The following is a 55333-nucleotide window of genomic DNA, read 5'->3' as shown; positions in this document are numbered from 1 at the left end:
TGTTCCAGCGCGCCCAGCCGGACGAGCGGGAACTGCGCGTGATGCACGGCATCTTCGCCGATGCGCAGCGCATGGCGTCGATCGCCAACGGCAAGCTCAAGAAGGACTGACGCTTGTAGGAGCGCACCCTGTGCGCGACTGGCGTACCGTCCGAGGCCGCCGTACGGGCGGGTCGTGCACAGGGTACGCTCCCACAGGTGGATGGGTGTGGTGCCTAGAACCCGTCTTCCTCGACATCGATCTGCGGCTTGCGGGTGACCAGCAGCTTGTCGATGCGGGCGCCGTCCAGGTCCACCACCTCGAAGCGGAAGCCGCGCCACTCGAACACCTCGCCGGTCAGCGGGATATGGCCCAGGGCGGCCATCACCATGCCGGCGGCGGTGCGGTATTCATGCTCCTCCTCGCCCGGCAGGGCGTCGACCTGCAACAGCTCGCGCAGGTCGTCGATGGAGAGCGAGCCGTCGATCAGCCAGCTGCCATCGGCGCGGGGCACGATCAGCTGGTTCTCCTCCTTGCCGCCGCCGCCCAACTGGGTGGCGCCGACGATCGCGGCGAGCAGGTCGTTGAGCGTGACCAGCCCGACGATGTCGCCGTATTCGTCCACCACCAGGGCCAGCTGGGTTTCAGCGTCGCGGAATTCTTCCAGCAGGTCCAGTGCGCGGGCGGTGGCGGGCACGTAGAGCGGCTTGGACAGCTGGCCGAACACGTTGGGCTTGCCCTCGGCGTAGCCGCGCAGCAGCCGCTTCACCTCGACCACGCCGAGCACATCCCTCTCGTCGCCGCCCCGGTAGACCGGGTAGCGCGAATAGGGCGTGCCGCGCAGGATCTCGGCGTTTTCCTGGTAACTGGCCGCCGCATCCAGCCACACGATGCGCGTGCGCGGGGTCATCACGCTGTCCACCGTGCGGTCGCCCAGGCGCAGCACGCGGTTGACCATGTTGTGCTCGTCGCGGTCGAGCACGCCGTGCTCGGCGCTCTCGGCCACCAGCAGGCGGATTTCCTCTTCCGTGGCCACGTCGCTGCCGCGGCCCTTGATGTTGAGCAGGCGCAGCAGGGCGCTGCTGCAGAAGTTGAGCAGCCACACGAACGGCGCCGTGACGCGCGACAGCACCATCATCGGCATCGACACGTAGCCCGAGATGACTTCGGGCGCGGCCAGGGCCAGCCGCTTGGGTACCAGCTCGCCGATCACGATCTGGATGAAGGAGATCAGCACGAAGCCCAGTACCAGGCCGATCACCCGCGCATAGGGCTCCATCCACGCGGCCCGTCCGCCGTGGATGGCGTTGGCGATGTGGTCGCCGAGCGCATCGCCGGCCAGGGCGCCGGTGACCAGGATCACCAGGGTCATGCCCACCTGCACGGTGGACAGGAATCGCTCGGGGGCCTCGGCGTTGCGCAGCGCGGTGCGGGCGCGCCGGCTGGTCCGCGCCATCTGCTTCAGGCGGGTCTTGCGCGAGGCGACCAGGGCCATCTCCGACAGGGCGAAGAAGCCGTTGAACAGCGAGAGGACGATGACGAGCGCGATATCGGTCAGCATGGCGGCCGTTCGCGGGGGAGATCGCGTGGGGACATGAGACGCAGTGTAAGGCCTGCAGGGTGTCTGGCGGGCACGCGGGGTACCCGGAGGGGACGGCCAGCGGCCCTTCGACCGGTGTGATGCGGTGCGGCAGGGGCGTCCTGTAACATATCGGTCATTTCAGCCCCGCATCCCCAGGCAATAACCGCATGTTTTCATTGCAAACGATTTTCGGCAAAGGCGACAAGTTCTATGGCCTGCTCGAACAGAGCGCCGAGGCGGCGCGCGAGAGCGCCAAGGCCCTGCATGAGCTGGTCACCCGCAAGGATCACGCGCCGGTGATGGCCGCCTTTGCCGCGGCACGCGCCCGCGAGAAGGCGCTGGCCGGGCAGATCAGTGAGGAGCTGGTGAACACCTTCGTCACCGCGCTCGACCGCGAGGACATCGAGGCGCTGAATTCGGCGCTTTACAAGATCCCCAAAACCATCGAGAAATTCGCCGAGCGCTACGAGATCGTGGCCGACCGCGTGGCCAATGTGGACTTTGCCGCGCGTGCGCTGGTGCTGGAGCGCGCCACGGCGGTGGTGTCGGAAATGATCGGCGAGCTGCGCCGCGGCCTGCGCATCGACCCGGTGAAGAAGCTGCAGGACCGCCTGCAGACGCTGGAATCGGAAGGCGACCGCATGCTGCTCTCGCCGTACCGCACGCTGTACGTGGAAGGCAATGACGCCATGCGCGCCATGCTGGCCAAGGACCTGTTCGAGCTGCTGGAGAAGGCGATCGACAAGTGCCGCGATGTGGGCAACATCGTCTACTCGATCGTGCTGAAGAACTCCTGAGGCCGATCCGATGACCTCTTTCCGTTCGGGTCGTCCGGGCCCTTCCCGGGCCACGGCCATCGTGCGCGAGGTGCGCGCATGAGCATCGGCCTCGCCATCGCCGTCGTGCTCATCGCGCTGGCCTTCACCTACATCAATGGCTTCCACGACACCGCCAATTCGATTGCCACGGTGGTGGCGACCAAGGTGCTCACGCCCGGCCAGGCGGTGCTGCTGGCCGCGATCACCAACCTGATCGGCGCGCTGTGGGGCACCGCGGTGGCCAAGACCATCGCAGCGGGCCTGATCGATACGCACATCATCGCCGCCGGTCCGCAGCTACTCATCTGCGCCCTGCTGGCCGCGACGGCGTGGAACCTGCTCACCTGGTGGCTGGGCCTGCCGTCCAGTTCCAGCCACGCGCTGGTGGGCGCGCTGGTGGGCGCCGCCATTGCCGCCTCCGCCAACAATTTCTCCGCGGTGATCTGGTGGCAGCCGGGCGCGCACTGGTGGCAGGGCAACGGCGTGATGCCCAAGGTGGTGATACCGATGGTGATCTCGCCATTGATGGGTTTCATCATCGGCTTCCTGTTGATGGGCGCGTTGTACGGCCTGCTCAGCTGGTTCTCCAGCCGCACGGGTTTCCTGCGCCGCTTTGGCCGCACGCCCTTCGTCAACAGCTTCTTCGGCAAGGCGCAGATCGCCTCGGCCAGCGCCATGGGCCTGGCCCACGGCATGAACGACGCGCAGAAGAGCATGGGCATCATCGCGCTGGCGCTGGCCGGCGCCACCACGGCCGGTCAGTTCGAGCACCTGCCGTGGTGGCTGGGCTTCCTGCGCATCCATGGTTCCAGCGACGGTGGTTTCGACGTGCCCTCGTGGGTGGCGGTGCTGTGCGCGCTGACCATGGCAGCGGGTACGGCCGGTGGTGGCTGGCGCATCATCAAGACGCTGGGCCACAAGATGGTCAAGCTGCACCCGATCAACGGCTTTGCGGCCGAGGGCAGCTCGGCGGCGGTGATCCTCACCGCCTCGGCATTCGGCATCCCGGTGTCGACCACGCACAACGTGTCCGCCTCGATCATGGGCGTGGGCGCGGCCAAGCGCTGGAACGCGATCCGCTGGTCGGTGGTGGAGCGCATGGTGTGGGCATGGATACTGACCCTGCCGATCACCGCCCTGCTGGCCTACGGCATGGTGCACCTGGCGCGCCTGTTCTAAGGCGTGCCGCCAGTGGGGGCACGCGCCTGAATCGAGTTCAGGGCAGGCTCTGTGCGCGAAAGACCCACGCAGCGGAACGTCAAGGGGCGACGGATGAGTAGCGTGGGTGCGACTGCCCCACCTCCGTCGTGGCATGCAAGCTGGCCCCGGCTAGCCGGACTTGGCGCCCCCTCGTCCCTGCTCCGATCGGGTCGCACACAGGGTGCGCTCCTACATGGCGTCCAAGTGGCTTACAGCGCGTCGCCGCCGGCGGCGACGATGCGCTCCAGCTGGTCGCCCAGCGAGCCCAGTTCATCGATCAGGCGCTTGAGCTCGGCGGCATCCAGCAACTCGTACGGGCGGTTCTCGCACAGGTGCAGGTAGGGCGAGCCGTCCAGGTCGGCCACGGCGAGAAAGCCTTTACGCTGTTCCCAGTTGAAGCGCAGGCAGCGGCGTGGGTCGGCGCCGGCCAGCGGGCCTACCGGAGTGGAGATGCGCAGGTAGCGGCGCCCGGCTTCGTCCTCCAACTCCGCCAGGTAGATGCCCTGGTGGCGGTCGTGCGGCAGCGTGAGATCGAAGCTGATCAGGTAAGGGTCGTTGTGGCGCAGCTCGTGCAGGCTGCCGATATGGGAACGCACGGCTTCGAAATGGCGCATGGGTGCGGTCTCCTTGGCAGGCGGATGTAGCCTCGCTACTGTGCCACGATCCGGTGTAAAGAGCCTGTTGAAGATCATGGACCGCGACGAAGCACGAGCCCGCATTTTTGCTGCCATCGCAGCGATTCCCCGCGGTCGCGTGGCCAGCTATGGCGCCATCGCACAGCGCGCCGGACTGCCGGGGCGCGCGCGCCTGGTGGGGCGCGCACTGGGCGAGGTGCCGGAGGGCATGGAGTTGCCCTGGTATCGCGTGTTGCGCTCCAGTGGCCAGATCGCTTTCCCGCCCGGTAGCCGGGGTTTCCGCGAGCAGAGCCGGCGCCTGAAGGCCGAGGGCGTGGAAGTGCGCAACGGTCGCGTGCCGTTGGCCAGCTTCGGCCTCGATGCTGATCTGGATCGCGCGCTGTGGGGGCTTCCGGGCTAGCTCCCCGCAATGGCGCACCCTGTGCGCGACCACGGGCGCATCGCTGTTTCGTATGCTATTCGCGCACAGGGTGCGCTCCTACACGAGGTGCCGGAGTTGCAGGGCTCTGTGCGGGGCAGGCCCATTTGCTAGCATTTCCGGATGCCTTCCTCCCCCCTCGATATTCTCCACAGCGTTTTCGGCTACACCCAGTTCCGCGGCCAGCAGCAGGCCATCGTGGAGCAGTTGATCGAAGGCGGCGACGCACTGGTGCTCATGCCCACGGGCGGCGGCAAGTCGCTGTGCTACCAGATCCCGGCGCTGGTGCGGCAGGGCACCGGTATCGTGGTGTCGCCGCTGATCGCGCTGATGCAGGACCAGGTGGACGCGCTGCGCGAGGCGGGCGTGTCGGCCGCCTATCTCAATTCGAGCCTGGGTGCCGAGGAGCAGCGCGAGGTCGAGCGGCGCCTGCTTGCCGGTGAGCTGAACCTGCTCTACGTGGCGCCCGAACGCCTGCTTACGCCGCGTTTCCTCGGGCTGCTCGAACGTACCGAAGTGGCCCTGTTTGCCATCGACGAGGCGCATTGCGTTTCGCAGTGGGGCCACGATTTCCGTCCGGAATACCGCGAGCTGATGGTGTTGCACCAGCGCTTTCCGCAGGTGCCGCGCATTGCGCTCACCGCCACGGCGGACGAGCGCACGCGCGAGGAGATCGTCGAGCGGCTGGCGCTGGAGCAGGCGCGCCAGTTCGTCTCCAGCTTCGACCGGCCGAACATCCGCTACCAGGTGGGCCTGCGCCACAACGCGCGTCGCCAGTTGCTGGATTTCCTGGAGCGCCGGCGCGGCGAGACCGGCATCGTCTACGCGCTCAGCCGCCGCAAGGTGGATGAGACGGCGGCCTGGTTGTCCGAGGCCGGCATCGAGGCCTTGCCGTATCACGCCGGCCTGGATGCAGCGACGCGCAACGCCCACCAGCGGCGCTTCCTGCGCGAGGACGGCCTGGTGATGGTGGCCACGGTGGCCTTCGGCATGGGCATCGACAAGCCTGACGTGCGCTTCGTGGCGCACCTGGACCTGCCGCGCAGCATGGAAGGCTATTACCAGGAGACCGGTCGTGCCGGGCGCGACAGCCTGCCTGCCGATGCCTGGATGATCTACGGCCTGTCCGACGTGGTGACGATGAGCCAGATGATCGCGCAGTCGGAGTCGGCCGATGAGCGCAAGCGCATCGAGCGGCAGAAACTCGAATCGCTGCTGGGCTACGCCGAGGCCACGCAGTGCAGGCGCGAGCTGCTGCTGGCGGCATTCGGCGAAGCGTTCCACGGCCCTTGCGGACGCTGCGACAACTGCATCGAGCCGCCCAGGACATGGGACGCCACGGTGCCCGCGCAGAAGGCATTGTCGGCGGTGTACCGCAGCGGCCAGCGTTATGGTTCGGGACATGTGATCGACATCCTGCGTGGCGAGGACAGCTCGCGCATGAGCGAGCTGGGACACGATCGCCTCTCCACCTTCGGCATCGGCGCGGACATGGACGAGAAGCAATGGCGTTCGGTGTTCCGCCAGTTGCTGGCGATGGGCCTGCTCGAGGCGGATGCCGAAGGTTTCGGCACGCTGCGCCTGACCAAGGCCAGCCGCGAGGTCCTGGTAGGCAATCGCCCGGTGCAGCTGCGCGAGGATGCGCGGCCGGTGCGGGCTTCACGCAAGCGGCGCGACAGCCAGCTGGTCACCGGTGGCAGCCTGGGCGTGGAAGCCTACGAGCAGCCGCTATGGGACGAGCTGCGCAAGCTGCGCACGCAGCTGGCCAAGCAGCATGGCGTGCCGCCGTACGTGATCTTCCATGACGCCACCCTGCTGGCGATGCTGCGCGCCTTGCCCTCGACCGAGGACGAGCTGGCGGCCATCAGCGGCGTGGGCGAGGCGAAGCTCAAGCGCTACGGCCGGGATTTCCTGGCGGTGATCAACGCGCACGAGTAAGGCACGGGCCTTACTCGCGCTCTCCAGAGGGGCCACGTTCGCGACCAGCTTGGTTCGAATCACGCTTCGGTTGAAGCGGCGGCGCGAGCACCCGACCCTCTCCCCGAGGGGGAGAGGGAGAAGAGTGCTCAGCCGGCGAGGCGCCAGCGTGTGCCTTCCGCGGATACGCGCGAGTGGGCCAGGGCCAGTTCCGGGATGAAGCGCCAGCGGTCCAGGTCGCCCGGCAGGCGTGCCTGGGGACAGGCGATGCGGGTGGCGATCAGGGCGGCCTGCGGCGTCTCGTGACGACCGATTTCCTGTTCCTCGCACAGCGCGCGCCATTGGCGGCCGTGGCGGACGATGCGGAACAGGCCTGCTTTCGACGGGAAGACGTATTGCGCCAGCATGGAGGGGCTACAGCGTGTTGTCTGGGGATGGTGCATAGCCTGCCCGCGGCAGATGACTCCCCTGTGATCCCATCGCGACGATTCCATGGCTGCCGGCTGGCCCGGCGATGACGGCCATGCTGCGGTTCTGTTGCGGGCGTCATCTGAATCAGCGGGGTGTGAAAAACCCGTTCGCATGGCGAAAAAAAACGGCCCGCAGAGCTGCGGGCCGTTTCCTGCACCTCAGGTGGGCCGTGCTTACTTGCGCTGGGTCGCGGTGGCGTCGCGGGTGGCGCGGAACTCCGAGTCCTTGCTCCAGTTCGGCCAGGTGTCCGAATTGGCCAGGTCGTAGCCGAGCGTGTAGAGGATTTGCAGGTCGCGTGCCATGCCGGTGAACGGCCAGCTGGCCTGCCACTCGTCGGAGGGCTGGTGGTAGTGCTTGGCCACGTATTCGTCCTCGGCGGCCTTGCCGGCGGCCAGGCCACCGTCCACCCAGTCGTTGCCGGAGCCGAACGAGATGGCCGGCACGCCACGCTTGGCGAAGGAGAAGTGGTCGGAGCGGAAGAAGTGGCCGGCTTCCGGCTTCGGATCCGGCGAATAGACCAGGTTCCACTTCTTGGCCGTGTCGGTCAGCTCATCGAGCAGGTCGAGCTTGGCGCTGCCGGAGATGGTGAAGTTGCGGGCCGGGCCGTGCGGGTCGAGCGCATCCATGTTGATCACCGCGACCGTGGTGGCCAACGGGTAGAGCGGCTTGGAGGCGTAGTACTCCGAACCCAGCAGGCCCTTCTCCTCGGCGGTGACGTTGAGGAACACCACCGAACGTTCCGGCTTGGGACCGCTGGTGAAGGCGCGGGCCAGCTCGATCAGCGAGGCGGTGCCGGTGGCGTTGTCCACCGCGCCGTTGTAGATGCGATCGCCGGTGGCATCCGGTGCGCCAACGCCCAGGTGGTCCCAGTGCGCGCTGTAGATCACCGTCTCGTTCGGGCGCTTGGTGCCCTCGATGCGGCCCACGATGTTGTGGGAGATGATCACCTTGGAGTTGATCTTGTAGTTCGCCGAGAAGGTCTCGCCCTTCAGCACCACAGGCTTGAACTCGCGCGTCTGCGCCTGCTTCTTCAGGGCCTCGAAATCCAGGCCCGCGGCCTTGAACAGGTCCACCGCCACGTCGCGCTGGATCCAGGCTTCCACCGGCGTGTGCACACTGGACGGATGGTCGCGCACCACGTCGAACTGGGTGTTGGTGTTGGAATTGGCCACGGTGGCCCAGCCGTAGGAGGCCGGCGCGGTCTCGTGGATGATCAGCATGCCGGCGGCGCCCTGGCGTGCCGCCTCCTCGTACTTGTAGGTCCAGCGACCGTAGTAGGTCATGGCCTTGCCGCCGAAGTCGCCTACGCCGGTCTCGAAGTCCGGGTCGTTGATCAGCACCACGGCGATCTTGCCGTGCAGGTCCACACCCTTGAAGTCGTCCCAGTTGCGCTCCGGCGCCTTGACGCCATAGCCGACGAACACCAGCGGGGCGTCCTTGATCGACACCGCCTTGGAGCCGTCCAGTGCCGAGCGCACGGCAATCTGCTTGCCCTGCGTCAGGCTTTCGGTTTTGCCCTCGACGGTGAAGCTGAGATCCGGCGTGCCGGCAATGTCCGACTGCAGCAGCGGCACGGCCTGGGTCCATTCGCGCTTGCCGTTCTTGAGGTCGCCGCCAGGCTGCAGGCCTACAGCCTTGAACTGGGCAATCATGTAGTCGATGGTCTTGCTTTCGCCTTCCGTGGCAGGTCCGCGGCCTTCAAAGGCGTCGGAGGACAGCGTCTTGACTTCGTCCGACAAGCGGTGCGGATCGATGGTCGGGGTGGTCGTGTCGGCGGCAAACAGCGCCGTCGATACCGACAGGGCGAGCAGGGATAAGGCCAAACGCTTCATGGACGGCACCTAGCGGGGAAACGAGCCTCGATAGTAGAGAGCGCGGGCGCCGTCGGTCCATAGCTCCCAGGTAGCGGGGTGTCGGCAGGGGCGCAAACCCCTGAAAAACAGCCTTTCCGAAGGGGCCGGCATGACTTTTTTCACCCCGAAGCGGCCCAAAGTGCAAAAAAACCGCATTTTTTCCGTATTGCAGCTTGGCGAGGCGGGCTGGCATGCCATACATTCCGCATGCCGAGAGGCATTCCAAATACCGTCACTATCGATGACCACGGGGAAATGTATGGCGAAGGCGCAGAAAGCAGCAGCAAAGAAGAAGGCCGCTCCGAAGGCAGCTCCGAAGACCGCCGCCAAGGCAGTCGTGAACAAGCCGATCAAGGAAGCACTGAGCAAGTCGGGCCTGGTCGCCCATATCGCTGAAGCCAGCGGCGTGGTGGCCAAGGACGTGCGCGCGGTGCTCGCCTCGCTCGAAGCCGCTGTGACCAACTCGGTGCACAAGAAGGGCGCTGGCCACTTCACGCTGCCGGGTCTGCTGAAGATCACCGCCGTCAGCGTGCCGGCCAAGCCGAAGCGCAAGGGCATCAACCCCTTCACCAAGGAAGAGCAGTGGTTCGCTGCCAAGCCGGCCACGGTGAAGATCAAGGTTCGCCCGCTGAAGAAGCTCAAGGACGCCGCTGTCTAAGCGTTGCGTTCCGCTAGTGCTTCACACGCCAGGTGCGGCGTTCGCGCCGCACCTGGCGGATTCCGGGGAGTTCCTCCCCTGACGGCGCCACCCGCATCCGCCGTCCATGCGCTCTCCGCCCTCAATGCCTGTCGGCACCGATCGCCCTTCCGGTGTCGGGGGCCAGCTGCAGGGCCACGCCCTTGCCGGCGGGATTGTCCGCCCTCGCGGTCCACACGCCATCCTTGAAGTCCACGTCGTGCACGCGGGTATAGCCCTCGGTGGACAGTTGGGCGCGCACGTCCACGTTCTGGCCATTGGCGCTGGGTGCTTTGGCCGTCCAAACGCCACCATGGAAAGCCAGGTCGTGGACCTTGCGGTAGCCCTGTTGCTCCAGTGATGCCTGTACCTGGTGCTGGGTCAGCGCGTCCTGCGCGGAAGCCGCCCAGGCGAAACCCAAAGCTGCGGCCAGCGCCAGTGAGGTGATCGTCTTCATGGAGATGCCTCTTGCCGAAGGGGTGTGCAACTGTGTTGGCGCTTACACAGTTACCGGTGAACAGCGGGCCTCGTGGATGGCCTCGCTCCAGCTTGCGAGGCCTGTTTTCAGGCGGCGCGGTGCGAGGCCTGTCGTGACATGAACGTCACGATCAGGCCGGTACCGTCAAAACCGGCTTGCTTGAACCGATTCACATCGTGCCGGTGGGCAGCGCGGCTGACGGGCGGCACGGTCGCACGTCATGGTCGTACCGCCTCGTTGTTGATATCACTGTCGGCATGTCCATGGTCAACAGGGGCATACGGTGCTCAGGACTTCCAGGTTAAAGGCAGGCGATCCGGGGCAGGCGAATGGCCTGCGCAGCCGGTGGGCAAAACATGGGGTGCCACTGCATGGTGGTCGCGTGATGGCCGTGAGCCTGGTCACGCTGCTGGCCGCCTGCGCCTCGATGGCGCCGCCGCACCAGACACCGCCACAGCCTGTGCCCAATAGCTGGCCCGCCGACACCCAGCCCGGCGCCGGTGCGCGCGCGGCGGACATCGCCTGGCGCGACTACTTCACCGACCCCAAACTGCAGCAGGTGATTGCCACGGCGCTGGACAACAACCGTGACCTGCGCGTGGCCATGCTGCGCGTGCAGGAGGCGAGGGCGGCGTATCGCATCCAGCGCTCCGAGCAGTATCCGACCATCGGCCTGGGCGCGCAGGGCACGCGCGCCCAGGTCCCTGGCGACCTCAACATCTCCGGGCAGCCGGTGATCAGCAGCGACTACGAGTTCTACGTCGGCATGACCAGCTGGGAGCTGGACCTGTGGGGGCGCGTGCGCAGCCTCAAGGAATCGGCCCTGCAGCAATACTTCGCCACCGAAGCTGCCCAGCGTGCCGTACGCCTGGCGCTGATCGCCCAGGTGGCCAACAGCTATCTCGCCTTGCGCGAGCTGGACGAGCGGCTGGCGCTGGCGCGCGAAACGATTGCGACGCGGCAGGAGTCGTATCGCATCTTCAGTCGCCGTCACGACGTGGGCTCGGCCTCCAAGCTGGAGTTGACCGACGTGCAGACCCTGCTGACCCAGGCGCAGGCGCTGGGCGCGCAGCTGGAGCAGGAACGCGCCACGCAGGCACATGCGCTGGCGCAGCTGGTCGGGGCGCCGGTGGACCTGGCACCGGACAATACGCGTTTCGACGATGCCAGCGTGTTCGCCCCTCTGCAGGCCGGCCTGCCTTCGGAACTGCTGGCGGATCGGCCCGACATCCAGGCCTCCGAATACCGCCTGCGGGCGGCCAATGCGAACATCGGTGCGGCGCGTGCGGACTTCTTCCCACGCATTGCGCTCACTGCCAGTTTCGGCACCGCCAGTGCGCAGCTCGACGGCCTGTTTGCCTCTGGCAGTCGCGCCTGGACCTTCGTGCCTAGCGTGACCTTGCCGGTATTCGATACCGGCCGGCGGCAGGCCAACCTGGAGTTGTCGGAAGTGCGTCGCGACATCGCCGTCGCCGACTACGACAACACCGTGCAGAACGCCTTCCGCGAGGTCGCCGACGCGTTGTCGGCCAAGCAGTGGCTCGGCGAGCAGGTACGCATCCAGCGCGAGGCGGTGGATGCGCAGACCGAACGCGCGCGGCTGGCCAAGCTGCGCTACGACAACGGCGCCACGCCCTATCTGGAAGTGCTCGATGCGCAGCGTGCGCTGCTGTCCGCCGAGCAGGAGCTGGTGCGCGCGCGCCGCGCGCTGCTGTCGAGCCAGGTGAGCCTGTATGCCGCGCTGGGTGGCGGCGTGTCTGCTCCGGATGCCGCGCCGAACGCGGCCACCCCCGGTCCGTGAGGCAAGCCGAACGCCATGGCCATGAGTCCAGCCCTGAAGAAGAACTTGATGATCGCGGCCGCCGTGGTGGTGGCCGTGCTGCTGGGCGTGTTCGCCTGGCAGAAGCTGCGCCCGAGCGGTCCCGGTGAAGGCTTCGCCAGCGGCAATGGCCGCATCGAGGCCACCGAGATCGACATCGCGACCAAGCTGGCCGGGCGCGTGCAGGACATCCTGGTGCAGGAAGGCGACTTCGTGAAGGCCGGCCAGACGCTGGCGCGCATGCAGATCGACGTGCTGCAGGCGCAGCGCGCCGAGGCGGTGGCGGGCGAGCAGCAGGCCGAGCACCAGGTGGCCGCGGGTGAGGCGCAGGTGGCGCTGCGCCAGAGCGACGTGGCGGCGGCCGAGGCGCAGGTGGCCCAGCGCGAGAGCGAGCTGTCCAATGCACAGCGTCGCCTGTCGCGCTCGCAGACGCTGGCGAAGGAGGGTGCCTCGTCGGAGCAGGAACTGGATGACGATCGTGCCCGCGTGCGCGGCATGCAGGCCACGGTGGCGGCGGCCAAGGCGCAGCTGGCCTCGGCGAACGCGGCCGTGGAGGCGAGCAAGGCGCAGCTGGTGGGCGCGCGTTCCTCAGTGAAGGCGGCGCAGGCCACGGTAGCGCGCATCGATGCCGACATCGCCGACAGCGACCTGAAGGCACCGCGCGATGGGCGTGTCCAGTTTCGCGTGGCGCAGCCCGGCGAGGTGCTGGGCTCGGGCGGCAAGGTGCTCAACCTGCTCGACCTGTCCGACGTCTACATGACGTTCTTCCTGCCCGAGACGGCGGCCGGTCGGGTGGCGCTGGGCAGCGACGTGCGCATCATCCTGGACGCGGCGCCGCAGTGGGTGATCCCCGCCAAGGTCTCGTTCGTGGCCAGCTCCGCGCAGTTCACGCCCAAGACGGTGGAAACGGCCAGCGAGCGCCAGAAGCTGATGTTCCGCGTGAAGGCGCAGATTCCCACCGAGCTGCTGCAGAAACACCTCAAGCAGGTGAAGACCGGCGTGCCGGGCGTGGCCTGGGTCAAGCTCGATCCGGGCAAGGACTGGCCGGCGCAGCTCGAAGTCAGGCTGCCGGAGTAAGCGATGGCAGCGACGCCTGCGCCGCCGCCCATGTCACCCGACGTGGTGGTGACCCTGCAAGGGGTGCGCCTGCACTACGGCAAGACCGTGGCGCTGAAGGGCGTGGACCTGGCCATCCCGGCCGGGCGCATGGTGGGCCTGATCGGGCCCGATGGCGTGGGCAAGTCCAGCCTGCTGTCGCTGATCGCCGGTGCGCGCGCCGTGCAGGAGGGACGCGTGGAGGTGCTGGGTGGCGACATGGCGAGCAAGCGCCATCGCGACCTGGTGTGCCCGCGCATTGCCTACATGCCGCAGGGCCTGGGCAAGAACCTGTATCCGACGCTATCGGTGGAAGAGAACCTGCAGTTCTTCGCGCGCCTGTTCGGTCATGACGCGGCCGAGCGAAGGCGACGCATCGACGACCTTACCCGCAGCACTGGGATGTACGACTTCCTCGGGCGTCCGGCCGGCAAGCTGTCCGGCGGCATGAAGCAGAAGCTCGGCCTGTGCTGCGCACTGATCCACGATCCGGACCTGCTGATCCTCGACGAGCCCACCACTGGCGTCGACCCGCTGGCGCGTGCGCAGTTCTGGGACCTGATCGCGCGCATCCGGCGCACCCAGCCCGGCATGAGCGTACTGGTGGCCACCGCCTATATGGACGAAGCGCAGCGCTTCGACTGGCTGGTGGCGATGGACGACGGCCGGACCCTGGCCACCGGTACCCCGCAGGAACTGCTCGAACGCACCGGCAGCCCGTCGCTGGAATCGGCCTTCATCGCACTGCTGCCTGAGGAAAAGAAGAAGGGCTATGCGCCGGTAGTGATCCCGCCGCTGGAGGTGGACGACAACGACATCGCGATCGAGGCCAAGGATCTCACCATGCGCTTCGGTGATTTTGTGGCGGTCGATCACGTCAACTTCCGCATCCGCCGCGGCGAGATCTTCGGGTTCCTAGGCTCCAACGGTTGCGGCAAGACCACCACCATGAAAATGCTGACCGGTCTGTTGCCGGCCAGTGACGGCCAGGCCTGGTTGTTCGGCAAGCCGGTGGATCCCAACGACATGGATACACGCCGCCGCGTGGGCTACATGTCGCAGGCCTTCTCGCTGTATGGCGAGCTCACCGTTCGGCAGAACCTGGTGTTGCATGCGCGGCTGTTCCACGTGCCCGAAGCCGAGGTGCCGGCACGGGTGGAGGAAATGGTCGAGCGCTTCGACCTGCGCGAGGCCATCGACAGTCTGCCCGACAGCATCCCGCTGGGCATGCGCCAGCGCCTCTCGCTGGCGGTGGCGATGGTGCACAAGCCGGAGCTGCTGATCCTGGACGAACCGACCTCGGGCGTGGACCCGGTGGCGCGCGACAATTTCTGGCGGTTGCTGATCGAGCTGTCGCGACGCGACCGCGTCACCATCTTCATCTCCACCCACTTCATGAACGAGGCAGAGCGCTGCGATCGCATGTCGATGATGCATGCGGGCAAGGTGCTGGACAGCGACACCCCGGCGGCACTGATCGCCAAGCGCCACGCCGCCACGCTGGAGGAGGCCTTCATCGGCTACCTGGTGGAGGCCGGTGGCGGCAGCCCCACCACCACCGACGCCGCGCCGGTGACGCATGCCGCCCAGCATGCGCAGCAGCCGCGCCACTTCAGCGTGCAGCGCATGCTCAGCTACATGTGGCGCGAGGCGCTGGAGCTGCGGCGTGATCCGGTGCGCGCCACGCTGGCATTGGGGGGCTCGGTGATCCTGCTGTTCGTGATCGGTTTCGGCATCAACATGGACGTGGAGAACCTGCGTTACGCCGTGCTCGATCGCGACCACACGGGCCTGAGCCAGAACTACCTGCTCAATCTCTCGGGCTCGCGCTACTTCGTCGAGCAACCGCCCATCGTGGACTACGACGACATGGACCGGCGCATGCGCACCGGCGAGCTGTCGCTGGCGATCGAGATACCTCCGGGTTTTGCGCGTGACGTATCGCGAGGCAGCCGGGTGGACATCGGTGCGTGGATCGACGGTGCCATGCCCACCCGTGCCGAAACCGTGCGTGGTTACGTGACGGCGATGCACCAGCAGTGGCTGGCGGTGCAGGCGCGCGAGCGGCTGGGCATGTCCACCACCAGCGCAGTCGATGTGGAGACGCGCTTCCGCTACAACCCGGACGTGAAGAGCCTGCCGGCCATGGTGCCCGCGGTGATCCCGCTGCTGCTGCTGATGCTTCCGGCCATGCTGACGGCGCTGGCGGTGGTGCGCGAGAAGGAAATGGGTTCCATCGTGAACCTCTACGTCACGCCGGTCACGCGCAGCGAGTTCCTGGTGGGCAAGCAGATGCCCTATGTGCTGCTGGCCATGGTCAATTTCTTCCTGATGACCCTGCTGGCGGTGACCGTGTTCGGCGTGCCCATCACCGGCAATTACCTCGCGCTGATGCTGGCCTCGTTCGTGTTCTGCGTGGTGTCGACCGGCATGGGCCTGCTGGCCTCGTCGGTGACGCGCAGCCAGATCGCGGCGCTGTTCTTCGCCATGATCGGCACCATGATCCCCGCGGTGCAGTTCTCCGGGCTCACCGACCCGGTGTCCTCGCTGGAGGGCAGTGGTCGCTTCATCGGGCAGATCTATCCGGCCACCTACATGTTCACCATCAGCCGCGGCGTGTTCAGCAAGGCGCTGGGCCTGCACGACCTGCGCGATTCGTTCTGGCCGCTGCTGGTGGCGGTGCCGGTGATCATGGGCACGGCGATCGCGCTGCTCCGCAAACAGGACCGCTGACATGCGCTGGCTCACCAACATTTACCGACTGGGCATCAAGGAGCTGTGGAGCCTGGCGCGCGACCCGATGATGCTGATCCTGATCGTCTACACCTTCACGGTGTCGGTCTACACCTCGGCCTCGGCCATGCCCGAAACCTTGCACAACGCCCCGATCGCCATCGTGGACGAGGACGGCTCGCCGCTGGCCCAGCGCATCATCACCGCGTTCTATCCACCGCAGTTCACCCACCCGCAGCTGATTACCCTGGGCGAGATGGATGCCGGCATGGACTCGGGACGCTATACCTTCGTGCTGAACATTCCGCCGAACATGCAGCGCGACGTGCTGGCCGGCCGTCCGACCGCCATCCAGCTGAACGTGGATGCCACCCGCATGAGCCAGGCCTTCACTGGCAGCGGCTATATCCAGCAGATCGTGATGGGCGAGGTGAACGAGTTCGTGATGCGTTATCGCGGCGGCAGCAGCCTGCCGGTGGACCTGGCGCTGCGGGCCCGCTTCAACCCGTCCCTGGAGAAGATGTGGTTCGGCGGTCTCATGCAGATCATCAACAACGTCACGATGCTGTCGATCATCCTGACCGGGGCGGCCCTGATCCGCGAGCGCGAGCACGGCACGATCGAACATCTGCTCGTCATGCCGGTGACACCTACCGAGATCATGCTCGCCAAGGTTTGGTCGATGGGGCTGGTGGTGCTCGTGGCCGCCGGGGTGTCGTTGAACTTCGTGGTGCGCGGCCTGCTGCATGTGCCGGTGGAGGGCTCGGTTCCGCTGTTCCTGGCCGGGGCGGCGCTGTGCCTGTTCGCGACCACCTCGATGGGGATCTTCATGGCGACGGTCGCGCGCAGCATGCCGCAGTTCGCCATGCTGCTGATCCTCATCCTGATTCCCCTGCAGCTGCTTTCCGGCGGCACCACGCCGCGTGAAAGCATGCCGACCCTGGTGCGCGACCTCATGCAGGCCGCGCCCACCACACATTTTGTTGAGCTGGGGCAGTCCATTCTGTACCGAGGCGCCGGATTGTCGGTGGTGTGGAAACAGTTCCTGGCGCTGCTGGTCATTGGCAGTGTGTTGTTCTGGCTGTCGCTGAGACGTTTCCGCAAGGCCATTGGCCAGATGGCTTGAGATCCCTGTCGCACGGACGCACTACCCACCGAGGACACGACGATGAGCAATCCCGGCGAACTGCCGTTGGCCCTGTACAAGGCCAACACCGAATTCCAGCTGCGGGTGAACAAGCTGGTGATGGAGAACTGGAAGAAGTGGCTGGAACTGTCCACGCGCGCGGTCGATGACGGCATTGCCGACCAGCAGGCGAGGGTGGAGCAGTTGCTCAAGGCGCAAGACTGGGCGGGTCTGTCCACCATTCCGGCGGAGACGTTCTGGCGCCAGCTGCAGCAGCGCATGGGCGACGCCAACATCACCAACCAGATCGCCGCCAACGTGCAGCAGCATTTCGCGCAGGGCCTGCAGGAAGCCGTCGAATCCTGGCAGAAGGACACCGCCCGCGCGCTGGGCAGCGTAGGTGACAGCAGTGCCGTGACCACCCAGTGGAATGACCTGATGGCCCAGTGGGGCCGGCTGTGGCCCTGGGCCGAAGGCAAGGGACCGGCGCGCGACAAATGATCGTGTGGCGCCGTGCCCCGGGAGGGCTCGGTGCCAGCACGCTGCGAGGCAGGGCATGAATCATCCGCAAGTGGCATCCGTGGACCACCTGTTCGACCTGGGCAACACGCCCTGGCTGACCAGCCTGATCGACTACACCATCGACGCCTGGCAGCGCAGCGTGCTGTATGCCGACGTGATGCGGGAGCGCGGCAACCAATACCAGGCGCACCTTCGCGAGAAGGCGCCCAACGTGCTGGATTTCCCCTGCGAACTGGTCATGTACGGCGCGGACCTGCCGCGGCCGGTGAACTACGGCCTGGTGCGCATCCTGCCGCCGGAAGGCACCGTGCCCGACCCGGCCAAGCGGCCGTTCGTGGTGGTGGATCCGCGCGCCGGCCATGGTCCGGGCATCGGCGGCTTCAAGCCCGACAGCGAGATCGGCGCGGCCTTGCAGGCCGGGCACCCGTGCTATTTCGTCGGCTTCCTGCCCGACCCGGTGCCGGGGCAGACGGTGGAAGACGTGATGCGTGCCGAGGCGGCCTTCCTGCGCCGCGTGATCGAGCTGCATCCGCAAAGCATGGGCAAGCCGGCGGTGATCGGCAATTGCCAGGCGGGCTGGCAGATCCTGATGACCGCGGCGGTCTGGCCGGAGCTGTTCGGACCGATCATCGTGGCGGGGGCGCCGCTGTCCTATTGGGCGGGCGAAACGCCAATGCGTTATGCCGGCGGCCTGCTGGGCGGCAGCTGGGCCACTGCGGCCACCAGCGACGTGGGCGCGGGCCGCTTCGATGGCGCGTGGCTGGTGCAGAACTTCGAGAACCTCGACCCGGCCAACACGCTGTGGAAGAAGCAGTACAACCTCTACGCCAAGGTTGATACCGAAGCGCCGCGCTATCTCGGCTTCGAGAAGTACTGGGGCGGCCACGTGTTCCTCAACGACGTGGAAATGCAGTACATCGTCGACAACCTGTTCATCGGCAACCGGCTGTCCACCGCCGAGCTGGTGACGTCCGACGGCGTGCGCATCGACCTGCGCAATATCCGTTCACCCATCGTGGTGTTCTGCTCCTACGGCGACAACATCACGCCGCCCCCGCAGGCGCTGGGCTGGATCACCGACCTGTATCGCGACGACCAGGACATCATCGGCTACGACCAGACCATCGTGTATGCCACGCACGATTCCATCGGGCACCTTGGGATCTTCGTGTCGGGCAGCGTCGGGCGCAAGGAACACCGCGAGTTCACCAACAACATCGACCTGATCGACCTGCTGCCTGCGGGCCTGTACCAGGCCGTGGTGGAGGACAAGGATCCGGCGCTGCCGCACGGGGAGCTCACCAACAGCGAGTTCCTGATGTCGATCCATCGCCGGAGCATCGACGACGTGCGCGACATCGTGCAGCCCGATATGGAGAGTGATCGCCACTTCGATGCGGCGCGCACGCTTTCGGACATCAATCTCTCGGTCTATCGGCACTTCATGCAGCCGTGGGTGCGCGCGTTCTCCACCCCCGAGTCCGCCCGCTGGATGCAGGCGCTGCAGCCACTGCGCATCGGCTACGAGTGGTGGTCCGACGAACATCCGCTCGCGCCGATGCTGGCGACCCTGGCCGGGCAGGTACGCGAGCATCGCCGTCCGGCGACTCCGGACAATCCGCTGCTGCAGGCGCAGGCGATGATGTCGCAGGCGATCGTGCAGGCCCTGGATAGCTTTCGCGATCATCGCGACGAGATCTATGGGCTGCTGTTCCACAGCCTGTATGGCTCACCCTGGCTGCAAGCGCTGGCGGGGCAGGGCACCGACGAACACGCCTCGCCACGGCCCCATCCCGGTGATTCGCCCGAGCACCTGGCGTTTCTCGCGCACGAGATGGAGCACCTGCATGCGCAGGTGAGCGAAGGCGGCCTTGCCGAGGCGGCCATCCGTGCGCTGCTGTTCGTGCTGCGTGCGCGGGGCGAAGGTGACGAGCGGCAGTTCCGTTATGCGTTGCGGCTGCGGCACGAGCACGACGCGCGGACCGTCGACATGGCGGCCTTCCGCCAGCTGCTGCGCGGCCAGGCCCGCTTGCTGCGCCACGACCCCGACGCCTGCATCCAGGCCATTCCCACGTTGCTGGCGCGCGCCGAACCAGAAAAAATTCGTCAGACCGCGGCAGCGCTCGAGCAGGTGATCACGCTGGGCGGTGCACCCACCGACGAGGAGAAGGCGAGCCTGCGGCGCATGCTCGATCTGTTCGAGCAGGCGGCCGGGTCGTCCGGCTAGGCGCGCCCCCGATCTGCACACTGCTTCGCGTTATGCCCTGGCCGCTCATGCTGAACTGGCGGGTGCTGCCGGCGCCACGTGCGCCGGCGTATCGTGCGTGCTGGCCAGCAGCATCAGGGGAATTGGCCACGCGCTTTCCTAGTCTTGTCACATACGTCTAGTTATCTAGGCAGGTCGGGCCCACGGCGCGACCGGACAGTGAGTGGTGGATGCGGGGAGTGGCGAGGGTGATGCGGGGAACGGGCGGGATGAACCAGGTGCGGATCCATGGAGGCATGGCCTGCGATCGCCTGGACGTGCAGGCGGGGACGAAGGCGGGCCATTGATGCGTTATGCCGTCTATTTCTGTCCCGCGCCCGCGAGCGCGCTCGCTTCGTTGGGCCGCGACTGGCTGAATCCCGCGATCACGCCGCATGGCATACCGGGTATTGGTGCCACGCGTTGGAACGCCTTGCTGGCGGACGTGCGCCGCTACGGCTGGCATGCCACCTTGCGTTCGCCGTTCACGCTATCGCCAGACCACGACCTCGACGACTTGCGCCGCGCGCTGGAGAAGGTGGCGCAGGCGCACGCGCCGATCCATCTCTCCTTGCGCTCCGGCCGCCTGGCTGGTTTTCCCGCGTTGCGTCCGGCGGGCGACTCCCGGGCGATCAATGCACTGGCCGCGGCCTGCGTGGAGGCGGTCGAACCGTTGCGCCTGCCGTTGGCCGAACACGACTTCCAGCGCCGCGCCACCGGGCTCGACGCGATTGAAATCCATTACCTCGGACGTTACGGGTATCCCTACGTGTTTGAACGCTATCGGTTCCACATGACGCTGTCCGCGCCGGCCAGCATCGAAGAGGAGCGCGCCCTGCAGCGCTGGCTTTCGGTACGTGCGGCCATGTTGCCAGCGGCCCGCGTCGATGCGCTGACGCTGTGCGTGGAGAAGTCGCCCGGCGCGGTCTTCGAACCACTGGAGCGCATCGCGCTGCGCAAGGCCTCGGCTGCATGAGGCAGGGCCGGCTTTATTACGTGATGGGCCCATGGGGTGCGGGCAAGGACAGCGTCATCGAATGGGCCCGGGTGAATGGGCCCTCGTATGACGTGGTGTACGCGCATCGGTACGTGACGCGCTCGCCGCAGCCGATCAGTGGTGATCACGTTACGCTGACCCCGGTGGAATTCGACCTGCGCGAGCGCCGCGGCCTTTTCGCGCTGACCTGGCAGGCCCACGGCCTGCGTTGCGGGCTGGGCAAGGAGATCGAGCACTGGGTACGCCAGGGCGTGGACGTGCTGGTGAATGGTTCGCGTGGTGCACTTCCGCACGCGCAGGCGCGCTTCAACGACATGGTGCCGGTGCTGATCACGGCGAGCCGCGAATCCATCGTGCATCGCATGCAGGCGCGGGGCAGGGAGACGGCCGAGCAGATCGACCAGCGCCTGGCGCGCCACGACAGCTACGTGGTGCCGGAAAAGACCCTGACCATCGTCAACGAAGGCAGCCTCCCCGAAGCCGGCATGGCCTTGCTCAAGGCGATCCGCAGCCACGGTTGAGGCAGGTGGCCGGCGCGCCGGCCCCCATGCCCTGGATCGGCGCAGGGCGCTGCCGGATGTGTCAGTGCTGACGCATGCTTGTCACCCGGAAGAAACATTCCGAAACAATTATTGTCGCGTCAAGTTTTCTTCCGCGGCGGTTCGTTGTCCATGCCATCACCCAGTACCAGGGGTAGCACCCTGCGCAGCATGGCCTTGAGCAGGCCAAGATCCAGGTCGGGCTCGCGGGTGCTGCGCACCACCAGGCCGGAGAACAGGCAGCGCATGAGCAGGGCGCGGACCCTGGCATCCTCGGCGCTGCGCTTGATCGATTTTTCCTTGTCGCGCAGCTTCAGCCACTGCACGAAATCGTCGTTGGCGAGTGCCTCGGCTTCCACCAGCTTCTTCTGGATCTCCTCATCACGCGCACCCGCGGCCGTGATCTCGGAGAACAGCACTGCGTTCCACGAATCGCCGCCGCCCGACTCGTACAGCGCGGCGAGTTCGTCGACGAAGGTCTTCATGCCGGTGGAGGCGGGCAGCGTGGCCAGGCCGCGCTGGTCCTCCTCGAGGTTCTGTTCGATCAGCGCAAGGACGAGGGCTCGCTTGTTCTGGAAATAGCGATAGCTCAGGCCAGTACTTACGCCCGCGAGCTGCGCGATGCTCTCCATCGTCGCGGCGTGGAAGCCTTGCTCGATGAAACGCTGGCGCGCCGCGTTGAGGATGCGCAGCCGCTGCGCGGCCCCGTGTTCCTCGGCATTGGCCCTGCTGCCCTTGCGATTCGTCGTTGTCGTCATGCGTAACCCCTGCGTCCCTGGAGCGTGTCTGTGCGGCGCGCATTGTGGCAGGTCCCATGTTTCAAAAAAAAGTGAATGAATAGTCATTCACTTGTCATTTGAGGCCAACAGAATCCCGCCGCCACCCACTGAACCACCATTCATCGGTGAGGGGCCCCGGGCGCGAGTCCGGAGGGGAAAAGTTCACAGCGCCCCCGTCGCGTGTGGGAACACGGCGGCCTTGCCTGCCAGGTCGCGGGGCGTCAATCAACACTCATCGAGGCTTTGCAATGGTCTACAACAAGACCGCTCTGAAACGGTCGCTGCTGGCTCTGTGCATTCTTGCCAGCGTTGCCGACATGGAAGGGCTCCACGCGCAGGATGCGAATTCGCAGGGCCCCACCACCGCCAGCGGCACGTCCGGTTCCACCGTGGCGCCGGCCGCCGATGCATCGGCCACCAATCCGAAGAACCAGGGCGTGCGCTCCGGCCAGTCGATGACCTCGCTCGAAGTGGTGAACGTCAACGCCGCGACGAATTCCGGCGGCCTGATGTCGCCGGAGAACGCCGACAAGGCCGAGTCCGACCTCACCGCGCAGGCGCTGCGCAAGATGTCCGCCGTGACCGACCCGGTGCAGGCGATGGCCTCGATCCCCGGCGTGTTCGTGTCCAGTTCCGACCCTGCGGGCCTCACCGCCTCCACCGGTTTCATGGTCAACGGCTTCGACGGCAGCCGCCTGTCGTACACGCTCGATGGCGTGCCGATGAACGAAGCGGCTGACTACAACATCTACCCGACCTTCCTGGGCGACACCCAGAACGTGGACGACCTCAACGTCGCCGCCGGCCTGTCCGACATCGATGCGCCCTCGATCAGCGCCGAAGGCGGTCACGTCAGCCTGATCACGCGCCAGCCTTCGGCAACGCCTGGCCTGTACGTGGAGGGCAGCGTGGGCAACTACGACGTGCGCAAGGGCTTCGTGCGCCTGGATACCGGACAGACCGGCCCGCTGCGCACCTGGATCTCGTTCTCGCGCACCACCTCGGACATCTGGCAGGGGCCGGGCGAGCTGGGCAGCTCGCGCGTACAGGCCAAGTCGGTGCTTGACCTGGGCGGCCAGAACAGCATCAGCATGACCGCGATGTACCTGCGCACGGTGGGCAACAACTACCTCGAGCCGACCAAGGCCCAGTACGACAAGTACGGCTGGGACTACGGCTACAGCGACGTCGCCCCGCAGTTCACCACCACGCCGGGCAAGGCCGACAACGCGGTCAGTCAGCTGGCCATCGCCAATAGCTACTACGGTCTGCAGAACAACAAGAGCGACGTCACCTACGTGTCGGCGGACGGCGAGTTCCAGCTGGCCGACAAGCTCAACCTCTCGGTGATTCCCTACTTCTACATGGCCAAGCAGGGCGGCAGCGGCGGCGCCATCTACCTGTCCGAGAGCACCAAGAGCCCGTACGGCATGAACGTGGGCCAGACCGTCGACCTCAACCACGACGGCGACACGCTGGATACCGTGCCGGCCTACCTGTACGTGTACTCCAACATCTGGCGCCCGGGCATCAACACCAAGATCAACTACAGCGGCGACAACAACTCCGTCACCGCCGGCATCTGGTACGAGGCGTACCGCAAGAGTGAGCCGTACACGCTCAGTGCCATCGGCGACAACGGCCTGCCGGTGGATCGCTGGGCCGAGAGCGCCCGCTACCGCCTGCCGGACGGCACGCCGATCGACTATGACAACTATTACGTCAAGTCGGCCTCGGGCAAGGCGTACCTCGCTGACAACTACACCTTCAACGACCAGTGGAAGGCCAGCGCCGGCATCTCGTACAACCACCTGGCGATCGACGACTACATCCGTACGCCGGGCGTGTACCGCGCACCCAATCCCGTGGTCACCAACGAGAGCGTGCTGATCCACGAGGACTACAGCACGGTGCAGGGCGATATCGGCCTCTCCTACACGCCCAACGACAACAACAACTTCTTCTTCCATTCGTCCACCGGCTATCGCCCGCCGATTGCCAAAGCGTACTGGAGCTATACCGCCGAGAACATCGACACGCTGCAGCGCGTGAAGCCCGAGACCACCTGGACCAACCAGCTGGGCTGGCGCTACAACAACGGCGACTTCATGTTCAGCAGCACGCTGCTGGACGTGAACTACAAGAACTACCAGACCCAGCACTACGACCAGTTCCTGCAGCTGAGCTACTTCAATGCCGGTGCGGTACGCCAGTACGGCGTGCTGTCGGAAGCGAGCTGGCATTTCGACCCGCACTGGACCCTTTATTCGTCCTACAGCTATCTGCATGCCACGCAGCAGGACGATTTCGTCTCCAACACCAGTTCGGGTGAAGTGGTACTGCCGACCGAAGGCAAGCGCATGGCCGGCATTCCGCAGAACATGCTGTCGACCTCGCTGGAATACGACCTCGACCACACCTTCATTCGCCTGAGCGGCAAGTACAACGGCGCGCGCTATGGTGACCTGCTGAACACCGAGAAGGTGGGTGGCTACACCACCTTCGACTTCAACGCCGGCTACACCTTCAGCGACTGGGGCATGCTCGGCCAGCCGCAGCTGCGCCTGTCGGTGAACAATCTGTTCGACAAGCACTATCTCGGCTACGTCTACAGCACCACTACCAACGCTGTCGCCTATCACGGCGTAGCGGCATCGTCGCCCACCTACCTGGTTGGCCAGCCGCGTTTCGAAATGCTGACCCTGTCGTTCAACCTCCGCTGACCGGACGGGCCTTCGCCCGTTCCCAGGATGACCACACCATGAAAAAGACTTCCCTGTTCCTGCTCGCCCTGATGCCTGCGCTGGCGCTCGCCCAGCAGGCCCAGCCCGCCGCCGCTCCGGCCGCCGTCGCCGCAGCCGGCGAAGTGGCGCCCAACGCGGACGACGCCAGCCGCCTGGTCGGCCTGCAGGGTGCGCTCAACGCCCGTGACCTGGGCGGCCTGAAGGGCACCCATGGCGCCGTGCCGTCGGATCGCTTCATCCGCACAGCCGACCTTTCCCGCCTCACCGATGCCGACAAGGCCACGCTAGCCAAGCGCGGCGTGGCGCTGGACATCGACCTGCGCACCACCGACGAGGCCACCAAGGCCCCCGACGCGCTGGCCAACGATCCGCGCTTCAAGTACGTGCGCATCTCGCTGATGGGCGACAAGCCACTGGACATGTCGCACATGCCGGGCTCGCTGGGCGTGCTGTACGCCAAGGCGCTGGACGAGGACCAGGCCCAGTTCAAGCAGGTGTTCGAGGCGATGGCCGCGCAGAAGGATGGCGCCGTGCTGTACCACTGCAGCGCCGGCAAGGACCGCACCGGCATGATCTCGGCGCTGCTGCTCTCGCTGGCCGGCGTGAAGCGCGATGACATCGTGCACAACTACGCCATCTCCGCGTATTACCTGAAGCCGATGATGTCCGCGCCGCAGACGGCGGCCATGCTCAAGCAGAACCCGGCGCTGGCGCCGCTGATGGGCACGCCGCCGGAAGCCATGGCGCAGTTCCTCGACGCGCTCCAGAAGCAGTACGGCGGCGCCCAGGCCTACCTGCGCAAGATCGGCGTGAGCGACAGCGACGTGCAGGTGCTGGTGACCCGCCTGGGCCAGCCGCAGGTGGCGGTGGCGAAGTAAGCCAGGCCCGTTCGACGCTTTCCCCGAGGCGCCTGTCCAGCGTGGCAGGCGCCTTTTTTGTCGGGCAATGAACGCTGCGCGCAAGTACTCACGCTGGCTTGACGCGTGCTCGCGGAATCTCTGCTTCGAACGAACCTGTTGACTGCGCTTTGCGCATCTACCCAAGGCAAAGCCATCCGCCGTCCGGCATTCCTGGTGAAACCTCCTGGGAGCGCATGATGAAAAAGACCGTATGGATCGTGGTGGCCAACCGCGCCGTTGCGCGTCTGTTCAAGGCCGACCAGCCGACCGGGCCACTGCAGGAGCTGGATGCCTTCATCCACCCCGAGGGGCGCCTGCAGGAACACGACCTGGTGTCGGATCGCGCGGGCCATGGGTGCGAACGGTTCGGCCAGGGCGGCTACGCCGAAGACCAGGACACCTCGGTGGTCGCCCACGAGACAGCGAACTTCGCACTGGAACTTGGCCGCTTCCTGCAGAAGGCGAGGGCGGCCGGGCGCTTCGACGCGTTGGTGCTGATTGCGGCGCCGGCGTTCCTCGGCGCCATGCGCGAACGGCTGGATGTACCCACCCGCGAACGCGTGATGCTGGAGGTGGACAAGAACCTCGTGCACCTCGACGCCGCGTCGGTGCGCGGTTACCTGCCAGAACGGCTGTATTCGGCGTTGGCCTGATCCGGCGTGGTGCCGAACGATTAAACCGGCGGCTTGGCGATCAGGCCTGATGCCATTGCATGCACGCGGCGGGCGAAGGACAAACCCGTTGAGAATCGAGCCTGGGCTTCCACTTCAAGCTGCGCATCGCCCTTGGCCAGTTGGATCTCGGTCATCAGTGTGTTGTAAATGTCCACGATGGAACTTTGGTAGGCATCGTCGATGGCGTTCTGGTCGTCCATAAGCGTTCCCTGAAGAAGTGTGCGTGCCGGGGATGGGGCGTCGCACGATTCGAGCGGACATGCCGAGTGAATGCAAGGCATGGTTACGATGCGCCCCGGGGGCGCTGCATGCGTTTCCCGGTGCATCAGCGTAAGCGCTCGCTGAGCGCAAGTTGCAGAAGCCTGGGTGCACGCTGACCACATCCGAAAAGCTCACGTTAGGCTGAGCCGTCGCTGCGCAACCTCACCGTGGACATTGCCACTACAGGAGGCTTGCCATGACGATGCGTCTGTTTCCCTGCTGATCGGACTGTCGACTGCCGGCCTTGCCTTCGCGCAGGGCATGTCGAATACCGGGCGATCGACGACGAGTGCCACGCAGGCCACCGTCGCGAGATGGATGTTCGTATCACCATCGGGTGCGCTGACCGAAGATGCGATCAAGACTTCGGTCGCCAACGCCAAGGTTGGCCACGTGAAGTTCGATGCGGGCCGGTGGAGCAACAATGCCAGGACGGCGCCCGGCAACGATGTCGCGGTGCTGGTGGACCCCAACGACGGCAGCGTTGCGTGACTGATCAGCGGCAAGGCCGATGCGAGGGTAGTCCGACGCTCGGATACAGGGCACCGCATGGACAGGCAGGAAAGAAAAAGGGCTTTGCATCGCTGCAAAGCCCTTTTGATGCATGGTGGCCGGGGACGGAATCGAACCGCCGACACGGGGATTTTCAATCCCCTGCTCTACCAACTGAGCTACCCGGCCAGAATGGCTACGCGCATCGAAGATGCCGCGTGGAGCCGTGCATTAAATCGGAAGTGGGACGCGGCGTCAAGACTCCGGGTCGGGGGCGACGTAGCCTTCGGGCTGTTTGACGTCGCCGCCGAACAGGAATTTCTCCATTTCCCCGCTCAGGAACTGGCGCGACTTCGGGTCCAACGGGTTGAGGCGGTACTCGTTGAGCAGCATGGTCTGGTGGGCCAGCCATTGCTGCCAGGCCTGCTTGGAAATCTCGGCGTAGATGCGCTGGCCGAGTGGGCCGGGCCAAGGGGCGAAGTCGAGGCCTTCGGCGTCGAGGCCGAGCTTGGCGCAGTGGACGATACGACTCATGCGATACGGCTCATGTAGGGGCTCAAAGATCCTGCAGCAGGCTGCGCACGGGCGCAGGCAGGCCGAGGGCGGCACGCTCGCCGGCATCGCACCAGCGCAGGCTCGCATTATCGGCGATACGCCGGTGCGCTGTCGCCTCGTCGAACAGCAGCGGCTCCACCTTGAGGCGATAGTGGCTGAACACGTGAACGAAAGCGGGCAGGGCTTGCGCGTCGTCGATCTTTGCAAAGGCCTGCGCCGCGCGCCATGCGCCGTCGTGGTCGCTGGCCTCGGGCAGGCTCCACAGGCCGGACCACACGCCTTGCGGGCCGCGCCGTTCCAGCAGCACGCGACCGCGCGCGTCGCGCAGGATCAGCATCACCGTATCGCGCGTCGGCACGGCCTTGCTGGGCTTGGGGCTGGGTAGCTGTGCGGTGAGTCCGTCGCGCCTGGCCACGCAACCTGTGGCGAGCGGGCAGGTGCCACATTGCGGACGCGAGCGCACGCACAGCGTGGCGCCCAGGTCCATGATGGCCTGCGTGTAGTCGGCAGTGCGCGTGGTGGGCGTGAACGCCTCGGCGTGCTGCCACAGCTGTTTCTCGATCGCACTCTGGCCGGGATGGCCATGGATGCCGAGATAGCGGGTGAGCACCCGCTTGACGTTGCCGTCGAGGATGGCGAAGCGCAGGCCATGCGCCTGCGCGAGGATGGCGCCGGCGGTTGAGCGGCCGATGCCGGGTAGTGCTGCCAGTGCATCGAATTCGCGTGGCAATTCGCCGCCATGCTCGGACACGCAGATCTGCGCGGCGCGCTGCAGGAAGCGGGCGCGGCGGTAGTAGCCCAGGCCCGACCACAGCGCGAGCACGGTGTCTTCGTCCGCGTCTGCCAGGTCGCGCAGCGTCGGCAGCGCAGCGACGAAGCGCTGGAAATACGGGATCACCGTGGCGACCTGCGTCTGCTGCAGCATCACCTCCGACAGCCACACGCGATAGGCGTCGCGTGGATGTTGCCAGGGCAGGTCCTTGCGGCCGTGTTCGTCGAACCAGGCCAGCAATGCAGGGGCGAAAGGCTTCATGGCGTCTTGCGTGTCGCTGCCGGTTTGGCAGGCACCGTCCTAGCCGGCGTTGCCGCGGGCGCAGGCGCCGTGCTGGCCGGTGCCGGTACTGCCGTGCCAGCCTGGATGGTCAGGCCCTCGACCTTGATGTCGCCGGTGTCGATGCTGGCGATTTCCGCATGGCCGTTGCCCGGTGGCACGGCCAGCTTGGGACCGTCATCGTGATCCAGTTGCGACCACCAGTTCGCCAGCGCCAGCGGCGGTAGCTGCAGGTCGGCGTGGTTGTCGGGGCCGTCGAGCTTGAGCGCAAACATGAGCGGATCGTTCTCGTCGGCGGGGATCAGTGCTATCGAGGTGACGTATTCACCGGTGGCGGCGTGGTCGAGCTTGCCCGAAAGGCTGGCCGTCGCATCGGCCGCACCGCGCCAGCGTGCGTTGCCGGTGAGCTCCAGCGTGAGCGTGGTGCTGTGCGCGAGATGCAGGGCGATATTGTCCAGTTGCAGCGCGCCGGCGCGGATGCGCGGCGTGAGCGATAGCCGCAACTGCATCGGCGTGCCCTGCGGATCCTTGGCCGCGATGTTGAGCACAAAGGCATGGTCGGAGGCGAGCCGTCCCGCATCCAGCGAGACGTCGCCCAGCAGCATCTGGTTGCCGCGCACCAGGCTGCCGCGGGTGACGTGGATGCCCGCGTCGATGCGCGGGATCGCGCTGGGCGGCGAGGCCGGTCCGGTCGGCAGGTCATCCAGCCAGGACTGCAGTGCGTCCAGATCCACGCGCGGCGAATCGATCTGCATCTGCGAGATCACCGTTTCGCCGCGAAACAGCGTGCGCCACGGCAGCGCCAGCGTGCCGCGGGCTGCCAGCAGGATCGGCATGTTGGCGTTCTGCGCGCTGAGCGTGATGCCTTCGAGCTCCAGCGCGGGACGCGGGAACAGCGCTGGCGTGGCGGGGCTGGCCAGGCTCAGCTCGAGGCCGGCGTTGCGGGCCTGGGTCTGCAGCATGGCGGTGATGCGCTCGGGCTGCAGCAGTACGTGCACGGCAATCAGCGCGGCGGCCACCAGCACCAGCATGCTGCTGCTGGCGATGATCAGGCTGAGTCGGAGCCAGCGCGGCACCGGGCGGCGCTCCTCAGCCCTGTCCCAGACTGGCGGGGAGGAGGCCGTCGACATAGGCCTCGGCATCGAACACGCGCAGGTCGGTGGCGGTTTCGCCCAGGCCCACGTAGCGGATCGGCAGGCCGAACTCGCGGGCCAGCGCGAACACCACGCCGCCCTTGGCGGTGCCGTCCAGCTTGGTCACCACCAGGCCGGTCACGCCCACGATCTGGCGGAACTGGCGTACCTGGCTCACCGCGTTCTGGCCGGTGGTGCCGTCGATCACCATCAGTACCTCGTGCGGGGATTCGGCGTCGATCTTCTTGAGCACACGGGCGATCTTGCCCAGCTCGTCCATCAATCCACCCTGGGTGTGCAGGCGTCCCGCGGTGTCGGCGATCAGCACGTCGGCGCCGCGCGAGCGGGCGGCCTGCAGCGCATCGAAGATCACGCTGGCAGCGTCGGCATCCTGGCCCTGCGAGATCACCGGCACGTTGTTGCGCGTCCCCCAGGTCTTGAGCTGCTCCACCGCGGCTGCACGAAAGGTATCGCCCGCGGCCAGCAGCACCTGGTGGCCATCATCACGGTAGCGACGGGCAAGTTTGCCGATGGTGGTGGTCTTGCCGACGCCGTTGATGCCTACGGTGAGGATCACATAAGGCTTGTGTCCATCGACCACGAGCGGCTGCTCCACCGGGCGCAGCATGGCCACCAGCGACTGGCGCAGGGCGGCCAGCAGGGCGCCGGCATCGACGAATTCGCGCTTGTGCATGCGCTTGCGCAGATCCTCGACCAGGGTGGTGCTGGCCTCGATGCCCACGTCGGCGGTGATCAGCGTGGTTTCCAGCTCGTCCAGCAGCTCGTCATCGAGCTTGGGATGACGGGTGAACAGTGAACTCAGGCCGCGCGCAAACGAGCTGCCCGACAGGCGTTCGCGCCAGCTGCGCTTGGCCGGCGGTGCGGCCTCGGCGATGGCGGTGCGCTCAAAAGCTTCGTCCTCGACCGGGGCTTCCGGTGGCGGAGGGGTTTCGGCCAGCGCCTCGTCGAGCGCGGGACTGGCGTGGTCCAGCGAGGCGGCATCCGTGTCGTGGGCAAACCCGCTGGACGGGGCTGGCTCGGCCGCAGGTGCGGCGGGCTGGCCCGGAGGCGTCTCGACGGGTTTCTTCTTCCAGAACTTGAGCATTGCGGCGGCGATTCAAAGACAATGGGCGGCATGCTAGCCCCCCCACCCGTACTGACTGCTGAGTCATGGCCCCTGTGAAGGGGGGCTCAGGGCGCATCCGCATCATAGGCGGCCAGTTGCGCAATTCCCGTCTCGAGGTGCCGGAGCTGCCGGGCCTGCGCCCGACGCCCGAACGCGTGCGCGAGACCCTGTTCAATTGGCTGGCTCCGGTCATCGGCGGGGCGCGTGCCCTGGACCTGTGCGCGGGCACCGGGGCACTGGGCATCGAGGCGCTGTCGCGCGGTGCGTCCAGTGTGCAGTTCGTGGAGCGCGACAGCCGGGCCGCCCAGGCCCTGCGGGACAATCTCGCGCGCTTGAAGGTGGGCGGGGGAAACGTGGCGAGCACTGACGCGCTGGCCTATCTGCAGGGGGCGCCGACCCCGTTCGGTCTGGTGTTCCTCGATCCGCCGTTTGCACTGGACCTGTGGAGCCCCCTGGCGCAGCGGTTGGAGCAGGGTGGCTGGCTGACGCCGGGGGCGTGGATCTACGTGGAATCTTCCCGCGCCGCAGCCCCCGTTCTGCCCATGGCCTGGGTGCTGCACCGCGAAGGCACGGCCGGTGAAGTGCGCTATGCACTGTACCGTCGGACAGCGGAGCCAGCCTGACGGTGGCGTATGTTTTCCCGCGCCGCGGCGGACTAGGCGGAGGCCCCGAACGGGCCTAAGCTAGCCGCCCCTGTCCCCCCAGTGGTTCGCCTCGTGAACAAGCCGCCGGTCAACAACCGCCTCGCCGTCTACCCGGGCACGTTCGATCCCATCACCAACGGTCACGCGGACCTGGTGGCGCGCGCCGCGCCGCTGTTCGACCGGATCATCGTGGCCGTGGCCGAGAGCCCCAACAAGGGCAAGGGGCCGGGGTTCAGCCTCAATGAGCGCATCGCCCTGGCGCGGCTCGCGTTGGCCGACCTCAAGAACGTGGAGGTGCGTGGCTTCGATGGCTTGCTGGCGCATTTCGTCGAGTCCGTGGGCGCCCGCGTGATCATCCGCGGGCTGCGCGCGGTATCCGACTTCGAGTACGAATTCCAGCTGGCCAGCATGAATCGCCACCTGATTCCGCAGGCGGAAACCTTGTTCCTCACGCCGGCCGAGCAGTACAGCTTCATCTCCTCCACCCTGGTGCGCGAGATCGGCCGTCTGGGTGGCGATATCTCGGGCTTCGTGCATCCGGCGGTGCAGCAGGCGATGCGCCAGCGCTGGTATCGGGCCAGCGAAAGCGCAAGGTCCACACAGGACGACGCCGGCGAGGAATGACGCCGCCCGTCCCCGCACGAGCGGGGGCGCCGCAGCGCAGCATCACTGAAGGTGTCGGCCGGCGCTGGCGTCGTGTATCCTCGCGAGCATCCTGCGGACAGGACAGTCACTTGCCGCGGAGCAGGGGTCGGAAAAGGCCGGTATCGCTTGCGCTGCCGCCGCTCGCACTCAGGTTCCCGGGGCCGTCGCACGACGGTGGCATGGTCCAGTCATCCAACGGATCCTTTGCCCCAAGATTCCACCATCCAAGGTGACCCTCATGTACAAGTACGCTCTCCTCGCCGCCATCGCGCTCACCGGCACGCTGTCGATCACCGCCTGCAGCCAGCAGGAAGAAGCCCAGCAGCCGACCGAGCAGGTCCAGGCCGTTTCCAAGCCGACCGATCCGAATGATTCCAAGGCGTGGAACGCCTACCTGGGCCAGATCGTCCAGAAGAACATGCAGGGCATGACGGCTGACCGTCCGTTCCCCTACCTGGTGCCGGCCGGCGAGGGCGATGACGCCAATGCGCTGCGCCAGCGCCAGCTCGAGCAGGTGCAGGACACCGTGGCCCGCGGCGTGCTGCCGGGCAACATGCTGGTGTTTGCCGGTCCGGACTCGGGCAAGACCGCCGATTTCGTGACCGAGGCGTTCAAGGACGCCAAGCCGGGCGCGTTCAAGGACGTGATCGTGCTGGTGATCGGCGATGCCGCCGACAAGGACCGCGTCAGCGCCGTGCTGCAGCCGACCGGCGCCACCGTGCGCTACGTGAACATGTAAGTCCTCGCGTTCACGGCGATATCCGGGCCCGCGGTGCGCAAGCATCGCGGGCTTTTCTTTGGGCCGAGCTTCCCTGCAGGAGCACACCCTGTGCGCGATCGGGTCGAAGCAGGGGCTAGTCGTGGGACGCGAAATCCGGCCAGCCGGGGCCTGCCTTCGGGCCACGAGGGACGCGTGGGCTCGCGCCCTCGCTACTTGTCCCTCGCGCCTTGGTGTTCCGCTTCGCAGCTTTTTCGCGCACAGGGTGCGCTCCTGCAGGTGCGGGATGGCTGGGGTGAGGGGATCTTGCGACGCAACAGAGGTGCCCAGGATGTAAACTGCGCGGATGTCCCTGAAAATCCTCGACACCTGCGTCAATTGCGACGTCTGCGAACCGGTTTGCCCAAACAAGGCCATCTCGCTGGGCGAGGAGTATTACGTGATCGAACCGTCGCTGTGCACCGAATGCATCGGGCACTACGACCAGCCGCAATGCGTGGAGGTCTGTCCGGTCGAGTGCATCATCATCGACCCGGAGCGCACCGAGACGCATGACCAGCTCGAACTGAAGTACCAACACCTGATGGCTGCAAAGGACGACGCATGACGTTTTCGTTGAACTGGCGCGTGGCGCTGCTGGGTTTTGTGTTTTTCACCAGCGTCGCGTTTGCCGCCGATACTCGCCCATCCGCCCCCGTCAGTTCGCCATCGGCCGCGCACGCGCTGGCGCAGCGCCCCGGTCATGCCGGCATCGCCAGCGCGAACTTCCATGCCACCGAAGCCGGCCTCGAAGTGCTGGCCAAGGGCGGCAACGCGTTTGACGCGGCGATCGCGGTGGCCTCTACCTTGTCGGTGGTCGAGCCCGAGAGCTCCGGCATCGGCGGCGGCTTCATGGCCGTGCTGCATCGTGCGGATGGGCGCGAGGTGTTCATCGACGCGCGCGAAACCGCGCCGGCCGCGGTGAATCCCAAGGACTACCTGGACAAGGATGGCGAGCCGAACCGAGACAATGCGCTCAACGGGCCGCTTTCCGCCGGCATTCCCGGCGAGCCGGCCGGCATCGCCTGGCTGGCCGAGCACTACGGCAAGCTGCCGCTGAAGGACTCGCTGGCTCCTGCGATCCGCATCGCCCGTGACGGCTTCGAGCCGGATGGCCGCCTGGTCAACGCCATCGCCGAGCGCGAGAAGGACATCCGTCGCTGGCCGGCTTCGGTGGCCAAGTACCTGCCGGACGACAAGCCGCCGGTGCAGGGCCAGCTGTGGCGCGATCCCGACCAGGCGCGCACGCTGGAGCTGCTGGCCGAGCGCGGCCGTGACGGCTTCTACAAGGGCGAGGTCGCCGGCAAGCTGGTCAACGCGGTGCGCGCGGCCGGTGGCAACTGGACCGCCAAGGACCTGGAAAGCTACCAGGTGAAGGAGCGCACGCCGATCGTGGTGGATTACCGCGGCTATCGCGTGGTGACCGCGCCGCCGGCCTCGTCGGGTGGCGTGGCCGTGGCCGAAATCCTCAATATCCTGTCTGGCTACGACCTTACCAAGCTGGACGAGGCGCACCGCACCCATCTGGTCATCGAGGCGATGCGTCGCGCGTTCCGCGACCACAACGACTACCTCGGCGATCCCGACTTCGTGAAGATGCCGCTGGACATGCTGCTGTCGCCGTACTATGCGGCCGGCCTGCGCATGACCATCCTGCCGGACAAGGCCACGCCGTCGTCGATGCTGCCGGCCAGCATCGGTGTCGATCCGGGCATGCACACCACGCATTTCTCGGTGATCGACAAGGACGGCAACATGGCCTCGATCACGCTTACCGTGAACTACACCATGGGCTCCACCTTTGTCGCCGCCGGCACCGGCGTGCTGCTCAACGACGAGATGGACGACTTCGCGCTGGTGCCCAACAAGCCCAACGTCTACGGCCTGCTGGGCAGCGCCGCCAACGCGCCGGCCCCGGGCAAGCGCATGCTGTCGTCGATGACGCCGAGCATCGTGTTCGGCCCCGATCGCGTCGGCGTGATCGGCTCGCCGGGCGGCTCCACCATCATCACCCAGGTGCTGGAGGGCATCCTCGCCTTCATCGACGGCAAGGATGCGCAGGGCATCGTGGCCCAGAAGCGCTTCCACCATCAGTACATGCCGGACCGCGTGGATGTGGAACCGGGCGCCTTCGATCCGGCTACGGCCGATGCGCTGACCCGGATGGGCCATACGCTGAAGGATCGCAGCCCCTGGGGTTTCATGAACGTGGTGACCTGGGACATCCGCTCCAACAAGCTCGATGCGGCCAGCGACCCGCGCCGGGAGTCGGGCCTGGGCAAGGTGCAGTAAGCATGGAACTGTGGTCGCTTGCCGGCAATTCACAGCAGCTCGATGGGGGCGCCATGTTCGGCAACGCGCCGAGGGCGCTGTGGTCGCGCTGGATCCAGCCCGACGCGGAGAACCGCATTCCGCTCGCCTGCCGCTGCCTGCTGGTGAAGGACCTGGATGGCCGCAACGTGTTGTTCGAGACCGGCATTGGTGCCTTCTTCGAGCCCGCGCTGCGCGAACGCTACGGCGTGGTGGAAGATCGCCACGTATTGCTGGATTCGCTGGCCGCGGCCGGGCTCGGCCATGAGGACATCGATGCGGTGGTGCTTTCGCACCTGCACTTCGACCACGCCGGCGGCCTGCTCGCCGCGTGGGAGGAGGGACAACCGCCGCGGCTGCTGTTCCCGAACGCCACCGTCCTGGTCGGTGCCGAACACTGGCGCCGCGCATTGAAGCCCCACCCGCGCGACCGCGCCTCGTTCGTGCCGGAGTTGCAGTCGCTGCTGGAGTCCAGCGGTCGGCTGGAGCTGGTCGACGGCAAACATTCGCGGGCGCTGGGCGAGTCGGTGCGCTTCAGTTTTTCCGATGGCCACACCCCCGGCCTTATGCTGGCGGAAGTGGGCGGGGTGGTGTTCTGCTCCGACTTGATCCCGGGGCGCTTCTGGGTGCACCTGCCGATCACCATGGGCTACGACCGCTACCCTGAGAAGCTGATCGAGGAGAAGCGTGCGTTCCTGGAGGACAAGTTCGCCCGTGGCGTGAGGCTGTTCTTTACGCACGACCATGATTGCGCGGTGGCGCGCGTGGTGCAGGATGATCGTGGCCGCTACGGTACGGCCGACGAGCAGCACGAACTGCGGGGTTAGACCTGACATGGCCGGTCGACAGGGGAGGAAGACCGATATGCAGCAGTGGTTGCGACGGGCGCTGGGTGCCCTGTTGTTGCTGGGCGGCGCGGGCCTGGTGGCGATGACCGAGCAGGGCATGCTCGACCATCGCAATGCTTCACTCCGCCACGGCGGGCAGATCCTCGACCTGGGCGACAGCGGGGGGCCGCAGGCCGGACAGCACGGTTACCTGGTGCGCGTCTCCGGCGAAGTGCACGTGGTCGAGTCGCCTTACGATCCCGAGTTTGGCCAGCATGCCTCGGTGCCCGTGCTGATCCGTCGCGTGGAGATGTTCCAGTGGCGCGAGATCCGGGTGGGCGGCGATGTGCATTACGAGCTCGACTGGGTCGATCGCCCGATCGATTCGAGCCGCTTCCAGCAGCCCTCCGGCCATGCCAATCCGGACCGCTTCCCGATCCAGGGCAAGCAGTTCGATGCAGGCCAGGTGCGCGTGGGCGGCTATGCGCTGTCGCCCACGCTGCTGCATGCGCTGCCGGGCAACGATTCGCTGGCGCCTGACCCGAAGTCGTTGCCGCCCAATCTGGCGGCGAGCTTCAGCCTGCACGACAACTACTTCACCACCAGCGCGCATCCGGAGCAGCCGCGTCTGGGCGACCTGCGGGTGAGCTGGGAAACGGTGCCGGTGCAGGAGGTCACGGTGTTCGCCCAGATCGACGGTGACCAACTGGTGCCCGCGGTGCATGCGGCGGATGGCAAGGGCTTCGACGTCCAGGTGGGTGACCGCTCCCTGGTCGATGTGGCGCCGGATGTCCCCGCGCCGCCCGCGTTCGTGTGGCCGCGCCGCATCGGCGCGCTGCTGCTGGCGATGTTCGGCGCGCTGCTGCTGTTGCCCGAGCGCAGGCACAGCTGGCGCGACCTGGTACTGGCAGCAGGGACTGGCTCGCTGCTGGTGGGGGCGGTAGCCAGCGTGCTGTGGCTGGGTACCGACATGGGCACGGGCGGCTGCTGGTTCCTGGTGGCCTTGGTGGGCCTGGGTCTGGCGGTCTGGCGGATTCGCGCCGGCGCGGACTGAACGCCCGGTCCGGCGCGTGGCCTCAGTTCGGCCGCTGGTCCGCGTAGGCGTAGACGTGGTCGGCCCACTGGGTGGCTTCGAGGTAGATGGCCGCCATGCGGCGGATCACCTGCGGCTGCACCTCGCCGCCACGGAGGTCGCCGGCCTCCCAGGCGCGGATCTGCTCCAGCAACGGCGCGAACGGCCCCTTGTTTTCCAGTAGCGCGCCGCTGATCTCGCGCGCCAGCGGCAAGTGCCACAACACGAAGTCCATCGGCGCTTCCATCAGGGTGTCGAGCAGCGAGAACAGGCCGGCGGTAAAGGCCATCTCGCGCTGCTCCGGCGGCATGTGCTGGGCCAGCTTCTCGCACATGTGGGCGCGGATCAGGGCGGCGCGCAGCAGTTCCGGCGGACGATCGCCCATGCCGCTGAGGGCCATGGTGTAGATCCAGTTGCGCATGCGGCTGACGCCGAAGAAGATCGCGGCCTGCTGCACCGACTTCAGCTGGCGAGGCAGGGCGAAGTAGGCGGAGTTCACGCAGCCCAGCAGCTTGTAGCTGAGGATGGCGTCGTCGCGCACGATCTGGCCGAGTTCGACCGGGCCCGGGTTGCCTTCCTGCAGGGCGCGCATCAGGCGCAGCAGGCTCAGGCGGTTGGCGGTGAGCACCGGCACTTCAACCGGCTCAGGCTTGAGCAGGAACTGGCCCTGGATGGCCTGCAGCGGCAGTTCTTCGCAGCGGTGATAGGTGGCGTGATCGTCCACATGGCCGGCCACGACGTGGATGCCGCGTGCGTGCAGATATTCACTGCGTGAACGCAGCGTGGCGGGTTCGAGCTTGCCAGCATCCAGCCGCACGAACTGCACGACCTTGAGCAGCGGCTCCACCGCCGCGTTGAACTCGAGTGCGGTATCGCCCGCATCGAGCATCAGCGGGCAGCCGCGCTGCGCCATGCGCGCAAGGCGATCCATCAGCGCCGCATCGGTGGCTGCGTCGGGCTCGAGCAGCACGCCAAAGCGCGGCTGGTGCTGCAGCACGTCGGTTTCTTCCATCAACAGGTCGCGGGTGAGCCGCAGGAAGGTGCGGTTGCCGCGTACCAGGCGTGCAAGCGCGCCGTCGGTGATGGTGGCCAGCGCACGCCGCATCAGCGCGGCTTCGTCCTCCTCCTCGTTCTGGAAGACGATTTCGTAAGCGAACAGTTCGCGCTTGGTGTCCAGCATCGGAAGCCGGATCACCGGCAGCGGCTGCTCGTTGCCAGACGCTTCGGGGGCGGAGGAAATGGCCGCGGCTTCGCTCATGGTCGTTCGACGTGGTGGCAGTAGGGGGAGGGGACAGCGGTGGTCCGCGTGAGGCGGGTCGGTTTCAGGCCTCGGCCAGGCTCTGCGAGCGCAGGCTCGTGCGCAGGTCACCCGCGCGGCCGTACACGCTTGCCTCGAGCTCGTTGCCGGTGAGCACTGCCAGCGCCTTGCGCACCTGCTGCAGACGGATCCCGACCAGGGTGCCGTTGCGCTGGTTGAGCTGCTGGCAGGCGCGTAGCGATTGCAGGACCTGCTGCCATACCGGCGCCAGCGCGCGGGTCGCCTCGGGGGCGCTGCGGCTCAGCTGGACGCGTTCACTGTCGAGTTGCTCCAGGCGCACCATCAGGGCGTGCTTGCTGGCCCCTGCGCGGTTGAGCCCGTCGACGTCGGCGGTTTCCAGAGCGGTGCGCTCGTCCTGCAGCGCGTCCGCCAGTTGATCCACCGCAAGCCGCATCTCTTCGACCGCGGCCGTCAAGGCATGGTCCAGTTCGGCTTGCAGCGCGTGATTCATGACTTACCGTTCAGCTGGCTGTCCAGCGACATCATGCGGTCGGCGATGCGGCTGGGGTTGATCTGGTAGGTGCCGTTGGCCAGGGCCTGGCGCACCTGTTCCACCTTCTGGGTGTCCACGGTCGCTCCGGTGCCGGTGCGGGATGCTTCCTGCAGTGCGCGCGCCGAATCGGTCAGCTGGACGCGGTCGTTGGCGCCGCTGACGCTGCCCGTGGCATCGCTGGTGGTCGACCCGGCGGTGCCCTGGGTGCTGCTGCCCTGGCCGCTGGGCGGCTGGGGAAGCTTGGGCAAGCCGTTGTTTGAAATGGTGGTCGTCATGGGGTCCGTTCTCTGATGCGGTTTTGGCCCTGTTGCCAACAGGATCGGCCGGGTGGCCGCAAACTTTAGTGTTCCGTACTAGGGCAGGGCGAGTACTTCGCCCGGTCCGGTGACCATGGCGTCCACGACCTTGCCCGAGCTGCCGTTGCGCACGCGCAACCGCGAGCCGCTGTCGCCGCTGCCCAGCGCAATACCGCTGGCGCGTACTTCGATGCCATCCAGCCTTGATAGCAGCTGGACCTGATCACCGGCTTTCACTGCCGAGCGCCCCCCCAGGGCCGCCGGGGTGAGCACGCTGCCGGCGCCCAGGGCGCGGGAGAGTACGCGGCCGTCCACCTCGCCCAGGTCGTTCACATAGCCGTAGCCCAGCCGGGTGATGTCGCGTTCTTCGCTGCGCACGTCGTCCGGGCGCACGCCGTCGCCGCGTTGCAGCGGGTGGGTGAGCACCAGCACCTGCCGGAACACCTGCACCTGCACCGGTACGCGCAGCGTCCAGCCGTCGCTGCCGGGGCAGCGCACGGTGACGTTCATGCGTGGCATCAGGCGCGTGCCGTCCTGCAGGCTGGCGCTGAGCGGCGCCTGGCAGGGGGCCGGCGGTTGGCGCATGTCGAGCTTGGCGGCCTGGGTGACCACGCGACTGCCGTCGGCGGCGTACTGGCCGCGCAACCATTGCTCCGCGGTCGCGCGCGCGGCCTCGGCCGGCTCCGCCGCATGGGCGGGCAGCACGAGGGCAGCGAGCAGCAGGGCGACCAGCGGGCGGTGCGTCATGCGTCGGCCAGCAACAGGTTGAGCTGGGTCAGCAGGGCTTCGCGCTCGCTTTCCAACTGGCTCACCAGCTGGTTGGCCTGGTCGAGCTGGCCGTCGCACAGCAGGGTGGCGAAGGTGTGGCCATGCTCACGCAGGCGCGCGCCGGTAGCGGTCAGCGCCGGCACCGCCGGATGCGCGCCGTGGCGGGAGGCGAGGCGGTCGAGCGAGCGGCTGAGCGTCTGCGTGTCGAACCAGCGGCGGTCGAGCGCCGCCGGCTCCTGCAGGGCCAGCTCCATGGCCTGGCGCAGGCCCTGGGCCGCTTCGCGCACGGTCAGACTCAGGCTGGCCGGGTCGTTGCCGCTCTCGGTCTCCAGCCAGTCCAGCGTGAGGCAGTGCGACAGCAGGGCAGCGCGGCTGACGGCCTCGGCCTGGCGGCTGGTTTCCGCCGCGCGGCGATGCCATGCCCCGAGCGCCGCCTGTGCCGCGACGGCGCGGGCGTGCTGGGCGTCCTGGTTCTTGTGCATGGTGCCGATGCGCTCGTTGATCTGGCGCAGCGCCTCGCCGTTGTCCTGCAGCGAGGTTTCGGTCTGGGTCACGCCGCCCTGCGCGCGCTCCAGGCGCTGCAGGCCTTGCTGCACGTCGCCGTCCAGCTGCAGCGAGAACTCGCCGATGGAGCCGGTGACCTGCTCGATCTCGCCGGTGGCCTGGCTGGTCTTCTCGGCCAGCTGCTTCACTTCGTCGGCGACCACTGCGAAACCGCGGCCGGCCTCGCCGGCACGTGCCGCCTCGATGGCCGCGTTCAGCGCGACCAGGTTGGTCTGGTGGGCGATCTCCTGCACCACGCCGGTGAGCTTGCGGATCTGCGCCACCTGCTCGGCCAGCTTGCTCTGGTTGCGGTTCATCGCGGACAGCGCCGTGCGCAGCAGGCGCAGCTGGCCGTCCAGTTCGCTCACGCTGCGCTCGCTGGCTTCGCCGGTCTGGCGGGCATAGTCGAGGCCGGTGGCGATCTGCTGCAGGGACGTCGAGATTCCGGCGCTGCCGTCCGTCAAGCGGCCGACGCTGTCACGGTTTTCCTCCGCCGTCTGCAGCATGGCCGCCTGTTCGCGGGCCAGCTGCTGGGCGGCACTGAGCACCAGGCCCTGCTGCTCCAGGGGCTGCAGGGCCACGGCAGCGGGTGCTTGCTGGGCGGCGGGAATGGCCGCCAATAGCGGCGCCAAGGCCTGTGCGGCGCGCGGGTGGCGTGCGGACAGTTGCGTCACCCGCGCCCGGTCGCCCGCCGCGGCGGCGCGCGCAAGCTCGGCAAGGTGCTGGCTCCAGATCAGGCTCATGAGTGGGTGCTTCCTTCGTACAAGGGTCGTTCCCGCATCGGCGGGAGACGTCGAAACTTGAGAAGCAAACGGCGTGCCATGCGTGGCGACGTCGGGCTAAAGCAAGCCGCGTTCTGGCCGATACGCGAGCGATGACCCGCGGCTAGGCCGCCTGGCGAGGAGTCCGCATGAGCGGCGCGTGGATGGACAAGGTGGAACAGCAGACCCGGCTGGCCGGGCACAATCGCGTGGCGATGCTGCTGTTCCGTATGGGCGACCAGCAACTGTTCGGCATCAATGTATTCAAGGTGCGCGAAGTCATGCGACGCCCGCCGATGGAGCGCATGCCCGACGCCAACGCACTGTTGGCCGGCAGCTGCGACTACCGTGGCATGACCATCCCGGTGATCGACCTGGCCGTGGCACTGGGTTATCCGTCGTTGCGCGACGAACCGTCGGCGCATCTGATGGTGACCGAGTTCAGTCGCACCGTGCAGGGCTTCCTGGTGGCCGATCCGCAGCGCCTGGTGCATTGCGAGGGTGAGTCGCTGGCGGCGCCGCCGGCGGCGCTGGGCTTTGGCACCAAGGTCAATGCGGTGACGCGGATCGATGGCGCCTTGGTGGCGGTGGTCGACGTGGAGCACGTGCTGGCCAGCCTCAATGCCACCGCCACCGAGCTGTCTGCGCCCATGCAGCGCATGGCGCGCGTGCACGACCTGCAGCCGCGTCGCGTGATGGTGGTGGACGACTCGCTGGTGGCACGCAACCAATTGGTGGGCCTGTTCCGCCAGATGGACGTGGAATGCGTGGTGGCACAGGACGGCCGCGAGGCGCTGCAGCGCCTGGAAGAACTGGCGCAGGCGCCGGACGGTCAGGGCGTGACCCTGGTGGTGTCCGACATCGAGATGCCGCGCATGGATGGCTACGCGCTCACCCGCGCCATTCGCGAAACGCCTTCGCTGCGGCCGTTGAAAGTGGTGCTGCACAGTTCCATCAGCGGTATCTTCAATGAGGCGATGGTGCGCGAAGTGAACGCCGATCGTTTCGTGGCCAAGTTCCAGCCCGACCTGCTGGCGCAGACCGTGCTCGACCTGATGCCGGAGCACTTCGAGAAATTCTGAGATTGCGCCCTCTATGGACGGGAGAGGGCGTTTCGCGCACAGGGTGCGCTTCCACAAAGAGCGGAGTGACGACAGCTTTCGTCGTCCTGTAGGAGCGCACCCTGTGCGCGATCCAAACCCGCTCAGTCCCTGCCTGTTCACCCAGCGCCTGGCGAAAACCGGTCGCGCCCGCTTTTGGCCATCGTCGTTGTGTACCGGATGGGGGCCGAGGCCCGCGTGTTTCGCGCACAGGGTGCGATCTTGCAAGAGGCGCCAAGCGTGGATGTGGCTGATGGTGAGGCCCGGTCCGAAGTGTCGGGAAGCCGCTGCGCGGTGCGTCGAAATTCCGTCGGCGCTTTTTTGGCGCATGCAGCCGAGCCCGCGCAAACCCAGTAACGGCGCCGCTTCCCGCAGTCACGCAGCAGCGTGGCACGCAACTTGCTCAAAGCCTCCCGCGGCCTCCGCCGCAGGAGTGAGTGATGAGTTCGATCAACGACAACCTGTTTGGTCTGCATACGCAGGCGCTGGATACCTGGCAGCGCCGCAGCGAGGTGCTGGCCAGTAACCTTGCCAATGCCGACACGCCGGGCTATCTCGCGCGCGATGTCGACTTCAAGCAGGCGCTGTCGCAGGCCAGTGGCCAGAGCGACAAGCTGCCGATGACGATCACCCAGCAGGGACAGATCGATCCGCAGGCGCAGGCCGCGGAACAGCTGGCGTACCGCGTGCCCAGCCAGCCCACCATGGACGGCAATACCGTCGACACCCAGGTCGAGCAGGCCAACTTCGCCGCCAACGGCGTGCACTACCAGGCCAGCCTTTCCTTCATCACGGCGCAGATCCACATGCTGCGCACGGCCATCACCGGAGGCCAGAGCTGATGTCACTGTTCAAGATCTTCGATGTCGCCGGCTCGGGCATGGCGGCGCAGTCGCTGCGCCTCAATACCGTGGCCAGCAACCTGGCCAACGCCGACAGCGTGTCGGGCACGGCCGAAGGCGCCTATCGCGCCAAGGAGCCGTTGTTCGCCGCCGTCCAGCGTTCGCTCGGCGGCGCCACCAACGCCGACAACGACAGCTCGGTCGGCGTGCAGGTGAAAGGCATCACCGAAAGCCAGGCCGATGTGCAGGCCCGTTATGAACCGGGCAACCCCATGGCCGACGACAACGGCTACGTCTACGGCAGCAACGTCAATCCGATCGACGAGCTGGTCAACATGATTTCCGCGTCGCGCTCGTACCAGAACAACGTCGAGGCGATGAATACCACCAAGCAGCTCATGCTCAAGACCCTCGACCTCGGCAAGTAAGCCGGGAGGAAGCCAACGTGTCCACCATCCCAAGCTATAGCATCACCGGCAACAGCACCGGCACGAGCAGCAGTTCGAGCTCGTCCTCCAGCAGTTCCAGCTCCAGCACGTCCAGCGTGAATTCCGCGTTGTCCAGCACCATGACGCAGGCCGATTTCCTGCAGCTCATGACCGCACAGCTGCAGGCGCAGGACCCCACCAATCCGGTGGACAACTCGCAGTTCGTCTCCCAGATGGCACAGTTCAGCCAGTTGTCGGCGACGCAGCAGCTGGACACCGACCTGCAGACCTTCAGCAGCAACGTCAGCTCCGCGATGCAGACCTCGCAGGTGCTCAACTCGTCGAACCTGGTCAACCGCCAGGTGATGGTGCCCTCGAGCACGGTGAGCTTCGACGGCAGCGACAGCGTCACCGGCGCCGTGAACGTGCCCAGCTCGGGCAGCGTCAGCGTGCAGGTGCTCGATGCCAGCGGCAACGTGGTGCGCACGATGTCGCTGGGCAACCAGAGTGCCGGCCTGTCCCAGTTCACCTGGGATGGCACTGACGACAACGGCAACGCCGTGGCGCAAGGCACCTACACCCTGTCTGCCACCAGCGGCAGCACCTCGCTCAACACCTATGTGGCCGGCACCGTGACGGGCGTGGGCTACGGCGGCAGTTCGCTGGGCACTTACCTGCAGGTCTCCGGCGTGGGCGGTGTATCGCTCGGCCAGGTCGCGCAGATCCTCTGACGCTTCACGCACACCTTCCCACGAGGAAAACACATGGCACTGAATACAGCTCTGAGCGGCATCAATGCAGCCCAGTCCGACCTCAACGTCATCGCCAACAACATCGCCAACGCCAACACCACCGGCTTCAAGGGTTCGCGCGCGGAGTTCTCGGACATCTATGCGGTCACCGGCCTGAACCTCAGCTCGACCGCGGTCGGCAGCGGCACCTACCTGCAGGACGTGGCCCAGCAGTTCACCCAGGGCGACATCACCACCACCAACAACAGCCTGGACCTGGCCATCAGCGGCAACGGCTTCTTCGTGGTGAACGACGGCAGCGGCAACACCTATACCCGCGCCGGTGATTTCCAGCAGGACCAGAACGGCTACGTCACCACCACCAGCGGTGCCAAGCTGCAGGTCTATCCGCCGAACGGCATCGGTGGCTTCGACACCAGCACGCTGACCGACCTGCGCCTGGTGACCAACCAGAGCAACGCGTCGGCCACCACGCAGCTGACCATGACCTCGAACCTGCCGGCCAGCGCCACGGTGCCGACCAACGCGTTCAGCACCTCCGACTCGACCAGCTACAACGCGGCCACCCCGGTGACCGTGTATGACTCGCAGGGCGGTTCGCACCAGGCCACCGTCTACTACGTGAAGACCGGCACGAACACCTGGAACGCCAACCTCTACGTGGACGGCCAGGACGCAGGCACCCAGGCGCTGACCTTCGACTCCAGTGGTGCGTTGTCCTCGCCGACCAATGGCGTGCTGAACTTCAATTCGGTCACGCTGGGCAACGGTTCGTCGCCGCTGACGCTGTCGATGAACGTCACCAACACCACCCAGTACGGCACGGCCTACTCGGCGGGCACCATCACGCAGAACGGTTACGAGGCCGGCACCCTGTCGAGCGTCAACATCGACAGCAACGGCATCGTCACCGCCAACTACTCCAACAACCAGACCGTGCAGCTCGGCCAGGTGGCCATTGCCAACTTCGCCAACACCCAGGGCCTGGCCCAGGTGGGCAACACCAGCTGGTCGGCCACCACCAACTCCGGCCCGGCGGTGATGGGCACGGCGGGCGTGGGCCAGTTCGGCAGCCTGCAGTCGGGTGCGCTGGAGTCGTCCAACACGTCCGACACCACGGCGCAGCTGGTCGACATGATCCAGGCGCAGCGCAACTACCAGGCGAATGCGCAGGTGCTGTCCACCGACAACACCATGACGTCGTCGCTGTTCAACGCGATCTCGCGCTGATAGACCGCCATGGACCGTTCCGTCTACGTAGCGATGACCGGGGCCACGCAGATCATGCGTGCCCAGGATGCGGTGAGCCACAACCTGGCCAACGCTTCCACGGTCGGCTTCAAGAGCGAGCTGTCGGCGTTCCAGAGCGTGCCAGTGCTCGGGCAGGGCACCGGCTCGCGCATCAACGCCGTGGCGCAAGGCATAGGGCAAAGCAACAACCAGGGATCGCCCATCAACACCGGACGTTCGCTCGACGTAGCCGTGCGCGGCGACGGCTGGATCGCCGTGCAGGCACCGGACGGTTCGGAGGCGTACACCCGCGCGGGTGACTTGCAGATGACGGCCGATGGCGGGCTTACCGACGCCGCCGGCAACCCGGTGATGGGCAGTTCCGGGCCCATCACCATTCCGCAGGCCACCTCGATCAGCGTCGGCAACGACGGCACCATCTCCAGCGTGCCGCTGGGGCAGGGGCCCAATTCCGGTACCACCATCGACCGCATCAAGCTGGTCAATCCCGATGTCGCGCAGATGAGCAAGGGCAGCGACGGCTTGATGCACATGGCCGACGGCAGCACGGCGGATACCGACGATACGGTGACGCTGACCTCCGGCCAGCTCGAGGGCAGCAACGTCAATCCTTCGGCCGAGCTGGTGAAGATGATCGCGCTGTCGCGCCAGTACGACATGCAGGTGAAGTCCATCAAGACCTCCGAGGACGACGCCGATTCCGCCATCAAGCTGATGCAGTCCAGCTGATCCGCCCGACCTCTCATGGAGTGACCGATGTTTTCTTCCCTGTGGATTGCCAAGACCGGCCTTGACGCGCAGCAGACGCGCATGGACGTGATTTCCAACAACCTGGCCAACGCCAATACCACCGCGTTCAAGAGTTCGCGCGCGTCGTTCCAGGACCTGATGTACCAGAACAAGGGCCAGCCCGGTGGCCAGACCACCGAACAGACCATGTCGCCGTCGGGCCTGATGCTCGGCACCGGCGTGAAGGTCGTGGCCAACGAGAAGCTGTTTACCGAAGGCAGCATCACGCAGACCGGCAATTCGCTCGACGTGGCGATCCAGGGGCGCGGCTTCCTGCAGGTGAGCATGCCGGACGGCTCGGTGGCCTACACCCGCGCCGGTTCGCTGCAGACCGACGCGAACGGCCAGCTGGTGACCTCGGATGGATATCCGCTGGATCCCGCCATCACCGTTCCGCAGGGCGTGCAAAGCATCACCATCGGCAGCGACGGCACCGTGTCGGCGACCACCACTTCGGCGGCCACGCCGCAGACGCTGGGCACGCTGCAGCTGGCGGATTTCATCAACCCCGCAGGCCTGCAGCCGATGGGCCAGAACCTGTACGTGGAGACGGCCTCGAGCGGCGCGCCGCAGACCGGTCAGCCGTCGCTCAACGGCATGGGTTCGTTGCTGCAGGGTTCGCTGGAGTCGTCCAACGTCAACGTGGTGGCCGAGATGGTCAACATGATCGAGACGCAGCGCACCTACGAAATGAATTCCAAGGCGATCAGCAGCACCGACCAGATGCTGCAAGACCTGACCGACAAGATGTGAGTACTGCCATGTCGTGCTTCCGCTACCTGTCCCGAACCTCCCTGGTGCTCGCGCTCGCGATGCTGGCCGGTTGCGTCATGCCGGCCAGGCACGACGAACAGCAGTGGGCCGCCACCATGCCGGTGGAACCCACCGCGCCGCCGCCGACGGACGGCTCCATCTACCATGCCGAGCAAGGCATGGAGCTGTTCAACGACGCGCGTGCGCATCGCGTGGGTGACATCCTCACCATCACCCTGGTGGAAAGCACCCAGGCGTCGAAGAAGGCCACCACCAACACCAGCAAGAAGGACTCCAGCACGATCAGTGCGCCGAGCCTGCTGGGCCACACGCTCAAGGTGGGCGGCCAGACAGCGGACAGCAGCCTCAACGGCGACCGCAGCTTCGACGGCAGCGGCGACAGCAGCCAGAGCAACCAGCTCAATGGCTCGATCACGGTCACCGTGGCGCAGCGTCTTTCCAACGGCAACCTGCTGGTGCGTGGCGAGAAGCTGCTCACCATCAACCAGGGCCAAGAACTGATTCGCATCGCCGGCATCGTGCGCCCGCAGGACATCCTGCAGGACAACAGCGTGCCGTCCACGCGCGTGGCCGATGCGCAGATCGCCTATACCGGCAAGGGCGCCTTGGCCGACTCCAACACCCAGGGCTGGCTGTCGCGCTTCTTCAGTTCGAAGTGGATGCCTTACTGATGAACACCTCTTCCTATCCTGTTTCGTGGATGCTTGAACGCGCGGCGCATCGCGTGCTCGGGGTGCTCCGCGGCGTGCTGATCGTGTTGTGCGCCTGCCTGTCGGTGAACCAGCCGGTGCATGCGGACAAGATCCGCGACCTGGCCCAGGTGGCGGGCGTGCGCAGCAACCAGCTGATCGGCTACGGCCTGGTGGTGGGCCTCGATGGCAGCGGCGACCAGACCACGCAGGCGCCGTTCACTACGCAGAGCCTGGAGAACATGCTGGTGCAGTTCGGCATCACGGTGCCGGCCAGCGTGCGTCCACAGCTGAAGAACGCCGCGGCGGTGACGGTGACGGCGCAGTTGCCGCCGTTCGCCAAGCCCGGCCAGAACATCGACATCACGGTGGCCTCCATCGGCAACGCCAAGAGCATCCGTGGTGGCGAACTGCTGATGACGCCGCTGCGCGGTGCCGACGGCAACGTGTACGCCATGGCGCAGGGCAGCGTGGTGGTGGGCGGCGTGAGCGCGCAGGGCAAGAGCGGTTCCAGCGTGCAGGTGAACATCTCCGCCAGCGGCCGCGTGCCCAACGGCGCCACGGTGGAGCGCGCCGTCGCCTCGACGTTCTCCAATGGCGGCGACCTGATGCTCAACCTCAACACTGCCGATTTCACCACGGCCACGCGCATCGCCGATGCGATCAACCGAAGCTATGGCGCGGGTACCGCCAGCGCCGTGGATGGCGGTTCGGTCAGCGTGCGCGGGCCGGTGGACCCGAGCCAGCGCGTGGCGTGGATGGGCGCCATCCAGGGCCTGGAGGTCACGCCTGGCGATGCGCCGGCCCGGGTGGTGGTCAACTCGCGCACCGGCACCGTGGTGATCGGTTCGGAAGTGCGGGTGACGCCCGCTGCGGTCGCGCATGGCTCGATCCAGGTCACCATCACCGAGCAGCCGCAGGTGAGCCAGCCGGGTCCCTTCAGCAAGGGGCAGACCCAGGTGGTGCAGAACAGCGACGTGCAGGTCAGCGAGGACGGCGGCCACATGTTCAAGTTCGGCCCGGGCACCAGCCTGGACACCATCGTACGTGCGGTGAACCAGGTCGGCGCCTCGCCAAGTGACCTGATTTCCATCCTGCAGGCGCTCAAGCAGGCCGGTGCGCTGCACGCGGAACTGGTGGTGATCTGATGGCGATCACGGCCAGCGCTGCCAACAGCCTCAACACCTGGACCGACCTGTCGGGTTTCCAGGCGTTGCGCCAGGGCGCGCAAACCGATGCCAAGGGCGTGTTGCCCGAGGTGGCCAAGCAGTTCGAGTCGATCTTCACCCAGATGATGCTCAAGTCGATGCGCGAGGCGAGCGCCGGCGACGGCCTGTTCGACAGCCAGGCCGGCGACGCCTGGCGCGACATGTTCGACCAGCAGCTTTCCATCGAGCTGTCGCAGCACGGCAACGGCATCGGCATCGCGCAGATGCTGGTGCGCCAGCTCGGCGGCGCCACCACCAACGGTACCGACCAGGGCACGGCCGCGGCGATGAGCGACGACTGGCGCGAACGCCTGAAGTCGGTGTCCGGCGCGGCCCGTTCGGCCGGTGCGCGCGTCATGAAATGGCTGCCCGAGAACGCGCAGGAATTCGTGAGCCAGCTGCTGCCCTACGCGCAGAACGCGGCGCAGAAGCTCGGCGTCTCGGTACGCGCGGTGCTGGCCCAGGCGGCGCTGGAAACCAACTGGGGCCAGCACATGCCCCAGCGCAACAACGGCGATACCAGCAACAACCTGTTCGGCATGAAGGCCGGCGGCAGTTGGGGCGGCGACAAGGTCAGCGTGCCCACGCTGGAATTCGAGGACGGGGTGCCGGTGCGCCGGCGCGCGAATTTCCGTGCCTACGACAACCCCGGCGAGTCTTTCGACGATTACGCGCAGCTGCTGGCGGACAACCCGCGCTATGCAGGTGCGCTCAACCACGGCGAGGACGTGGTCGGCTTCGCCCGCGGCCTCATCAACGGCGGCTATGCCACCGATCCGGACTATGCCCGCAAGCTGGTCTCGATCGCCAACAGCCCGGCCATGCGTGACGCACTCGGCGCCTTGAAGGCCGGTGCGCTCAAGAAAGTCGGCTCCGGGCCGAATCCATCCGAGTGATCTGTTCAGGAATGAACCATGTCTAACCTCCTCAGTATCGGCTCATCGGGCCTCAGTGCCGCCCAGATCGCGCTGAATACGGTCGGCAACAACATCACCAACGTCAACACCACCGGCTACAGCCGCCAGACCGTGGTGCAGACCGAGGCCATCAGCGGCACCGGCACGCGCTACACCACCGGCAGCGGCGTGGACGTGCAGTCGGTGCAGCGCGCTTACAGCAGCTACCTGACCTCGGCCATGTGGACGGCCAACTCCAGCATGCAGTCGGCCTCCACCACCAACGACCTGGCCACAACGCTCAACAACGTGCTGAGCGCGACGAGCCTGCAGAGCTCGATGGACAGCTTCTACAGCGCCTTCAGCACGCTGGCCAACGCCTCCGGCTCGACCTCCAGCCGCCAGGCGCTGCTGGGCAGCGCCAGCTCGCTGGTGACCATGTTCAACACGCTGGGACAGCAACTGCAGTCCCAGCAGAGCCAGGTGAACAGCCAGATCACCAGCACGGTGAACAGCATCAATTCGGTGGCGTCCAACATCGCCAGCCTGAACAGCCAGATCGCGCAGGCCGGCAGCAACGTGCCCAACGACCTGCTGGACCAGCGCGACAACCTGGTGCAGACGCTCTCCGGCTACCTGGGCGTGAGCACTTCGACCCAGCCCGACGGCACGATCAGCATCTATGCCACCAACGGCCAGGCGCTGGTGAGCGGAAGCACTTCCTATGCGCTGTCCAGCGGCAACAATGCCTACGACTCGTCGCAGACCGACGTGTTCGACAGCACCGGCACCGACATCAGCAACAAGGTGAGCGGCGGCACGCTGGGCGCGTTGCTCAATTACCGCACGAACACGCTCCAGCCGGTGCAGAACCAGCTGGGCCAGGTGGCCATCGCGATGGCCAGCGGCGTGAATTCGCAGCAGGCCCAGGGTCTCGACGCCAACGGCAACCAGGGCAGCGCGATGTTCAGCGTGCCGTCGCCGGCCGTGCTGGCCAGCAGCGCCAACAAGGGCAGCGCCACCGTATCGGCAAGCATCAGCGACGTCTCCAAGCTCACCACGTCCGATTACGTGATGACCTATGACGGCAGCAACTGGAACCTGCAGACCACCAGTGGCCAGAGCGTGACCATGACCACCAACCCCGACGGTTCGCTGTCGGCCGATGGTCTCACCATCAGCGTTTCGGGTACGCCGCAGGCCGGCGACAGCTACGAGATCCAGCCGACCCGGCAGGCCGCCTCCGGCCTGGGTGTAAGCATGACCAGCGCGAACGGCATCGCCGCCGCGGCGCTGCTCGGTGCCACTGCCTCGAGCAGCAACACGGGCAGCGGGGCGATCAGCTCGGTGTCGATCACCGATCCGTCCAACAGCGCGCTGACCGGCGCCGCCACGCTGACGTTCCCCACCGCAAGCAGCTATCAGGTGACCGACAGCTCGGGCAACGTGATCTCCAGCGGCAGCTACACCGCCGGCCAGACCATCAGCGCGAACGGCTGGAGCGTGACGCCCAGCGGCACGCCCGCCGCCAACGACAGCTTCAGCATTGGCCTCAACAGCAACGGCCTCAACGACACCAGCAACGCGCTGACCATGTCCGGACTGGCCGACAGCGACGTCCTCAATGGCGGAAGCACGTCGGTGACCGATGCGTTCAGCCAACTGACCACCACCGTCGGCAACGCGGGCAGCCAGGCCTCGACCAACCTCACCACGCAGACCAGCCTGTACAACCAGGCCGTGTCGGCGCAGCAGAGCGTGTCGGGCGTGAACCTCGACGAGGAGGCGGCCGACCTGGTGAAGTACCAGCAGGCCTACCAGGCCTCGGCGCAGGTCATTTCCACTGCCCAAACCATCTTCGCCAGCCTGATCACCGCCATCCAGAGCTAACGCCATGCGCCTTTCCACCAGCTGGATGTACCAGCAGTCGGTCAACAACATGCTCGCCCAGCAGAGCTCGCTCAACAACACCGAGAACCAGGTGTCGAGCGGGCAGCGCATCAACGTCGCCTCGGATGATCCGGCCGGCGCGGGGCAGGTCGTCACGCTCAACCACATCATTGCGCAGAACACGCAGTACACCACCAACATCAATAGCGCGACCACCAGTCTCAACGCCGAGTCGAGCGCGCTGAGCTCGATCAACACGGTGCTGACCACGGCGCGCACGCTGGCACTGCAGGCGATCAACGGCACCATGTCCAGCAGCGACCTGAGCAGCATCGCCAGCCAGCTCAGCCAGATCCGCGACCAGGTGGTGCAGCTGGGCAACAGCACCGACGCCAACGGCAATGCGCTGTTCGCCGGCACCAGCAATACCAAGAGTCCGTTCCAGATCGGTGCCAACGGTACCGTGACCTACCAGGGCAACAGCCAGCAGCAGCACACCTCGGTGGGCTCGGGCCTGCAGATCGCCACCAACGACTCGGGCGCCGGCCTGTTCATGAGCGTCCCGACCGGCAATGGCACCTTCCAGGCAAGCGCCGGCTCGTCCAATACCGGCACCCTGGTGGTGGGCGAAAACAGCGTCACCGATCTGGCCGCATGGAACAGCAGCGCGGCCACCAGTGGCGGCGGCTACACCATCACCTTCGGTGCCAATGGTGCGTGGAGCGCCACCGACGCCAACGGCAACCCGGTGGTGGACAGCAGCGGTAATCCGGTGACCGGTACCTACACCGACGGCGGCACCATCAGCTTCAACGGCATGTCGATCACGATGGACGGCACGCCGTCGTCGGGCGACACCGTCTCGGTGAAGGCCGGTGGCACGCAGGATGTGTTCACCACGCTGACCAACATGATCAACACATTGCAGAGCGGCGGATCGGACACCGACGTGACCAACCAGCTCAACCGCGCGATCGAGTCGCTGGACCAGACGCAGAACTCCATCAGCAATGTGCAGGTTGCCGTGGGCGGACGCCTGGACACGCTGCAGCAGCAGTCGACGACGTATTCGGACCTCAACGTCACCTACCAGACCGCGCTGTCGGATGTGCAGAACGTCGACGCGTACACGGCGATCAGCAACCTGTCGCTGCAGCAGACCGCGCTGCAGGCCTCGCAGCAGCTGTTTGCGCAGGTGAAATCGATGAGCCTGTTCAACTACATCAAGTAAGGCTTTGTGCCCGGACCCGGTCGCGCCCGATGACGGCGTGGCCGGGTTTCTTTTTGTCAGTCTTCCGCAAGTAAAAACGATAAATGAGCATGAATTCGCGAAAACTTGTCGAAATAGCCTCAAGAACTTGCGGAACGGGCCGAAACGCTCCCTGAGGCGGTCGGCATCTCCACGGAGATATCCGCCGGTAAGGACACAGCCAACGACCGGCAACGGTTCTTAAGGAGCAATCCATGTCTCTTGTCATCAACACCAACATCTCGTCGCTGCAGACGCAGAACAACCTGAACAAGTCGCAGAGCGCGCTGTCGCAGGCGACCCAGCGCCTGTCCTCGGGCCTGAAGATCAACAGCTCGGCCGACAACGCCGCCGGCTTCGCGATCTCGCAGCAGTACACCACGCAGATCGGCGGCCTCAAGCAGGCCAGCGCAAACGCCTCGGACGCCATCAATCTGGCGCAGACCGCAGGCTCGGCACTGGACCAGGTGACCGCCAACCTGCAGGCCATCCGTGACCTGGCCGTGCAGTCGGCCAACGGCACCTACACCGACGCCGATCGCGCCTCGATCGACCAGGAAGTGCAGCAGCGCCTGCAGGAAATCACCCGCATCGCGAACCAGACCACGTTCAACGGTTCGAACGTGCTCGACGGTTCGATGAAGACCAAGAGCTTCCAGATCGGCGCCAACGTCGGCCAGACCATCAGCGTGAGCCTGGGCACCAGCGTCAAGGCCAGTGCCATGGGCCAGGTCGCCGAAGTGTCGACCGGCAAGATCACCGTGGGCACGGGCCTGGTGGTGGGCAGCGGCGACCTGACGGTTTCCGATGGCACCGACACGTTCACCGTCGCCGCCGGTTCTTACAAGGACGTGGCCAGCCTGGCCAAGGCCCTCAACTCGGCCGCCGGCAGCGAAGTCGCCACGGTGGACAGCACCACCGGCGCACTGACCCTGGGCACGGGCGTGACGATGGCAGGCCAGGCCGTCACCGATGGCGTGATCAAGGCCGACGGTTCCGACGCCGCGGTGGCTACGGGCGACCTCACCGGCCAGTCGCTGACCATCAATGGCACCAAGATCGACCTGGGCGGCATCAGCAGCCTGCAGGATCTGTCCGACGCCATCAACGCGCAGGGCATCACCGGCGTCAGCGCTGCCGTGAACGCGGCGGGCAACGGCATCAACTTCTACTCCAGCGGCACGCTGACCATCGAGGACAGTGGCACGTCGATCATCACCGACAAGGCCACCGACGCGAACACCAGCAAGACCTACAACAACAAGGACGTCGCCACCACCGGCGGTACCCTGGCCGGCGGCAGCGTCCGCTCGGTGGACAACGCCAACGACCTGATCTCGCGCATCGACGTCGCCCTGAAGACGGTGAGCAACTTCTCGGCGCAGCTGGGCGCGGTGCAGAACCGCTTCCAGTCGACGATCTCGACGGTGCAGGCGCAGACCACCAACCTGCAGTCGTCGCAGTCGACCATCCAGGATGCCGACTTCGCCGGTGAAACGGCCGCACTGAGCAAGGCCCAGGTGCTGCAGCAGGCGGGTATCTCGGTGCTGGCCCAGGCCAACTCCAACCCGCAGCAGGTGCTCAAGCTCTTGCAGTAACTCCCCAGGGGGCCGGGCCACGCCAGCGTGGTTCCGGGCCGAAGGAAAACGCACCGGGCCGCTCGTCGGCCCGGTGTCGTTGCATGGATTTCCTCAAGAAAGACCTGGCGGGGCCGAAAAGTCCCCTGAGGCGACCGTTGCTCCCGAAGGAGGGGCGGGCGCTGGTTTCAACCAGGCCAACAGACCGGCAACGGTCGTGTAGGAGCAATCCATGTCTCTTGTCATCAACACCAACATCTCGTCGCTGCAGACGCAGAACAACCTGAGCAAGTCGCAGAGCGCGCTTTCCCAGGCTACCGAGCGCCTGTCCTCGGGTCTGAAGATCAACAGCTCGGCCGACAACGCGGCCGGCTTCGCCATTTCCCAGCAGTACACCACGCAGATCGGCGGCCTGAACCAGGCCAGCGCGAACGCTTCGGACGCCATCAACCTGGCGCAGACCGCAGGCTCGGCGCTGGACCAGGTCACCGCCAACCTGCAGGCGATCCGCGACCTGGCCGTGCAGGCGGCCAACGGCACCTACACCGACGCCGATCGTTCCTCGATCGACCAGGAAGTGCAGCAGCGCCTGCAGGAAATCACCCGCATCGCGAACCAGACCACGTTCAACGGTTCG

The 55333-nt window shown here is 66.5% G+C and carries 55 protein-coding genes, 1 tRNA gene and 1 pseudogene (1 of these 57 cut by a window edge); 39 read left to right on the top strand and 18 right to left on the bottom strand.

Annotated features, from left to right (window positions below; translation table 11 throughout):
- Positions 1-110: the end of an RNA methyltransferase gene (locus DVU99_RS18415; RefSeq protein ID WP_114241689.1), read on the top strand. It extends 658 nt beyond the left edge of the window; only the last 110 of its 768 coding nucleotides appear in the window; its start codon lies beyond the left edge, outside the window; its stop codon occupies positions 108-110.
- A 104-nt stretch (positions 111-214) separates the two neighbouring features.
- Here the strand turns inward: DVU99_RS18415 and DVU99_RS18410 are convergent, their stop codons facing one another.
- Positions 215-1540: a hemolysin family protein gene (locus DVU99_RS18410; protein WP_114241688.1), complete on the bottom strand. Its 1326-nt coding sequence runs from the start codon at positions 1538-1540 to the stop codon at positions 215-217.
- Between the two features lie 188 nt (positions 1541-1728).
- Between DVU99_RS18410 and DVU99_RS18405 the strand changes: the two genes are divergently transcribed.
- Together DVU99_RS18405 and DVU99_RS18400 are read left to right on the top strand one after the other, a co-directional pair.
- Positions 1729-2358, top strand: a complete 630-nt coding sequence (locus tag DVU99_RS18405; protein ID WP_114241687.1) for a DUF47 domain-containing protein — start codon at positions 1729-1731, stop codon at positions 2356-2358.
- A 78-nt stretch (positions 2359-2436) separates the two neighbouring features.
- The gene (locus tag DVU99_RS18400; RefSeq protein WP_198670384.1) at positions 2437-3558 is read left to right on the top strand and encodes an inorganic phosphate transporter; all 1122 of its coding nucleotides are present in this window, start codon (positions 2437-2439) and stop codon (positions 3556-3558) included.
- Between the two features lie 230 nt (positions 3559-3788).
- Here DVU99_RS18400 and DVU99_RS18395 read toward each other — a convergent pair whose 3' ends face one another.
- Entirely contained in the window at positions 3789-4193 is a 405-nt protein-coding gene (locus tag DVU99_RS18395) for a hypothetical protein (protein WP_114241686.1), read from the bottom strand.
- A 76-nt stretch (positions 4194-4269) separates the two neighbouring features.
- Between DVU99_RS18395 and DVU99_RS18390 the strand changes: the two genes are divergently transcribed.
- Together DVU99_RS18390 and recQ are read left to right on the top strand one after the other, a co-directional pair.
- A complete protein-coding gene (locus DVU99_RS18390; RefSeq protein ID WP_114241711.1) occupies positions 4270-4614 on the top strand; it encodes an MGMT family protein in 345 nt (114 codons plus the stop codon).
- A 141-nt stretch (positions 4615-4755) separates the two neighbouring features.
- A complete protein-coding gene (gene recQ / locus DVU99_RS18385) occupies positions 4756-6570 on the top strand; it encodes a DNA helicase RecQ (protein ID WP_114241685.1) in 1815 nt (604 codons plus the stop codon).
- Positions 6571-6698: 128 nt separating this feature from the next.
- Here recQ and DVU99_RS18380 read toward each other — a convergent pair whose 3' ends face one another.
- Together DVU99_RS18380 and DVU99_RS18375 are read right to left on the bottom strand one after the other, a co-directional pair.
- Complete coding sequence (locus DVU99_RS18380) at positions 6699-6956, bottom strand: hypothetical protein (RefSeq protein ID WP_114241684.1); 258 nt, start codon at positions 6954-6956, stop codon at positions 6699-6701.
- A gap of 237 nt (positions 6957-7193) precedes the next feature.
- Positions 7194-8852 (bottom strand): M28 family metallopeptidase, encoded by a 1659-nt coding sequence (locus DVU99_RS18375; RefSeq protein ID WP_114241683.1) that lies wholly within the window; start codon positions 8850-8852, stop codon positions 7194-7196.
- Positions 8853-9132: 280 nt separating this feature from the next.
- Here DVU99_RS18375 and DVU99_RS18370 point away from each other — a divergent pair, with 280 nt between their 5' ends.
- A complete protein-coding gene (locus DVU99_RS18370; protein WP_114241682.1) occupies positions 9133-9531 on the top strand; it encodes an HU family DNA-binding protein in 399 nt (132 codons plus the stop codon).
- Between the two features lie 121 nt (positions 9532-9652).
- On the opposite strand, the gene DVU99_RS18365 is transcribed toward DVU99_RS18370, so the two are convergent.
- The gene (locus DVU99_RS18365) at positions 9653-10006 is read right to left on the bottom strand and encodes a PepSY domain-containing protein (RefSeq protein ID WP_114241681.1); all 354 of its coding nucleotides are present in this window, start codon (positions 10004-10006) and stop codon (positions 9653-9655) included.
- Between the two features lie 406 nt (positions 10007-10412).
- Here DVU99_RS18365 and DVU99_RS18360 point away from each other — a divergent pair, with 406 nt between their 5' ends.
- The 8 genes from DVU99_RS18360 (at position 10413) to phnN (ending at position 21085) form a co-directional block, all read left to right on the top strand.
- Positions 10413-11828: an efflux transporter outer membrane subunit gene (locus DVU99_RS18360; RefSeq protein ID WP_114241710.1), complete on the top strand. Its 1416-nt coding sequence runs from the start codon at positions 10413-10415 to the stop codon at positions 11826-11828.
- 21 nt (positions 11829-11849) lie between these two features.
- The gene (locus DVU99_RS18355; RefSeq protein ID WP_232823654.1) at positions 11850-12923 is read left to right on the top strand and encodes an HlyD family efflux transporter periplasmic adaptor subunit; all 1074 of its coding nucleotides are present in this window, start codon (positions 11850-11852) and stop codon (positions 12921-12923) included.
- Positions 12924-12926: 3 nt separating this feature from the next.
- Positions 12927-15674: a ribosome-associated ATPase/putative transporter RbbA gene (rbbA, locus tag DVU99_RS18350; protein ID WP_343126339.1), complete on the top strand. Its 2748-nt coding sequence runs from the start codon at positions 12927-12929 to the stop codon at positions 15672-15674.
- Between the two features lies 1 nt (position 15675).
- Positions 15676-16800 (top strand): ABC transporter permease, encoded by a 1125-nt coding sequence (locus tag DVU99_RS18345; protein ID WP_114241679.1) that lies wholly within the window; start codon positions 15676-15678, stop codon positions 16798-16800.
- A 42-nt stretch (positions 16801-16842) separates the two neighbouring features.
- Positions 16843-17301, top strand: a complete 459-nt coding sequence (locus tag DVU99_RS18340) for a phasin family protein (protein ID WP_114241678.1) — start codon at positions 16843-16845, stop codon at positions 17299-17301.
- Positions 17302-17356: 55 nt separating this feature from the next.
- On the top strand, positions 17357-19549 hold the full coding sequence (locus DVU99_RS18335) for a DUF3141 domain-containing protein (protein ID WP_114241677.1): 2193 nt from the start codon (positions 17357-17359) through the stop codon (positions 19547-19549).
- Between the two features lie 325 nt (positions 19550-19874).
- Positions 19875-20543, top strand: a complete 669-nt coding sequence (locus tag DVU99_RS18330; protein WP_114241676.1) for a DUF1045 domain-containing protein — start codon at positions 19875-19877, stop codon at positions 20541-20543.
- A complete protein-coding gene (gene phnN / locus DVU99_RS18325) occupies positions 20540-21085 on the top strand; it encodes a phosphonate metabolism protein/1,5-bisphosphokinase (PRPP-forming) PhnN (RefSeq protein ID WP_114241675.1) in 546 nt (181 codons plus the stop codon). Before DVU99_RS18330 ends, phnN begins: the two co-directional genes overlap by 4 nt.
- Positions 21086-21204: 119 nt before the next feature.
- Here phnN and DVU99_RS18320 read toward each other — a convergent pair whose 3' ends face one another.
- Entirely contained in the window at positions 21205-21861 is a 657-nt protein-coding gene (locus DVU99_RS18320; RefSeq protein WP_157971485.1) for a TetR/AcrR family transcriptional regulator, read from the bottom strand.
- A 338-nt stretch (positions 21862-22199) separates the two neighbouring features.
- On the opposite strand from DVU99_RS18320, the gene DVU99_RS18315 reads away from it, so the two are divergent.
- From DVU99_RS18315 to DVU99_RS18305, 3 genes are all read left to right on the top strand, one after another.
- Entirely contained in the window at positions 22200-24605 is a 2406-nt protein-coding gene (locus DVU99_RS18315; RefSeq protein ID WP_198670383.1) for a TonB-dependent receptor, read from the top strand.
- Between the two features lie 38 nt (positions 24606-24643).
- A complete protein-coding gene (locus tag DVU99_RS18310) occupies positions 24644-25504 on the top strand; it encodes a tyrosine-protein phosphatase (protein WP_114241672.1) in 861 nt (286 codons plus the stop codon).
- Between the two features lie 218 nt (positions 25505-25722).
- Positions 25723-26178, top strand: coding sequence for a host attachment protein (locus DVU99_RS18305; protein WP_157971484.1), 456 nt, complete (start codon positions 25723-25725; stop codon positions 26176-26178).
- 20 nt (positions 26179-26198) lie between these two features.
- On the opposite strand, the gene DVU99_RS18300 is transcribed toward DVU99_RS18305, so the two are convergent.
- Positions 26199-26399 carry a hypothetical protein gene (locus tag DVU99_RS18300; RefSeq protein ID WP_114241670.1) on the bottom strand — a complete coding sequence of 67 codons (201 nt, stop codon included), beginning with the start codon at positions 26397-26399 and terminating at the stop codon, positions 26199-26201.
- A gap of 379 nt (positions 26400-26778) precedes the next feature.
- On the opposite strand from DVU99_RS18300, the gene DVU99_RS19845 reads away from it, so the two are divergent.
- Positions 26779-26952: a hypothetical protein gene (locus tag DVU99_RS19845; RefSeq protein WP_157971483.1), complete on the top strand. Its 174-nt coding sequence runs from the start codon at positions 26779-26781 to the stop codon at positions 26950-26952.
- A gap of 113 nt (positions 26953-27065) precedes the next feature.
- On the opposite strand, the gene DVU99_RS18295 is transcribed toward DVU99_RS19845, so the two are convergent.
- The 5 genes from DVU99_RS18295 to ftsY all read right to left on the bottom strand — a co-directional run bounded on the left by DVU99_RS18295 (position 27066) and on the right by ftsY (position 30796).
- Positions 27066-27141: transfer RNA gene (locus tag DVU99_RS18295), tRNA-Phe, on the bottom strand.
- Between the two features lie 66 nt (positions 27142-27207).
- Entirely contained in the window at positions 27208-27486 is a 279-nt protein-coding gene (locus DVU99_RS18290; protein ID WP_114241669.1) for an oxidative damage protection protein, read from the bottom strand.
- Between the two features lie 22 nt (positions 27487-27508).
- A complete protein-coding gene (gene mutY, locus DVU99_RS18285) occupies positions 27509-28540 on the bottom strand; it encodes an A/G-specific adenine glycosylase (protein ID WP_114241668.1) in 1032 nt (343 codons plus the stop codon).
- The gene (locus DVU99_RS18280) at positions 28537-29634 is read right to left on the bottom strand and encodes an AsmA family protein (RefSeq protein ID WP_232823653.1); all 1098 of its coding nucleotides are present in this window, start codon (positions 29632-29634) and stop codon (positions 28537-28539) included. Before DVU99_RS18280 ends, mutY begins: the two co-directional genes overlap by 4 nt.
- A 13-nt stretch (positions 29635-29647) precedes the next feature.
- Positions 29648-30796: a signal recognition particle-docking protein FtsY gene (gene ftsY, locus DVU99_RS18275; RefSeq protein WP_114241666.1), complete on the bottom strand. Its 1149-nt coding sequence runs from the start codon at positions 30794-30796 to the stop codon at positions 29648-29650.
- A gap of 65 nt (positions 30797-30861) precedes the next feature.
- Here ftsY and rsmD point away from each other — a divergent pair, with 65 nt between their 5' ends.
- From rsmD to DVU99_RS18240, 7 genes are all read left to right on the top strand, one after another.
- Entirely contained in the window at positions 30862-31440 is a 579-nt protein-coding gene (rsmD, locus tag DVU99_RS18270) for a 16S rRNA (guanine(966)-N(2))-methyltransferase RsmD (RefSeq protein WP_114241665.1), read from the top strand.
- 93 nt (positions 31441-31533) lie between these two features.
- Complete coding sequence (gene coaD / locus DVU99_RS18265) at positions 31534-32085, top strand: pantetheine-phosphate adenylyltransferase (RefSeq protein ID WP_114241708.1); 552 nt, start codon at positions 31534-31536, stop codon at positions 32083-32085.
- 259 nt (positions 32086-32344) lie between these two features.
- The gene (locus DVU99_RS18260) at positions 32345-32845 is read left to right on the top strand and encodes a hypothetical protein (protein WP_114241664.1); all 501 of its coding nucleotides are present in this window, start codon (positions 32345-32347) and stop codon (positions 32843-32845) included.
- Between the two features lie 325 nt (positions 32846-33170).
- Positions 33171-33431, top strand: coding sequence for a YfhL family 4Fe-4S dicluster ferredoxin (locus DVU99_RS18255; RefSeq protein WP_114241663.1), 261 nt, complete (start codon positions 33171-33173; stop codon positions 33429-33431).
- Complete coding sequence (ggt, locus tag DVU99_RS18250; RefSeq protein ID WP_114241662.1) at positions 33428-35155, top strand: gamma-glutamyltransferase; 1728 nt, start codon at positions 33428-33430, stop codon at positions 35153-35155. Before DVU99_RS18255 ends, ggt begins: the two co-directional genes overlap by 4 nt.
- Before the next feature lie 2 nt (positions 35156-35157).
- On the top strand, positions 35158-36000 hold the full coding sequence (locus DVU99_RS18245) for an MBL fold metallo-hydrolase (protein WP_114241661.1): 843 nt from the start codon (positions 35158-35160) through the stop codon (positions 35998-36000).
- Between the two features lie 37 nt (positions 36001-36037).
- On the top strand, positions 36038-37054 hold the full coding sequence (locus tag DVU99_RS18240; protein ID WP_114241660.1) for a TMEM43 family protein: 1017 nt from the start codon (positions 36038-36040) through the stop codon (positions 37052-37054).
- Positions 37055-37076: 22 nt separating this feature from the next.
- Here DVU99_RS18240 and DVU99_RS18235 read toward each other — a convergent pair whose 3' ends face one another.
- From DVU99_RS18235 to DVU99_RS18215, 5 genes are all read right to left on the bottom strand, one after another.
- Positions 37077-38330, bottom strand: a complete 1254-nt coding sequence (locus DVU99_RS18235; protein ID WP_114241659.1) for an EAL and HDOD domain-containing protein — start codon at positions 38328-38330, stop codon at positions 37077-37079.
- 64 nt (positions 38331-38394) lie between these two features.
- A complete protein-coding gene (locus tag DVU99_RS18230; protein ID WP_114241658.1) occupies positions 38395-38841 on the bottom strand; it encodes a flagella synthesis protein FlgN in 447 nt (148 codons plus the stop codon).
- Entirely contained in the window at positions 38838-39158 is a 321-nt protein-coding gene (gene flgM / locus DVU99_RS18225) for a flagellar biosynthesis anti-sigma factor FlgM (protein WP_114241657.1), read from the bottom strand. The genes DVU99_RS18230 and flgM overlap by 4 nt, the downstream gene beginning before the upstream one ends.
- A gap of 78 nt (positions 39159-39236) precedes the next feature.
- Positions 39237-39926, bottom strand: coding sequence for a flagellar basal body P-ring formation chaperone FlgA (gene flgA, locus DVU99_RS18220; protein ID WP_114241656.1), 690 nt, complete (start codon positions 39924-39926; stop codon positions 39237-39239).
- Complete coding sequence (locus DVU99_RS18215; protein ID WP_114241655.1) at positions 39923-41233, bottom strand: methyl-accepting chemotaxis protein; 1311 nt, start codon at positions 41231-41233, stop codon at positions 39923-39925. The genes flgA and DVU99_RS18215 overlap by 4 nt, the downstream gene beginning before the upstream one ends.
- A 167-nt stretch (positions 41234-41400) precedes the next feature.
- Here DVU99_RS18215 and DVU99_RS18210 point away from each other — a divergent pair, with 167 nt between their 5' ends.
- The 3 genes from DVU99_RS18210 to flgC all read left to right on the top strand — a co-directional run bounded on the left by DVU99_RS18210 (position 41401) and on the right by flgC (position 43621).
- Positions 41401-42333, top strand: a complete 933-nt coding sequence (locus tag DVU99_RS18210; protein WP_114241654.1) for a chemotaxis protein — start codon at positions 41401-41403, stop codon at positions 42331-42333.
- A 458-nt stretch (positions 42334-42791) separates the two neighbouring features.
- On the top strand, positions 42792-43193 hold the full coding sequence (gene flgB, locus DVU99_RS18205) for a flagellar basal body rod protein FlgB (protein WP_114241653.1): 402 nt from the start codon (positions 42792-42794) through the stop codon (positions 43191-43193).
- A complete protein-coding gene (gene flgC / locus DVU99_RS18200) occupies positions 43193-43621 on the top strand; it encodes a flagellar basal body rod protein FlgC (RefSeq protein ID WP_114241652.1) in 429 nt (142 codons plus the stop codon). Before flgB ends, flgC begins: the two co-directional genes overlap by 1 nt.
- A gap of 34 nt (positions 43622-43655) precedes the next feature.
- Here the strand turns inward: flgC and DVU99_RS20260 are convergent, their stop codons facing one another.
- A complete protein-coding gene (locus tag DVU99_RS20260) occupies positions 43656-43790 on the bottom strand; it encodes a hypothetical protein (RefSeq protein WP_255412924.1) in 135 nt (44 codons plus the stop codon).
- Between DVU99_RS20260 and DVU99_RS18195 the strand changes: the two genes are divergently transcribed.
- The 11 genes and pseudogenes from DVU99_RS18195 to DVU99_RS18145 form a co-directional block, all read left to right on the top strand.
- Positions 43738-44352, top strand: coding sequence for a flagellar hook assembly protein FlgD (locus tag DVU99_RS18195; RefSeq protein ID WP_232823656.1), 615 nt, complete (start codon positions 43738-43740; stop codon positions 44350-44352). The genes DVU99_RS20260 and DVU99_RS18195 overlap by 53 nt on opposite strands.
- A gap of 33 nt (positions 44353-44385) precedes the next feature.
- Entirely contained in the window at positions 44386-45603 is a 1218-nt protein-coding gene (gene flgE, locus DVU99_RS18190; protein ID WP_114241651.1) for a flagellar hook protein FlgE, read from the top strand.
- Between the two features lie 9 nt (positions 45604-45612).
- Entirely contained in the window at positions 45613-46353 is a 741-nt protein-coding gene (flgF, locus tag DVU99_RS18185; protein ID WP_114241650.1) for a flagellar basal-body rod protein FlgF, read from the top strand.
- Positions 46354-46380: 27 nt separating this feature from the next.
- Positions 46381-47166: a flagellar basal-body rod protein FlgG gene (gene flgG / locus DVU99_RS18180; RefSeq protein ID WP_114241649.1), complete on the top strand. Its 786-nt coding sequence runs from the start codon at positions 46381-46383 to the stop codon at positions 47164-47166.
- Between the two features lie 8 nt (positions 47167-47174).
- A complete protein-coding gene (gene flgH / locus DVU99_RS18175; RefSeq protein ID WP_114241648.1) occupies positions 47175-47858 on the top strand; it encodes a flagellar basal body L-ring protein FlgH in 684 nt (227 codons plus the stop codon).
- Positions 47859-47887: 29 nt separating this feature from the next.
- On the top strand, positions 47888-49024 hold the full coding sequence (locus DVU99_RS18170; RefSeq protein WP_232823655.1) for a flagellar basal body P-ring protein FlgI: 1137 nt from the start codon (positions 47888-47890) through the stop codon (positions 49022-49024).
- Entirely contained in the window at positions 49024-49980 is a 957-nt protein-coding gene (flgJ, locus tag DVU99_RS18165) for a flagellar assembly peptidoglycan hydrolase FlgJ (RefSeq protein WP_114241647.1), read from the top strand. Before DVU99_RS18170 ends, flgJ begins: the two co-directional genes overlap by 1 nt.
- Positions 49981-49998: 18 nt before the next feature.
- On the top strand, positions 49999-51870 hold the full coding sequence (flgK, locus tag DVU99_RS18160; protein ID WP_114241646.1) for a flagellar hook-associated protein FlgK: 1872 nt from the start codon (positions 49999-50001) through the stop codon (positions 51868-51870).
- 4 nt (positions 51871-51874) lie between these two features.
- The gene (gene flgL, locus DVU99_RS18155; protein WP_114241645.1) at positions 51875-53101 is read left to right on the top strand and encodes a flagellar hook-associated protein FlgL; all 1227 of its coding nucleotides are present in this window, start codon (positions 51875-51877) and stop codon (positions 53099-53101) included.
- A gap of 233 nt (positions 53102-53334) precedes the next feature.
- Positions 53335-54717 (top strand): flagellin, encoded by a 1383-nt coding sequence (locus tag DVU99_RS18150; protein WP_114241644.1) that lies wholly within the window; start codon positions 53335-53337, stop codon positions 54715-54717.
- A gap of 211 nt (positions 54718-54928) precedes the next feature.
- Positions 54929-55333, top strand: a pseudogene (locus DVU99_RS18145) (flagellin/flagellar hook associated protein); the annotation flags it as partial.

It is taken from the genome of Dyella sp. C9 (genome assembly GCF_003332825.1).
Lineage (GTDB): Bacteria > Pseudomonadota > Gammaproteobacteria > Xanthomonadales > Rhodanobacteraceae > Dyella.
The sequence above is the reverse complement of the archived record's forward strand: the minus strand, read 5'-3'. Positions and strand labels throughout refer to the sequence as shown.

Excerpts from the sequence above, each read along its gene's own strand:
- DVU99_RS18410 (WP_114241688.1), bottom strand. The coding sequence starts at position 1,540 with ATGCTGACCGATATCGCGCTCGTCATCGTCCTCTCGCTGTTCAACGGC.
- DVU99_RS18405 (WP_114241687.1), top strand. The coding sequence starts at position 1,729 with ATGTTTTCATTGCAAACGATTTTCGGCAAAGGCGACAAGTTCTATGGC.
- DVU99_RS18400 (WP_198670384.1), top strand. The coding sequence starts at position 2,437 with ATGAGCATCGGCCTCGCCATCGCCGTCGTGCTCATCGCGCTGGCCTTC.
- DVU99_RS18395 (WP_114241686.1), bottom strand. The coding sequence starts at position 4,193 with ATGCGCCATTTCGAAGCCGTGCGTTCCCATATCGGCAGCCTGCACGAG.
- DVU99_RS18390 (WP_114241711.1), top strand. The coding sequence starts at position 4,270 with ATGGACCGCGACGAAGCACGAGCCCGCATTTTTGCTGCCATCGCAGCG.
- recQ (WP_114241685.1), top strand. The coding sequence starts at position 4,756 with ATGCCTTCCTCCCCCCTCGATATTCTCCACAGCGTTTTCGGCTACACC.
- DVU99_RS18380 (WP_114241684.1), bottom strand. The coding sequence starts at position 6,956 with ATGCTGGCGCAATACGTCTTCCCGTCGAAAGCAGGCCTGTTCCGCATC.
- DVU99_RS18375 (WP_114241683.1), bottom strand. The coding sequence starts at position 8,852 with ATGAAGCGTTTGGCCTTATCCCTGCTCGCCCTGTCGGTATCGACGGCG.
- DVU99_RS18370 (WP_114241682.1), top strand. The coding sequence starts at position 9,133 with ATGGCGAAGGCGCAGAAAGCAGCAGCAAAGAAGAAGGCCGCTCCGAAG.
- DVU99_RS18365 (WP_114241681.1), bottom strand. The coding sequence starts at position 10,006 with ATGAAGACGATCACCTCACTGGCGCTGGCCGCAGCTTTGGGTTTCGCC.
- DVU99_RS18360 (WP_114241710.1), top strand. The coding sequence starts at position 10,413 with ATGGCCGTGAGCCTGGTCACGCTGCTGGCCGCCTGCGCCTCGATGGCG.
- DVU99_RS18355 (WP_232823654.1), top strand. The coding sequence starts at position 11,850 with ATGAGTCCAGCCCTGAAGAAGAACTTGATGATCGCGGCCGCCGTGGTG.
- rbbA (WP_343126339.1), top strand. The coding sequence starts at position 12,927 with ATGGCAGCGACGCCTGCGCCGCCGCCCATGTCACCCGACGTGGTGGTG.
- DVU99_RS18345 (WP_114241679.1), top strand. The coding sequence starts at position 15,676 with ATGCGCTGGCTCACCAACATTTACCGACTGGGCATCAAGGAGCTGTGG.
- DVU99_RS18340 (WP_114241678.1), top strand. The coding sequence starts at position 16,843 with ATGAGCAATCCCGGCGAACTGCCGTTGGCCCTGTACAAGGCCAACACC.
- DVU99_RS18335 (WP_114241677.1), top strand. The coding sequence starts at position 17,357 with ATGAATCATCCGCAAGTGGCATCCGTGGACCACCTGTTCGACCTGGGC.
- DVU99_RS18330 (WP_114241676.1), top strand. The coding sequence starts at position 19,875 with ATGCGTTATGCCGTCTATTTCTGTCCCGCGCCCGCGAGCGCGCTCGCT.
- phnN (WP_114241675.1), top strand. The coding sequence starts at position 20,540 with ATGAGGCAGGGCCGGCTTTATTACGTGATGGGCCCATGGGGTGCGGGC.
- DVU99_RS18320 (WP_157971485.1), bottom strand. The coding sequence starts at position 21,861 with ATGACGACAACGACGAATCGCAAGGGCAGCAGGGCCAATGCCGAGGAA.
- DVU99_RS18315 (WP_198670383.1), top strand. The coding sequence starts at position 22,200 with ATGGAAGGGCTCCACGCGCAGGATGCGAATTCGCAGGGCCCCACCACC.
- DVU99_RS18310 (WP_114241672.1), top strand. The coding sequence starts at position 24,644 with ATGAAAAAGACTTCCCTGTTCCTGCTCGCCCTGATGCCTGCGCTGGCG.
- DVU99_RS18305 (WP_157971484.1), top strand. The coding sequence starts at position 25,723 with ATGAAAAAGACCGTATGGATCGTGGTGGCCAACCGCGCCGTTGCGCGT.
- DVU99_RS18300 (WP_114241670.1), bottom strand. The coding sequence starts at position 26,399 with ATGGACGACCAGAACGCCATCGACGATGCCTACCAAAGTTCCATCGTG.
- DVU99_RS19845 (WP_157971483.1), top strand. The coding sequence starts at position 26,779 with ATGTTCGTATCACCATCGGGTGCGCTGACCGAAGATGCGATCAAGACT.
- DVU99_RS18290 (WP_114241669.1), bottom strand. The coding sequence starts at position 27,486 with ATGAGTCGTATCGTCCACTGCGCCAAGCTCGGCCTCGACGCCGAAGGC.
- mutY (WP_114241668.1), bottom strand. The coding sequence starts at position 28,540 with ATGAAGCCTTTCGCCCCTGCATTGCTGGCCTGGTTCGACGAACACGGC.
- ftsY (WP_114241666.1), bottom strand. The coding sequence starts at position 30,796 with ATGCTCAAGTTCTGGAAGAAGAAACCCGTCGAGACGCCTCCGGGCCAG.
- rsmD (WP_114241665.1), top strand. The coding sequence starts at position 30,862 with ATGGCCCCTGTGAAGGGGGGCTCAGGGCGCATCCGCATCATAGGCGGC.
- DVU99_RS18260 (WP_114241664.1), top strand. The coding sequence starts at position 32,345 with ATGTACAAGTACGCTCTCCTCGCCGCCATCGCGCTCACCGGCACGCTG.
- DVU99_RS18255 (WP_114241663.1), top strand. The coding sequence starts at position 33,171 with ATGTCCCTGAAAATCCTCGACACCTGCGTCAATTGCGACGTCTGCGAA.
- ggt (WP_114241662.1), top strand. The coding sequence starts at position 33,428 with ATGACGTTTTCGTTGAACTGGCGCGTGGCGCTGCTGGGTTTTGTGTTT.
- DVU99_RS18245 (WP_114241661.1), top strand. The coding sequence starts at position 35,158 with ATGGAACTGTGGTCGCTTGCCGGCAATTCACAGCAGCTCGATGGGGGC.
- DVU99_RS18240 (WP_114241660.1), top strand. The coding sequence starts at position 36,038 with ATGCAGCAGTGGTTGCGACGGGCGCTGGGTGCCCTGTTGTTGCTGGGC.
- DVU99_RS18235 (WP_114241659.1), bottom strand. The coding sequence starts at position 38,330 with ATGAGCGAAGCCGCGGCCATTTCCTCCGCCCCCGAAGCGTCTGGCAAC.
- DVU99_RS18230 (WP_114241658.1), bottom strand. The coding sequence starts at position 38,841 with ATGAATCACGCGCTGCAAGCCGAACTGGACCATGCCTTGACGGCCGCG.
- flgM (WP_114241657.1), bottom strand. The coding sequence starts at position 39,158 with ATGACGACCACCATTTCAAACAACGGCTTGCCCAAGCTTCCCCAGCCG.
- flgA (WP_114241656.1), bottom strand. The coding sequence starts at position 39,926 with ATGACGCACCGCCCGCTGGTCGCCCTGCTGCTCGCTGCCCTCGTGCTG.
- DVU99_RS18215 (WP_114241655.1), bottom strand. The coding sequence starts at position 41,233 with ATGAGCCTGATCTGGAGCCAGCACCTTGCCGAGCTTGCGCGCGCCGCC.
- DVU99_RS18210 (WP_114241654.1), top strand. The coding sequence starts at position 41,401 with ATGAGCGGCGCGTGGATGGACAAGGTGGAACAGCAGACCCGGCTGGCC.
- flgB (WP_114241653.1), top strand. The coding sequence starts at position 42,792 with ATGAGTTCGATCAACGACAACCTGTTTGGTCTGCATACGCAGGCGCTG.
- flgC (WP_114241652.1), top strand. The coding sequence starts at position 43,193 with ATGTCACTGTTCAAGATCTTCGATGTCGCCGGCTCGGGCATGGCGGCG.
- DVU99_RS20260 (WP_255412924.1), bottom strand. The coding sequence starts at position 43,790 with ATGAGCTGCAGGAAATCGGCCTGCGTCATGGTGCTGGACAACGCGGAA.
- flgE (WP_114241651.1), top strand. The coding sequence starts at position 44,386 with ATGGCACTGAATACAGCTCTGAGCGGCATCAATGCAGCCCAGTCCGAC.
- flgF (WP_114241650.1), top strand. The coding sequence starts at position 45,613 with ATGGACCGTTCCGTCTACGTAGCGATGACCGGGGCCACGCAGATCATG.
- flgG (WP_114241649.1), top strand. The coding sequence starts at position 46,381 with ATGTTTTCTTCCCTGTGGATTGCCAAGACCGGCCTTGACGCGCAGCAG.
- flgH (WP_114241648.1), top strand. The coding sequence starts at position 47,175 with ATGTCGTGCTTCCGCTACCTGTCCCGAACCTCCCTGGTGCTCGCGCTC.
- DVU99_RS18170 (WP_232823655.1), top strand. The coding sequence starts at position 47,888 with ATGCTTGAACGCGCGGCGCATCGCGTGCTCGGGGTGCTCCGCGGCGTG.
- flgJ (WP_114241647.1), top strand. The coding sequence starts at position 49,024 with ATGGCGATCACGGCCAGCGCTGCCAACAGCCTCAACACCTGGACCGAC.
- flgK (WP_114241646.1), top strand. The coding sequence starts at position 49,999 with ATGTCTAACCTCCTCAGTATCGGCTCATCGGGCCTCAGTGCCGCCCAG.
- flgL (WP_114241645.1), top strand. The coding sequence starts at position 51,875 with ATGCGCCTTTCCACCAGCTGGATGTACCAGCAGTCGGTCAACAACATG.
- DVU99_RS18150 (WP_114241644.1), top strand. The coding sequence starts at position 53,335 with ATGTCTCTTGTCATCAACACCAACATCTCGTCGCTGCAGACGCAGAAC.